We start from the raw sequence: 56,571 nt of genomic DNA, 5'->3' as shown, positions 1-56,571 counted from the left end.
TCATCAGCGCGACCGCACCGGTCTTCGTTTCGGCGGCCGCCTTCATCGCGTCGTCCAGGCCGCGCACGTGGTGCCGCGCTTGTTCACGAGCGCGTCGAGCGACACGTCCTTCAGCCAGTTTTCAAGCAGCGGCGCGCTGACGCCGAGCTTCTTGAAATCGTGGAACTCGAATTCGACGCCGTGATCGTCGAGCCACACGCGGGCCTTCTTCACGGTGTCGCAGTTCGGAATGCCGTAGACGACCACGGTGTGCGGCTTTGCCATCAGTCGCCTCGCAGCAGCTCGTTCAGGCCGACCTTCGCGCGGGTCTTCGCGTCGACCTTCTTGACGATCACCGCGCAGTACAGGCTGTGCGAACCATCCTTCGACGGCAGGTTGCCGGCGACGACGACCGAGCCGGCCGGGATGCGGCCGTAGCTGACCTCGCCCGTCTCGCGGTCGTAGATCTTCGTGCTCTGGCCGAGGTACACGCCCATCGAGATCACCGAGTTTTCCTCGACGATCACGCCTTCGACGACTTCCGAGCGCGCGCCGATGAAGCAGTTGTCTTCGATGATGACCGGGTTCGCCTGCAGCGGTTCGAGCACGCCGCCGATGCCGACGCCGCCCGACAGGTGCACGTTCTTGCCGATCTGCGCGCACGAACCGACCGTTGCCCACGTGTCGACCATCGTGCCTTCGTCGACGTAGGCGCCGATGTTGGTGTACGACGGCATCAGCACGACGTTCTTCGCGATGAACGAGCCGCGGCGCGCGATGGCCGGCGGGACGACGCGGAAGCCGCCCGCGGCGAAGTCTTCAGCCGTGTAGTTCCGCGAACTTCGACGGCACCTTGTCGTAGAACTGCGAGTAGCCGCCGGCCGGCATCGGCGTGTTTGTCCTCCAGGCGGAACGACAGCAGCACGGCCTTCTTCAGCCACTGGTGCACGGTCCAGTTGCCGTCGATTTTCTCGGCGACGCGCAGTGCGCCACGGTCGAGCTGCTCGATCGCGTGAGCGACGGCCTCGCGGACGTCGGCGGGCGCGGCCTTCGGCGACAGCTCGGCGCGGTTTTCCCAGGCGGTATCGATGATTTGCTGAAGTTGTTGCGACATGTTCGTTTTCGCAGGAGATGGATGGAATTGATCGGGATGGACGATTACCGCGCGAGAGAACGGCAGAAATCGACGATGCGTTGCGCGCCCTCGACGCATTCGGGGGTGCCCGCGACGAGCGCGATCCGGATGAAATCGCGGCCCGGGTTGGTACCGTGCGCATCGCGCGCCAGGTACGAGCCGGGCAGAACCGTCACATTATAGTCGGCGTACAGGCGGCGGGCGAACTCGGTGTCCGACAGCCCGGTACGCGGACACGTTGGCCCACAGGTAGAACGCGGCGTCGGGCAGCTTCACGTCGATCACGTCGGCGAGCATCGGCGTGACCGTATTGAACTTCTGCAGGTACAGCGCGCGGTTCTCGCGCACGTGCGCCTCGTCGTTCCACGCGGCGATGCTCGCGTGCTGCCAGACCGGCGACAGCGCGGCGCCATGGTACGTGCGGTACAGCAGGAATTTCTTCAGCAGCGCCGCGTCGCCGGCGACGAAGCCCGAGCGGCATGCCTGGCACGTTCGAGCGCTTCGACAGGCTCGACAGCATCACGAGGCGCTCGAAGCCGCGGCCGAGGCGGTGCGCGGCCTCGAGGCCGCCGAGCGGCGGCGCCGCTTCGTCGAAATAGATCTCCGAATAGCACTCGTCGGACGCGATCACGAAACCGTGGCGGTCGGACAGCGCGAACAGCTCGCGCCAGTCGTCGAGCGTCAGTACGGCGCCCGTCGGGTTGCCCGGCGAGCACACGTACAGCAGTTGCGTACGCGCCCAGACGTCGTCGGGCACGGCTGCGTAGTCGCACGCGAAATTGCGGGCCGGGTCGCTGTTCGCGAAATAGGGTTCGGCACCGGCCAGCAGCGCCGCGCCTTCGTAAATTTGATAGAAGGGATTCGGACAGAGTACGATCGCCTTCTCGCCGTGCCCGGACGGGTGCGCGTCGATGACGGTTTGCGCGAGCGAGAACAGCGCCTCGCGCGACCCCGACACGGGCAGCACCTGCGTGGCCGGATCGATCGGCCGGCAGCCCGTAGCGGCGCTCGAGCCAGTGCGCGATCGACGTGCGCAGCGCGTCCGAGCCGGCGGTGGCCGGGTACGACGCGAGGCCGTCGAGTGCGGCCACCACGGCGTCGCGGATCAGCGCCGGGGTCGGATGCTTGGGCTCGCCGATGCCGAAGCTGATCGGTTTGAGGTCGCCGGAGGGCGTCACGTCCTTGAACAGGGCGCGCAGCTTTTCGAAGGGATAGGGCTGGAGCGAGTCGAGTCGAGGGTTCACGGGCGAAGCGGCCATCGCGGCCGGTTGGAGCGAAAGAAGCGGCGGACGTGCCGCGCGGCTGCGAACGGGCGCCGACGGCGCGCGGGTCGCAACGAATGATTATAGCGTGACGGAATGCGGTCACGGCCCGCCGGAACGGCGGCCGGGCCGGTGGAATAAAGGGTATCGAACCAAATGAATAACGCGGTACGCGGCAGCCTGCCGACGCTGGCCATCCTGATCGGCGCATCGGTATGGGGCCTGATCTGGTATCCGCTGCGGATCCTCGCGTCGCTCGGCGTGACGGGCACGCTGGCGAGCGCGCTGACGAGCGTCGTCGCGTTCCTGTTCGTGATCGTCACGCGGCACCGCACGATCGCGACGCTGCGCTGGCACTGGGTGCTGCCGGGCATCGCGGTCACGGCCGGCGTGACGAACCTCGGTTTCGTATGGGGCACGATCCACGGCGAGGTGCTGCGCGTGATGCTGCTGTTCTACCTGACCCCTGCATGGACCGCGATCTACGCGCACTTCCTGCTGCGCGAACGGCTGACCTGGGCCGGCGCGGGGCTGGCGGCGCTGTCGATCGGCGGCGCGATGCTGATGCTGTGGTCGCCGAAGCTCGGCTTGCCGCTGCCGGCCAACCCGGCCGAATGGGCCGGCCTCGCGGCCGGGCTGAGCTTCGCGATGAGCAACGTGCTCGTGATCAAGGCGAGCCGCGAGCTGCCCGGGATGCGCGCGGAGATGCGCACCGCGACGCTGTTCGGCGGCGCGGCGGTGTTCGGCGCGATCGCGTCGCTGTTCGAAGGGCTGCCGGCCGCGCCGGCGGGCGGCCAGCTCGGCGTCGCCGCGTTGATCATCGCCGCGATCGGCGTGACGATGGCGGCCAACAACCTGCTCGTGCAATACGGTCTTGCGCGCGTGCCCGCGAACCGCGCGTCGATCATCATGCTGTTCGAGATCGTGATCACCGCGCTGTCGGCGTGGGTGTTCGCGAGCGAGCTGCCGACCGCGCGCGAGTGGGCGGGCGGCGTGTGCATCGTGCTGGCGACGCTGCTGTCCAGCCGGGTCCATCGTGCCGCACCGGCACCGGGCAAACCCGGCGACGGTCGGGACGGCGCACGCGCGATGGTATGATGGAAGCCGTTTGCGGGGCCCAACGCTGTATGCGCGCGGCCCCGCTTTTGAATTCCGGGGCGCGTCGCGCGCATGGGTCGTCCGGCCCCGCGCAGCGCGGCCCCGTCCGTTTCACACCTTCTTCACATCCGATACCGCCGTGCGTCTGAGCTCGATCAAACTCGCTGGCTTCAAATCCTTCGTCGATCCCACGCATTTCCAGGTTCCGGGCCAGCTTGTCGGCGTGGTGGGCCCGAACGGGTGCGGCAAGTCCAACATCATCGACGCCGTGCGCTGGGTGCTCGGCGAGTCGCGCGCCTCCGAGCTGCGCGGCGAATCGATGCAGGACGTGATCTTCAACGGCTCGACCGCACGCAAGCCCGGCAGCCGGGCAAGCGTCGAGCTGATCTTCGACAACTCCGACGGCCGCGCGGCCGGGCAGTGGGGCCAGTACGGCGAAATCGCCGTGAAGCGCGTGCTGACGCGCGACGGCACGTCGAGCTACTACATCAACAACCTGCCGGCACGCCGCCGCGACATCCAGGACATCTTCCTCGGCACCGGCCTCGGGCCGCGTGCGTACGCGATCATCGGGCAGGGCATGATCGCGCGGATCATCGAGGCGAAGCCGGAAGAGCTGCGCGTGTTCCTCGAGGAAGCCGCGGGCGTGTCGAAGTACAAGGAACGCCGCCGCGAAACCGAGAACCGCCTGCACGACACGCGCGAGAACCTGACGCGCGTCGAGGACATCGTCCGCGAACTCGGCGCGAACCTCGAGAAGCTCGAGGCGCAGGCCGTCGTCGCGAACAAGTACAAGGAACTCGTCGCCGACGGCGAGGAGAAGCAGCGCCTGTTGTGGCTGCTGCGCAAGAACGAGGCCGCCGGCGAGCAGCAGAAGCAGCAGCGCGCGATCGAGCAGGCGCAGATCGACCTCGAGGCGCAGACGGCGAAGCTGCGCGAGGTCGAGTCGCAGCTCGAGACGCTGCGCGTCGCGCATTACGCCGCGAGCGACGCGATGCAGGGCGCGCAGGGTTCGCTTTACGAGGCGAATGCCGAGGTGAGCCGCCTCGAAGCCGAGATCAAGTTCATCGTCGAATCGCGCAATCGCGTGCAGGCGCAGATCGCCGCGCTGAACGCGCAGCGCGAGCAATGGCGCGCGCAGGCCGAGAAGTCGCAGGACGAGCTCGAGGAAGCCGAAGAGGCACGCGCGATGGCCGACGAGAAGGCCGCGCTCGCCGAGGACAACGCAGCCGCGAAGCACGACGCGCTGCCGGCGCTCGAGGCGAAGTGGCGCGACGCGCAGGCGCAGCTCAACGACGAGCGCGCGCGGATCGCGCAGACCGAACAGTCGCTGAAGCTCGAAGCCGCGCACCAGCGCAACGCCGACCAGCAGCTCCAGCAGCTTCAGCAGCGCCATGAGCGCCTGAAGAGCGAAGCGGGCGGGCTCGACGCACCGGACGAGGCGCAGCTCGAGGAGTTGCGCATGCAGCTTGCCGAGCAGGAAGAAATCCTCGCCGAAGCGCAGGCGCGTCTCGCCGACGCGCAGGAAACGGTGCCGCGCCTCGACGGCGAACGCCGTGCCGCGCAGGAGCGCGTGCAGGCCGAAGGCGCGCAGATTCACCAGCTCGAGGCGCGCCTCGCCGCACTGAAGCAGCTTCAGGAAAACGTGCAGACCGAGGGCAAGGTGCAGCCCTGGCTCGACAAGCACGAGCTCGGCGCGCTGCCGCGCCTGTGGAAGAAGCTGCACGTCGAGGCGGGCTGGGAAGCGGCGCTCGAAGCCGTGCTGCGCGAGCGCCTCGCTGCGCTCGAAGTGTCGAATCTCGACTGGGTGAAGGCGTTTGCGACCGATGCACCGCCCGCGAAGCTCGCGTTCTACGCGCCGCCCGCGGCCGGCGAACCGCCTGCGGCGGTGGCCGGGCTGCGTCCGGTGCTGTCGCTCGTGCGCATCGACGACGCGGGCATTCGCGCGGTGCTGAACGACTGGCTCGGCAACGTGTATGTCGCCGACGACGTCGCGCAGGCGCTTGCGACCCGCACGCAACTGCCGGCAGGCGGTGCGTTCGTCGTCAAGGCCGGCCATATCGTTACGCGCGTCGGCGTGCAGTTGTACGCGGCGGATTCGGAGCAGTCCGGGATGCTGGCCCGCCAGCAGGAAATCGAAAACCTGACGCGCCAGGTGCGTGCGCAGGCGCTGCTCGCCGACGAGGCGCGCACGGCCGCGGTACGCGCGGAAGCCGCGCACACGCAGGCCACGCAGGCGCTCGGCGACGTGCGCGCGCAGGCCGAGCGTGCGACGCAGCGTGTGCACGCGCTGCAGATGGATGTGCTGAAGCTTGCGCAGGCACACGAGCGTTATACGCAGCGCAGCACGCAGATCCGCGAGGAACTCGAGGAAATCGGCGCGCAGATCGAAGAACAGCGCGCGCTGCGTGCCGAGTCGGAAGCGAATTTCGAGCGCTTCGACGGCGAACTCGCGGAGCTGCAGGCGCGCTTCGAAGACAACCAGCTCGCGTTCGAATCGCTCGACGAATCGCTGACGCAGGCGCGTCAGGAGGCACGTGACCTGGAGCGCGGCGCGAACGACGCGCGCTTCGCCGCACGCAACGCGGTGACCCGGATCGACGAGCTCAAGCGCAGCATCCAGGTCGCGCACGAGCAGAGCGAGCGCGTCGCCGCATCGCTGGAAGACGCGCGTGCCGAGCTCGAGACGATCAACGAACAGACCGCGCACACGGGCCTGCAGGACGCGCTCGAGATTCGCGCGGTGAAGGAAGAGGCGCTGCAGGCCGCGCGGATCGAGCTCGACGACCTGACCGCGAAGCTGCGCGCGTCGGACGAGCAGCGTCTCGTCGCTGAGCGTTCGCTGCAGCCGCTGCGCGACCGCATCACCGAACTGCAGCTGAAAGAGCAGGCTGCGCGCCTGGCCGTCGAGCAGTTCGCCGAGCAGCTCGCGACGGCCGAGGTCGACGAGGCCGCGCTGAGCGAGAAGCTGACGCCGGATCTGAAACCGTCGTACCTGCAGGGCGAGGTCACGCGGCTCAACAACGCGATCAACGCGCTCGGCCCGGTGAACATGGCCGCGCTCGACGAGCTGAAGGCCGCGAGCGAGCGCAAGGTGTTCCTCGACGCGCAGTCGGCCGACCTGATCGATGCGATCACGACGCTCGAGGACGCGATCCACAAGATCGACCAGGAAACCCGCACGCTGCTGCAGGGTACCTTCGACGAGGTCAACCGCCACTTCAGCGACCTGTTCCCGCGCCTGTTCGGCGGCGGCCAGGCGAAGCTGATCATGACGGGCGACGAGATCCTCGATGCCGGCGTGCAGGTGATGGCGCAGCCGCCCGGCAAGAAGAACGCGACGATTCACCTGCTGTCCGGCGGCGAGAAGGCGCTGACCGCGACCGCGCTGGTGTTCGCGATGTTCCAGTTGAACCCGGCGCCGTTCTGTCTGCTCGACGAGGTCGACGCGCCGCTCGACGACGCGAACACCGAACGTTTCGCGAATCTCGTGCGCGCGATGTCCGACAAGACGCAGTTCCTGTTCATCTCGCACAACAAGATCGCGATGGAGATGGCGCAGCAGCTGATCGGCGTGACGATGCAGGAGCAGGGCGTGTCGCGGATCGTTGCGGTGGACATGGAAACCGCAGCGGGTTTTGCCCAGAATTGATGTTTGACGAAACCGGACCGCGTTCGCGCGGCGCATGGGCGCCCGTTCGCGGTTCCGATGAAAAAGAATTGCTGATGGAGCGTGCATGGACGAGTTGACACTCGGTTTGATCGGCGCGGGCGCCGTCGTGGTGGGCGGCGTCGTGGTCTACAACGCATGGCAGGGCGCGAAGGTGCGGCGCAGGATGCCGCGGCCGATGCCGGAAGAAGCGGCCGAGGCGATGAGCCGCCCCGAGCGCGACGAAGAGTTGCCGTTCATCGAACCGGTGCGTCAGCCGGTGCGCCGCGAGCCCGCGGCACCGGTCGCGGCGTCCGCCGCGCCGGCCGAGGCCGCGCGCGTCGAGCCGACGTTCGGCGGGGCCGCGCCTGCGGACATGCCGGCCGATCTGCAGGCCGAGGCGACCGGCGTCGACCTGTCGTCCGAATCGACCGAACCGGCCGCCGGTGAAGAAGCAGTGCCTGCCGTCGTGCACGAAGCGGCCGCCGAACCTGCCGAGCCCGTGCTGCCGGCCGCGACGACGATCTCGTCGGCGCCGCCCGCGATCGTCGATCGCCGGATCGACTGCATCGTGCCGATCCGCCTCGCTGGGCCGCTGCCGGGCGACAAGATCCTGCCGGCCGCGCAGCGGCTGCGCCGCGCGGGCAGCAAGCCCGTGCACATCGAAGGCAAGCCGGAAGGCGGCCAGTGGGAACTGCTGCAGAACGGCGTGCGCTACGAAGAACTGCGCGCGGCCGCGCAGCTCGCGAACCGCAGCGGCGCGCTGAACGAGCTCGAATTCTCCGAATTCGTGACGGGCGTCCAGCAGTTCGCCGACACGATCGACGGCGCGCCGGAATTCCCGGACATGATGGAGACGGTGGCGATGGCGCGCGAACTCGATGCCTTTGCCGCGCAGTGCGATGCGCAGCTGTCGATCAACGTGATGTCGGACGGCGCGCCGTGGTCGGCGAACTACATTCAGGCTGTCGCGTCGCAGGACGGGCTGCTGCTGTCGCGCGACGGCACGCGTTTCGTGAAGCTCGACGCGAAGCAGAACCCCGTGTTCATGCTGCAGTTCGGCGACACGAATTTCCTGCGCGACGACCTCACGTACAAGGGCGGCAACATGATCACGCTGGTGCTCGACGTGCCGGTCGCCGAAGAGGACATCCTGCCGTTCCGGCTGATGTGCGACTACGCGAAGTCGCTGTCCGAGCGGATCGGTGCACGGGTCGTCGACGATTCGCGCCGGCCGCTGCCGGAGTCGACGCTGCTCGCGATCGAGCAGCAGTTGATGAAGCTGTACGCGAAGCTCGAGGAAGCCGGCATTCCGGCTGGTTCGCCGGTCACGCGCCGCCTCTTCAGCCAGTAACGCGATGGCGTGGACGGCGGGCCTGGGCACCGTCGTTCGCCGCTGCCGCGCACGCCTTTTCGTGTGCGCTGCAGCACGGTCATCCGGCGTGCATTGCACGCCCCGCCGCGGCGTCAAACTGAGATAATCGGGCATCCGATTTTCACAGAACGAATCTGCCGCCAGCATGGCCCGAACCCAAGCCGAACCGCCAGCCAGCCAGCCCGACGCGCGCGCCGCGTGGCTGCGCGACCAACTCGAGCGGGCGAACTACGCCTACTACGTGCTCGACCAGCCGGATCTGCCCGACGCCGAATACGACCGGCTGTTTCGCGAACTGCAGCAGCTCGAAACCGACCATCCCGATCTCGTGACGCCCGATTCGCCGACGCAGCGCGTCGGCGGCGAAGCGGCCGGCGGCTTCACGCCGGTCGTCCACGACGCGCCGATGCTGTCGCTGAACAACGGTTTCGCCGACGAGGACATCGCCGCGTTCGACAAGCGCGTCGCCGATGCGCTCGACAAGACGACCGATCTCGCCGGCTCGGTGACGGAGCCCGTCGAATACGCGTGCGAGCTCAAGTTCGACGGCCTCGCGATCTCGCTGCGCTACGAGCGCGGCGTGTTCGTGCAGGCGTCGACGCGCGGCGACGGCACGACGGGCGAGGACGTGACCGCGAACGTGCGCACGATCCGGTCGATCCCGCTGAAGCTGAAGGGCGAGAACGTGCCGGCCGTGCTCGACGTGCGCGGCGAGGTGCTGATGTTCAAGCGCGATTTCGCACGCCTGAACGAACGCCAGCGCGCGGCCGAGCAGCGCGAATTCGCGAACCCGCGCAACGCGGCGGCCGGCAGCCTGCGCCAGCTCGACTCGAAGATCACCGCGCAGCGTCCGCTGTCGTTCTTCGCATACGGAATCGGCGTGCTCGACGGGATGCCGATGCCCGACACGCACAGCGCGCTGCTCGACTGGTACGAAGCGCTCGGCCTGCCGGTGAACCGCGAGCGCGCGGTCGTGCACGGCGCCGGCGGATTGCTCGGCTTCTTCGGCAAGATCGGCGAGAAGCGCGAGTCGCTGCCGTACGACATCGACGGCGTCGTCTACAAGGTCAATCGGCGCGACGAGCAGGAGCGCCTCGGCTTCGTGTCGCGCGCGCCGCGCTTCGCGCTCGCGCACAAGTTCCCCGCGCAGGAAGCGCTGACGAAGCTCGTCGCGATCGACGTGCAGGTCGGCCGCACCGGCGCGATCACGCCGGTCGCGCGCCTCGATCCCGTGTTCGTCGGCGGCGCGACCGTGACCAACGCGACGCTGCACAACGAGGACGAGGTGCGCCGCAAGGACATCCGGATCGGCGATACCGTGATCGTGCGACGCGCGGGCGACGTGATCCCCGAGGTGGTCGGCGCGCTGCTCGACCGGCGTCCGGACGATGCAGCCGAATTCGTGATGCCGACCGAATGCCCGGTGTGCGGCTCGAAGATCGAGCGCCTGCCGGACGAGGCGATCGCGCGCTGCACCGGCGGCCTGTTCTGCCCGGCGCAGCGCAAGCAGGCGCTGTGGCACTTCGCGCAGCGCCGCGCGCTCGACATCGACGGGCTCGGCGAGAAGATCATCGACCAGCTCGTCGACCTGAATCTCGTGCGCACGCCGGCCGACCTGTTCAATCTCGGGTTCGCGACGCTTGCCGAGCTCGACCGGTTCGCCGAGAAGTCCGCACAGAATTTGCTCGACTCGCTCGAGAAGGCGAAGCACACGACGCTCGCGCGCTTCATCTACGGGCTCGGCATCCGCCATGTCGGCGAATCGACCGCGAAGGATCTCGCGAAGCACTTCGGCTCGCTGACGCCGATCATGGACGCGTCGATCGACGAGCTGCTCGAAGTCAACGACGTCGGGCCGATCGTCGCCGAGTCGCTTCACCAGTTCTTCGCGGAAGAGCACAACCGGACCGTGATCGAGCAGTTGCGCGCGCCGGGCAAGGTGACGTGGCCCGAAGGGCCGCCCGCGCCGAAGGCGCCGCAGGGCGTGCTGGCCGGCAAGACCGTCGTGCTGACGGGCACGCTGCCGACGCTCACGCGCGATGCGGCAAAGGAGATGCTCGAAGCGGCGGGCGCGAAGGTCGCCGGCTCGGTATCGAAGAAGACGGATTACGTGGTCGCGGGCGCCGAAGCCGGCAGCAAGCTCGTGAAGGCCGAGGAACTCGGCATCCCCGTGCTGGACGAAGACGGTCTGCACCAACTCCTGGAGGGCAATACGCCATGATTCGCGAGATCCTGAGGATGGGCGATCCGCGCCTGCTCGAAGTCGCCAAACCGGTCGAGCGGTTCGACACACCCGAACTGCACGAGATGGTCGCGGACATGTTCGAGACGATGCACCACGCGAACGGCGCCGGGCTGGCCGCGCCGCAGATCGGCATCGGGCTGCAGATCATCATTTTCGGCTTCGGCAACAACAACCGCTACCCGGATGCGCCGCCGGTGCCCGAGACCGTGCTGATCAACCCGAAGATCGAATTCGTGCCGCCGGACATGGAAGAGGGCTGGGAAGGCTGCCTGTCGGTGCCGGGCATGCGTGGCGTCGTCAGCCGCTACGCGAAGGTGCGCTACAGCGGCTTCGACCAGTTCGGCGCGAAGATCGATCGCGTCGCCGACGGTTTTCACGCGCGCGTGGTCCAGCATGAATACGATCACCTGATCGGCAAGCTGTATCCGATGCGGATCACCGACTTCACGCGCTTCGGCTTCACCGAGGTGCTGTTCCCGGGGCTCGATCCGGCGGGAGACGACTGACCGGCACGCGGGGCGGCAGGCGTCCGGTTTCGCGCCGCCCGCCGGAAACAAAAAAGCCCGCTTGCGCGGGCTTTTTCATTGCGGGGCACATAGGGCGTGCCCGCGGTCAGAACGTCTCGTCGGCCGACAGGTAGCGCCATTGCCCCTGCGGCAGCGCGCCGAGCATCACGCGGCCCATCCGCACGCGCTTGAGGCCGATCACGTCGAGACCGACCAGTTCGCACATGCGGCGGATCTGGCGCTTCTTGCCTTCGCGCAGCACGAAGCGCAGTTGCTCGCCGTTCTGCCAGCTCACCATCGCGGGCTTCAGCGCGACGCCGTCGAGTTCGAGGCCGTGGCGCAGCTTAGCGAGCGATTCCGCGGGGAAGTGCTGGTCGATGTCGAGGAGCCGTTCGCCGAAGCGCACGCGCACCAGGTACTCCTTGTCGATGTCCGATTGCTCGCCGATCAACTGCTTCGCGATCACGCCGTTCTGCGTCAGCACGAGCAGGCCGGTCGAATCGATGTCGAGCCGGCCGGCCGGCGCGAGCGCGTGCAGGTGCTGCGGCGAGAAGCGCAGCGGCGAATGGTCGCCGCTCCAGTGGTTCCCGCGCGTGATCAGCACGGCAGCGGGCTCGTAGCCGTCTTCCGCCTGACCCGACACATAGCCGACCGGCTTGTGCAGCAGGATCGTCACCTGCGCGGCCTGCGCGGCGCTCGCTCGCTCGTCGATCTCGATCTTCTGGTCGGCGCGCACCTTGGTGCCGAGCGTGTCGATGCGTTCGCCGTCGACGAGCACCCAGCCCTTTTCGATCCATTCGTCGGCTTCGCGGCGCGAGCACATGCCGAGCTCGGACATCCGCTTCGACAGGCGCATCAGGCCCGTTTCGTCACCGTAATCGGTGTCCGCAGCCTGGCGCTTGACGGGTTGCGCGGTCTTCAGGCCCGCGCCGGGCGAGCGGCGTTCGCCGTCGCGTGCGGGGCGAGCCGGGCGGTCGCCGAAGCTGCGCTTCGCGCCTTCGCTTGCAGCCTTGTCGCGATAGGGCGTGCGCTTGACGTCGTCAGCGCCTGCGCGGCGCGGACGTGCATCGTCGTCGTTGCGGCGGGCCGGGCGATCGGACGACGGACGGCGGTCGCCGAAGCTGCGCTTCGCGCCTTCGCCGGCGGCTTTGTCGCGATAGGGTGCGCGCTTGCCGTCGTCAGCGCCTGCGCGGCGCGGACGTGCATCGTCGTCGCTGCGGCGGGCCGGGCGGTCGGACGGCGGACGGCGGTCGCCGAAGCTGCGCTTCGCGCCTTCGCTTGCAGCCTTGTCGCGATAGGGCGTGCGCTTGACGTCGTCAGCGCCTGCGCGGCGCGGACGTGCATCGTCGTCGCTGCGACGGGCCGGGCGGTCGGACGACGGACGGCGGTCATCGAAGCTGCGTTTCGCCCCTTCGCCGGCTGCCTTGTCGCGATAGGGTGCGCGTGCGCCGCCTTCGGCACCTGCGCGGCGCGGCCGTGCGTCGTCATCGCTGCGACGGGGCGGGCGGTCGGACGACGTGCGGCGATCGCCGAAGCTGCGTTTCGCCCCTTCGCCCGTTGCGTTGTCGCGATAAGGCGCGCGCGTGCCGCCTTCGGCACCTGCACGACGGGGCCGTGCGTCGTCATCGCTGCGACGGGGCGGGCGGTCGGACGACGGACGGCGGTCGCCGAAGCTGCGCTTCGCGCCTTCGCCGGCGGTCTTGTCGCGATAGGGCGCACGCGCGCCGCCTTCGGCACCCGCGCGGCGCGGCCGCGCATCGGCGTCGCTGCGACGGGGCGGGCGCGAGTCGGGCTTGCCGTCAGCGCCGCGATAGCCGCGTTCGGCACCGCCGTCACGTGGCGCGCGCTTGGCCGTTGCGCGATCCGCGCCCGGGCGCTCGGCGCCCGCGGCGCCGCGCGGCTTGAACGTGCGTTCGCCGCCGGCAGCCGGGGACGCCTTCTTCGGGCGGGCCGGCTTGTCTCCCGCGGGCGGCGCAGCGGGGCGCACCGCCTTGCGGGCAACGTGGCTGCCGGAGCGGACGGGTGCGCGGGTCGGCGACGCCGGCCGCGGATTCTTGACGGTCAATTTGGTGCGCATAAACGCTGGGATTCATTCAGACTGCGATCGCGCGCAGCAATTCGGTTTCGAGCTGGATCTGCAGGCGGTTGTCGGACAAGCCGGCGCCCGCGAGCAGGAAGATGTCCTCGACGCGTTCGCCGAGCGTATTGATCCGCGCCGCATGGACGCCGATCCGATGCTCGGCGAGTACGCGCGCGATCGAATAGAGAAGGCCCGGCCGGTCGTTGGCGGACACGGACAGGATGTAGTACTGGCCGCGCTCGTCGGCCCGCAGGTCGACGCGCGGCGTGATCGGAAACGTCCGCGACAGCCTCGACAGGCGGCCCTTGGACGGCTCCGGCAGCGGTGCGGTTTCGGCGAGCCGCGTCGCGAGCTGCTGTTCGACGAGATTCGCGATGTCGCGGTACCGCACGTCGCGTTCGGTCTGCGTGACGATGAAGTTGTCGAGCGCATAACCGTGCCGCGTCGTGCTGACGCGCGCGTCGAGCACCGACAGCCCGTTGCGGTCGAAATACGCGCAGATGCCCGCGAACAGGTCGGGGCGATCCTTCACGTACACGAGCACCTGCAGCGCGTCGCCGATCGGCGACGGCCGCGCGCGGACGATCGCGGTTTCGGCGTTCACGTGCCGGTACAGCACACGTGTCTGCCATGCGATGTCGGCCGCATCGTGACGCAGGAAGAAGCCGACGTCGAGTTGATCCCACAGCGCGCGGTGCGCGTCGTCGGGCACGGTCTCGAGGCGCAGCAGCGCGAGCGCCTGTTCCTGCCGCGACTTCAACTCGGAGTGTGCATCGGGGTTCGCGCCGCCGAGCACCGCGAGCGTGATGCGGTACAGATCCTCGAGCAGCTTGCCCTTCCACGTGTTCCACACCTTCGGGCTCGTGCCGCGGATATCGGCGACGGTCAGAAGGTAGAGCGCGGTGAGGCGCCGTTCGTTGCCGACGAGTTCGGCGAAGCGCTTGATGACTTCGGGGTCGCTCGTGTCCTGCTTCTGCGCGACCTGGCTCATCGTCAGGTGATGCTGGACGAGCCACACGATCAGCGCCGCGTCGTCGCCGGCGATTCCGTGTTCGCGGCAGAAGCGTCGCGCGTCGGCCATCCCGAGCGTCGAGTGGTCGCCGCCGCGGCCCTTCGCGATGTCGTGGAACAGCGCCGCGACATACAGCACCCACGGGCGCTCGAAGTTGCCGATCAACTGGCTGCAGAACGGGTATTCGTGCGCATGCTCGGCGACCGCGAAGCGGCGGATGTTGCGCAACACCATCAGGATGTGCTGGTCGACCGTGTACACGTGGTACAGGTCGTGCTGCATCTGGCCGACGATGCGGCGGAAGTTCAGCAGGTAGCGGCCGAGCACGCTCGTCTGGTTCATCAGCCGGAACGCGTGCGTGATTCCTTCGGGCTGCTGCAGGATCCGCATGAACGTGTCGCGGTTCTGCGGATCGCGGCGCCACGCGTTGTTCATGATTTCGCGCGAGTTGTACAGCGCGCGCAGCGTGCGTGCGGACAGGCCCTTCACGCCGCGGGTCGTTTCGTACAGCAAGAACGCTTCGAGGATCGCATCGGGATGGCGTTCGAACACGCCGTCGTCGACGATCTCGAGCATCCCCTGCTTCTCGACGAAGCGATTGGGCGACAGCACGCGCGTGATGCCGCTCGTCGCGGGGAAGAGCTGTGCCTCGATGTTCTGGATCAGGATCGTCGCGAGCTGCGTGACGGCTTTCGCGGCCCAGTAATAGCGGCGCATCAGCTGCTCGCTCGCGCGCTTGGCCTGCGTCGGCTGGTAGCCGAAGCTCTCGGCGGCCTGCGTCTGCAGGTCGAAGACGAGCATGTCCTGGCGGCGGCCGGCGATCACGTGCAGCCGCGCGCGCAGCGTCTTCAGGAAGCCTTCGTTGCGGCGCAGCTCGCGCGCTTCGCGATCGGTGATGAGGCCGCGCGTGTCGAGCTCGCGCCAGCTGCTGCCGAAGCCTGCCGCACGCGCGATCCACAGGATCGTCTGCAGGTCGCGCAGCCCGCCGGGGCTTTCCTTCACGTTCGGTTCGAGGCTGTACGGCGTGTCCTGGAACTTCGCGTGGCGCTGGCGCATCTCGAGCACCTTCGCGGTGAAGAACGCGCGGGCGTCGAGCGCCTCGTGGTAGCGCACCGTGAAGCGCTCGAACAGCGCGGTGCTGCCGACGATGCGGCGCGCTTCCAGCAGCGAGGTTTGCACCGTGACGTCCTGCGACGCCTCCTCGATGCACTGCGCGACCGTGCGCACGCTGCTGCCGATCTCGAGGCCGAGATCCCACGCCATCCCGATGAAGCGTTCGATGCGCGGATCGAGCGCCGGGTCGTGCGCATCGGGCAGCAGCACGAGGATGTCGACGTCGGAATAGGGGGCGAGCTCGCCGCGCCCGTAGCCGCCGACGGCGACGAGCGCGAGCGTCGCCGGCAGCCCGCAATCGTCCCACACGCGCTTCAGTGCGTCGTCGGTGAGTTTCGACTGCGCGTGCATCAGCGACGCGACGTTCGTCGCGCGGCGAAAGCGCTCGAGCATGTCGGCTTTGGCGGCCTTGAATTCGGCGCGCCGCGACAGCGTTTCGGGCGAGGGGGCGGCGTGAGCGCTCATGGGCGGCCGTTCAGGTGGGGGCGGGGCGGGCTGGCGCGACGGCGCTCAGACTGCGGCGGCCGGTTGCGCGAACACGGGGCGCGCCGGCGTGCCGGCCGACACGGTCAGCACGTCGTAGCCGGTTTCGGTGACGAGCACCGTATGCTCCCACTGCGCGGACAGGCTGCGGTCGCGCGTCTTGACCGTCCACTGGTCGGGCATCGTGCGGATGTCGCGCTTGCCGGCGTTGATCATCGGCTCGATCGTGAAGATCATCCCGGGCTTCAGTTCGATGCCCGTGCCCGGACGGCCGTAGTGGACGACCTGCGGATCCTCGTGGAACACCGTGCCGATGCCGTGGCCGCAGTATTCGCGCACGACGCTGTAGCCCTGCGCTTCCGCATGCTTCTGGATCGCGTAGCCGATGTCGCCGAGGTGCGCGCCGGGCTTGACCTGGTCGATGCCGAGCCACATGCACTCGTAGGTGGTCTGCACGAGGCGCCTCGCGAGGATCGAGCCCTCGCCGACGATGAACATCCGGCTCGTGTCGCCGAAGTAGCCGTTCTTGATCACGGTGACGTCGATGTTCAGCGCGTCGCCGTTCTTGATCACCTTCTCGCCGGGAATGCCGTGGCAGATCACGTCGTTGACCGAAATGCAGGTGGCCTTCGGGTACGGCGGATAGCCGGGCGGCTGGTAGTTCAGCGGCGCGGGGATCGTGCCCTGTTCGTTGAGCATGAACTCGTGGCAGAGGCGATCGAGTTCGGCGGTCGTGATGCCCGCGACGACGTGCGGCGTGATGAAGTCGAGCACTTCGCTCGCGAGACGGCAGGCGACGCGCATCTCGGCGATGTCGTGTTCGTTTTTGAGCGTAATAGCCATCGAGGTATGCCTGGAATGCGGTGAATTGATGGATTATCGCACCTTATGGCGGGCCTCGCAGCCCCTGCCGGCCGCGCGGATGCGGGTTTTCGCCGATTGTCCGGCCGACTGCCGCACGGCTGGCGAAAGTGGTGCGCGACTTGAGAGTCGACAAGTCGGCGTGCTATACTCTTTGGCTAAGTCGACATCCAAATGCCGAGTTTGCCCCGTCTTGGGGCGGCATCGCGGTGAAAGGCTTACGGCACGGGCGTTTTGCACGTGCCGAATCGCAAGCCGGCGCAACCAGGGTGCCGATCGCGTGGAATCAGGTTCCTTTCGGGGCAGGTTCGCGCGGCGGTACGGCAGCCGGCTTAAGACCCAACCCTCGTGGAGAATTCACATGGCAGTTACGATGCGCCAAATGCTGGAAGCGGGTGTCCACTTCGGTCACCAGACGCGCTTCTGGAACCCGAAGATGGCACCGTTCATTTTCGGTCACCGCAACAAGATTCACATCATCAACCTCGAAAAGACGCTGCCGATGTTCACGGACGCACAGAAGTACGTGCGCCAGCTGGCAGCGAACCGCGGCACGATCCTGTTCGTCGGCACGAAGCGCCAGTCGCGCGACACGATCGCCCAGGAAGCGCAGCGCGCAGGCATGCCGTACGTCAATGCACGCTGGCTCGGCGGCATGATGACCAACTTCAAGACGCTGAAGGTGTCGATCAAGCGCCTGAAGGACATGGAAGCGGCCGTCGAATCGGGCGAAACCGAGAAGATGAGCAAGAAGGAAGCGCTGCTGTTCGAACGTGAAATCGCCAAGCTGCAGAAGTCGATCGGCGGCGTGAAGGACATGGGCGGCATTCCGGACGCGATCTTCGTCGTCGACGTCGGCTACCACAAGATTGCCGTCACGGAAGCGAACAAGCTGGGCGTGCCGGTCATCGCCGTGGTCGACACGAACCACTCGCCGGAAGGTGTGGACTACGTGATCCCGGGTAACGACGACTCGAGCAAGGCAGTCGCGCTGTACGCGGAAGGCGTGGCGGACGCGATCCTGGAAGGCCGTGCGAACGCGGTCAACGAAGTGGTCCAGGCAGCGCGCGGCGACGACGAGTACGTCGAGGAAAACGCGTAACTGGCCCCGAGCCGGCGCAAAAAGGGGGCTCTCAACAGGCCCCCTTTTTTTAAGCTTGTGCGCCGGACCTGATCGCGCCGAATCGGCGCGGGTCCGGAAACGAATCTCGGCCGTTCGCGTCCAAGCGGGCGGCGTTGTGAATACAGACTCAAGGAGCGAATGATGGCGGCAATTACCGCAAGCATGGTGGCAGAACTGCGCGCAAAGACCGACGCACCGATGATGGAGTGCAAGAAGGCGCTGACGGAAGCCGACGGCGATCTGGCCAAGGCTGAAGAGCTGCTGCGCGTCAAGCTCGGCAACAAGGCGAGCAAGGCGGCATCGCGCGTGACGGCCGAAGGCGTCGTCGCATCGTTCGTCGGCGGCAACGCAGGCGCGCTGGTCGAACTGAACTGCGAAACCGACTTCGTCGCGAAGAACGACGACTTCCTCGCATTCTCGAAGACGGTCGCCGAACTCGTCGCGACGCAGAACCCGGCCGACGTGGCCGCGCTGTCGGCGCTGCCGCTCGACGGCAAGACGGTCGACGCAGTGCGTCTGGAGCTGATCGGCAAGATCGGCGAGAACGTGTCGATCCGCCGTTTCGTCCGCTTCGAAACCGCGAACAAGATCGCAACGTACCTGCACGGCGCGCGTATCGGCGTGATCGTCGAGTACACGGGTGCGGAAGAGCAGGTCGGCAAGGACGTCGCGATGCACATCGCGGCAATGAAGCCGGTCGCGCTGTCGTCGGCCGGCGTGCCGGCCGAGCTGATCGAGACGGAACGCCGCGTGGCCGAGCAGAAGGCTGCGGAATCGGGCAAGCCGGCCGAGATCGTCGCGAAGATGGTCGACGGCAGCGTCCAGAAGTACCTGAAGGAAGTGTCGCTGCTGAACCAGACGTTCGTGAAGAACGACAAGCAGACGATCGAGCAGATGCTGAAGGCAGCGGATTCCGCAGTGCAAAAGTTCGCACTGTTCGTCGTCGGCGAAGGCATCGAGAAGCGCCAGGACGACTTCGCCGCCGAAGTGGCCGCGCAAGTCGCAGCAGCAAAGCAGCAGTAAGCAGTCAGGCAGTATCCGCGGCGGGCGTCCGCTCCGCCGCGGCCGGCGGCGCCGCCGGCCGGCCGGGAACCCCGGTCCGACCGTCGGCGCTTGCCCGAATCAGTATTTCGCCCCTACAGTTCGTGGTTGTCATCCTCTCGTCGCTCGGAAGCCCCTATGTCCAATGCCTATAAACGCGTCCTCCTCAAACTCTCCGGCGAAGCGCTGATGGGCGACGACGCCTTTGGCATCAATCGCGCGACGATCGAACGGATGGTGGCCGATATCGCCGAAGTCGTACGTCTCGGTACGCAGCTCGCGGTCGTGATCGGTGGCGGTAATATTTTCCGCGGTGTCGCGGGCGGCGCAGCCGGCATGGACCGTGCGACGGCCGACTACATGGGGATGCTCGCGACGATGATGAACGCGCTGGCGCTGCAGGACGCGATGCGCCACGCCGGCATCGAGGCGCGCGTGCAGTCCGCGCTGCGGATGGACCAGGTCGTCGAGCCGTACATTCGGCCCCGCGCGATCCGCCAGCTCGAGGAAGGCCGCGTCGTGATCTTCGCGGCAGGCACCGGCAACCCGTTCTTCACGACGGACACCGCCGCGGCACTGCGCGGCTCGGAAGTGGGCGCCGAGGTCGTACTGAAGGCGACCAAGGTCGATGGCGTATATTCTGCCGATCCGAAGAAGGATCCGTCGGCCACGCGCTACACGACGATCAGCTTCGACGAGGCGATCAGCCGCAACCTGCAGGTGATGGACGCGACGGCCTTTGCGCTGTGCCGCGACCAGAAGCTGCCGATTCGCGTGTTTTCGATCAACAAGCCGGGCGCGCTCAAGCGCATCGTGCTGGGCGAGGACGAAGGTACGCTCGTCCACGTGTAAACTCCCGCGGATGCGGGTCGTCGGCCCAGGTGTGCGTGTCGCGCCGGGCAGCGCCCGCGTTTTTTGAAGGTTTGAAGGTTCGGAGGTTGAAATGAGTGTCGCTGATACCAAGAAGGGCGTCGAGCAGAAGATGCAGCGCTCGATCGATGCATTCAAGAGCGATCTGGCGAAGATCCGTACGGGCCGTGCGCACACCGGCATGCTCGATCACGTGCAGGTCGACTATTACGGGTCGATGGTGCCGATCTCGCAGGTTGCCAACATGACGCTCGTCGACGCACGCACGATCGGTGTGCAGCCGTGGGAAAAGCCGATGGTCGCGAAGGTCGAGAAGGCCATTCGCGAAGCCGATCTCGGCCTGAACCCGGCAACGTCCGGCGACCTGATCCGCGTGCCGATGCCCGCACTGACGGAAGAGCGCCGCCGCGAACTGACCAAGGTCGTCAAGAGCGAAGGCGAAACGGCCAAGGTCGCGATCCGCAACCTGCGCCGCGACGCGAACGAAGCGCTCAAGAAGCTCGTGAAGGACAAGGAAATCTCGGAAGACGACGAGCGCCGTGCGAGCGACGACGTGCAGAAGCTGACCGACAAGCACGTCGCCGAAATCGACAAGCTCGTGCAGACCAAGGAAGCCGAGATCATGACGGTCTGACGACCGTCCTCGCGCGCCGCCTTCTTCCCGCAACTGTCTCAACGGCCATGACCTATACCAGCTCTACCGTTCGCGTGCCTGACGTCGGCGTCGTGCCGCGTCACATCGCGATCATCATGGACGGCAACGGCCGTTGGGCCACCGAACGCCGCTTGCCGCGCGTCGCGGGGCATACCCGCGGCGTCGATGCCGTGCGGGCGGTGGTCGAAGGCTGTGCGCGCGCCGGCGTCGAATACCTGACGCTGTTCGCGTTCAGTTCGGAAAACTGGCGCCGGCCGAACGACGAAGTGTCGTTCCTGATGCGGCTCTTCATCACCGCGCTCGAGCGCGAGGTGGGCAAGCTGCATGCGAACGGGATCCGCCTGCGTGTCGTCGGCGATCTCGATCGCTTCGAGCCGCGCATCCGCGAACTGATTCGCCGCGCCGAAACCAAGACGGCGCGCAACACCCGTCTTACGCTCACCATCGCTGCCAACTACGGCGGCCGGTGGGACATCCTGCAGGCGACGAAGAAGCTCGTCGAGCAGGCCGTGCGCGAGGGTCGCGAGGTCGAAGTGACCGAGGACGCATTCGCGCCGCACCTGGCGATGGCCTATGCGCCGGAGCCCGATCTCTTCATCCGTACAGGCGGCGAGCAGCGCGTCAGCAACTTCCTGCTGTGGCAGCTCGCGTACGCCGAATTCTATTTCACCGACAAATACTGGCCGGATTTCGACGGCGCGGCGCTGGCCGACGCGATGGCGTCGTATACCGAGCGTGAGCGCCGTTTCGGGCGCACGAGCGCGCAGCTCGAGCCGCAATCGCAGAACGCCGACTCCCTTTCATGCTGAAGACCCGTGTGATCACGGCGCTCGTGATGCTGGCAGTGCTGCTGCCGGTGACGCTGTTCGCGCCGCTCGCCGCGTTCGGCGCGCTGATCGGCGTCGTGCTCGTGTTTGCCGCGTGGGAGTGGGCGCGCCTGCTGAAGCTCGGTGGCGCCGGCGCGGTCGTCTATGCGGTCGTCGCGGCGCTCGCGCTGGCGGCCACCATGCCGCTCGGCATCGATGCGGCTGCATCCCGTCCCCTTTTCATGGCGGCCGGCGTGTTCTGGCTGCTGGTCGGCCCGTTCGCACTGCGGCGCAAGCCCGAACTCTCGGGCGGGGTCTGGCGGCCGTTCCTGCTGGCGGCCGGGCTGATCGTGTTCGCGGCCTGCTGGCATGCGCTCGTCGCGGCGCGCGCGCAGGGCGTGCCGTTCGTGCTGTCGCTGCTACTGGTCGTCTGGCTGGCCGATATCGGTGCATACTTCGCGGGCAAGGCCTTCGGAAAGCGTAAACTGGCCATTACGATCAGTCCCGGCAAGAGCTGGGAAGGCGCGATCGGCGGCTGGCTTGCGGTGATGGTCGTCGCCGGTGTCGCGATGGCCGCGCATGTGTTCGAGCCGACCCTGTTTTCCGCATTCGCCGTGCACTACGGAATGCCCGGTGCGTGGGCCGCGCTGACGCTGCTGGTCGCGTACAGCGTGATCGGCGACCTGTTCGAGTCGCTGCTGAAGCGGCAGGCCGGTGTGAAGGATTCGAGCGGACTGCTGCCCGGCCATGGCGGCGTGCTCGACCGTGTCGACGCGCTGCTGCCGGTGCTGCCGCTCGCGATGCTGCTGCTTGGTTAAACCACTATTCCTGTTATGCAAAAACGTCTGACATTGCTCGGTTCCACGGGCTCGATCGGAGACAGCACGCTCGACGTGGTCGCGCGCCACCCCGAACGATTCTCGGTCTACGCGCTGACCGCGCACCGCAACGGCGACAAGCTCGTCGAGCAGTGTCTGCGCTTCGCGCCTGAAGTGGCGGTGGTCGGCGATGCCGCGACAGCCGCGCACGTCGACGCGAAACTGCGCGCGGCGGGCAGCAAGACGACCGCGCTGCACGGGCCGCAGGCGCTCGTCGACGTGTCGAAGAGCGACGGCTGCGACACGGTGGTCGCGGCGATCGTCGGCGCGGCCGGCCTGGCGCCGAGCCTCGCGGCCGCGCGTGCCGGCAAGCGGATCCTGCTTGCGAACAAGGAAGCGCTCGTGATGTCGGGCGCGATCTTCATGGACGCCGTGCGCGACCATGGCGCGATCCTGCTGCCGGTCGACAGCGAGCACAACGCGATTTTCCAGTGCATGCCGCGCGACGCGGCCGAGCATGGCGGGATCTCGAAGATCATCCTGACCGCATCGGGCGGCCCGTTCCGTACGCGCGAGCCGGCCACGCTCGTCGACGTGACGCCGGACGAGGCGTGCAAGCACCCGAACTGGGTGATGGGCCGCAAGATCTCGGTCGATTCCGCGACGATGATGAACAAGGGTCTCGAGGTGATCGAGGCGCACTGGATCTTCGGGCTGCCGGGCGACCGGATCGACGTGCTGATCCATCCGCAAAGCGTGATCCACTCGCTCGTGTCGTACCGCGACGGCTCGGTGCTCGCGCAGCTCGGCAACCCCGACATGCGCACGCCGATCGCGCACGCGCTTGCGTTCCCCGATCGCGTCGATGCGGGTGTCGACCAGCTCGACCTCGCGCAGATCGCGCAGTTGTCGTTCGAGAAGCCCGATTACGCGCGCTTCCCGTGCCTCGCGCTTGCGCTGAAGGCGCTTGAGGAAGGCGGCATCGCGAGCGCCGCATTGAACGCGGCGAACGAAGTCGCGGTCGAAGCGTTTCTCGAGCGCCGGATCGGCTTCATGGCGATCGCGGCGACGGTCGACGCAGTGCTCAACGCGCTGCCGAACCGTGCGCCCGACGGGCTCGACGATGTCCTGGCGGCGGATGCCGAGGCTCGCCGCCTCGCCGCCGCGATTATTGCGAAAGCGCCTGCGCCACGCGTGGAGCGCGCTGTCTGAATGGAGTTCTCATGAACGTGCTGGTCGAACTGATCGCGTTTGCGGTGGCGATCGGGGTGCTGGTCGTCGTGCATGAGTACGGACATTATCGTGTCGCGCGCTGGTGCGGCGTGAAGGTGCTGCGTTTCTCCATCGGCTTCGGCCAGCCCGTTGCGCGCTGGGTCAGCCGCAAGACGGGCACCGAGTGGACGTTGTCCGCGCTGCCGCTCGGCGGTTATGTGAAGATGCTCGACGAGCGCGATCCGGGCCCCGGCGTCAAGCCGGAGGAACTCGGCCAGGCGTTCAACCGGCAGTCGGTCTACAAGCGCATCGCGATCGTCGCGGCCGGGCCGATTGCGAACTTCCTGTTGGCAATCGTGCTGTTTTCCGCCGTATTTGCCACGGGCGTGACCGAGCTGGCCGCGATCGTCGCGCCGCCGGCCGTCGGCACGGTGGCGGCCCGCGCGGGCTTCGACGGCGGCGAGACGATCGTGTCGATCCGTGACGTGCGCATAGGCGACGCGCAAGGCGGCGAGTCGGAGCCGGTGCGATCGTGGTCGGACCTGCGCTGGAAGCTGCTGGCGGCCGCGTTCGATCATCGCGAGATCGTGCTCGGCGCGCGCGACGGCAGCACGACGTTCGATTTCCGCGTCGACCTTCGCAGTGTTCCCGAAAGTCAGCTCGACGACGATTTCATGGCGCACCTGGGCTTCGAGGCCGGCGACGGCACGTTGTCGGTCGCGTCGGTGCAGCCCGGCAGCGCGGCGGAGCAGGCGGGCCTGAAGGCCGGCGACAAACTCGTGGCGCTCGACGGCAAGCCGATCGGCGGCGCGTCGCGCTTCATCGATTTCGTCAAGCACCATGCGGGCAAGGCGCTCGACCTGCGGATCGAGCGCAACGGCGCCGCGCAGACGGTATCGATCGTGCCGCAGATGCAGCGCGACGACGAATCGGGTCAGCAGGTCGGCCGCATCGGCGCGGCGCTGTCGATGCACGCGCCGTCCGTCGACGTGCGCTACGGGCCGATCGAGAGCCTGCGGCTCGGCGTGCACCGCACGTGGGACATCTCCGTGTATTCGCTGCGGATGTTCGGGCGCATGATCACCGGCAACGCGTCGCTGAAGAACCTGTCCGGCCCCGTGACGATCGCCGACTACGCGGGCAAGAGCGCGCGGCTCGGTCCGTCGGCGTTCCTGTCGTTCCTCGCCCTTGTCAGCATTAGCCTTGGCGTCCTGAACTTGTTGCCGATTCCCGTTTTGGACGGGGGGCATCTGTTATATTATGCGGTTGAAGCCGCGACCGGGAAAGCCGTCTCGGAGCGCTGGCAACTGATTCTGCAAAGAGCCGGGTTGATCTGCATCGTCGCGTTGTCGGCGATCGCGCTGTTCAACGATCTGGCTCGGTTAATCCATTTCTGAAGCGTCAGGCGGCCGCCGCTGGGCAGCCGCCCGATTTGATGCAGCTAAATATTGGGGATGCATGTTGTTCAAACCTCATCGCTTTGTACCTAAGACAGTTGCAGCGGCCGCGCTCGCCGCTCACGGCCTCGCGGCGCATGCAGCGGCACCGTTCGTGGTGCAAGACATCAAGATCGAGGGGCTGCAGCGCGTCGAAGCGGGTTCGGTGTTCGCCTACCTGCCGATCAAGCAGGGCGATACCTTCACGGACGACAAGGCATCCGAAGCAATCCGCGCGTTGTACGCGACGGGCTTTTTCAACGACGTGCGCATCGCCACGCAGGGCAACGTCGTGATCGTGCAGGTGCAGGAGCGTCCGGCCATCGCGTCGATCGACTTCACCGGCACGAAGGAATTCGACAAGGACAACCTGACGAAGGCGCTGCGCGCCGTCGGTCTCGCCGACGGCCGCTACTACGACAAGGCGCTCGTCGACAAGGCGGAGCAGGAGCTCAAGCGCCAGTACCTGACGCGCGGCTTCTACGCGGCCGAAGTCAAGACGACGGTCACGCCGGTCGACGCGAACCGCGTGTCGATCCTGTTCGCGGTGGCCGAAGGCCCGAGTGCGAAGATCCGCCAGATCAACTTCATCGGCAACAAGGCGTTCAGCACCAGCACGCTGCGCGACGAGATGCAGCTGTCGACGCCGAACTGGTTCTCGTGGTACACGAAGAACGACCTGTACTCGAAGGAAAAGCTGACGGGCGACCTCGAGGCCGTGCGCTCGTACTACCTGAACCGCGGTTACCTCGAGTTCAACATCGAGTCGACCCAGGTATCGATCTCGCCCGACAAGAAGGACATGTACCTGACGGTCACGCTGCACGAAGGCGAGCCGTACACGGTGTCGGGCATCAAGCTGTCGGGCAACCTGCTCGATCGCGAGGCCGAACTCAACAAGCTGATCAAGATCAAGCCGGGCGACCGCTTCTCGGCCGAAAAGCTGCAGCAGACCACCAAGTCGATCGTCGACAAGCTCGGTGAATACGGTTATGCATTCGCGGCCGTCAATGCGCAGCCGGACATCGACCAGGCGAACCACAAGGTGAACCTGAACCTCGTCGTCGATCCGAGCCGCCGCGTGTACGTGCGCCGCATCAACGTCGTCGGCAACACGCGTACGCGCGACGAAGTGGTGCGCCGCGAAATGCGCCAGCTCGAAAGCTCGTGGTTCGATTCGAACCGTCTCGCGCTGTCGAAGGACCGCGTGAACCGTCTCGGCTACTTCACCAACGTCGACGTGACGACGGTGCCGGTCGAAGGCACGAACGACCAGGTCGACGTGAACGTGAAGGTCGACGAAAAGCCGACCGGCGCGATCACGCTGGGCGCCGGCTTCTCGTCGACGGACAAGGTCGTGCTGTCGGCCGGCGTGTCGCAGGACAACGTGTTCGGCTCGGGCACCAGTCTGTCGGTGAACGTCAACACCGCGAAGAGCTACCGTACGCTGACCGTCACGCAGGTCGACCCGTACTTCACGGTCGACGGCATCAAGCGGATCACGGACGTCTTCTACCGCACGTACCAGCCGCTCTACTATTCGACGAGCTCGAGCTTCCGGATCATCAGCGCCGGCGGCAACCTGAAGTTCGGCATCCCGTTCTCGGAAGTCGATACCGTCTACTTCGGCGCGGGCTTCGAGCAGAACCGCCTCGACGTCGATTCGAACACGCCGCAGAGCTACCAGGATTACGTGAACGAGTTCGGCCGCGTGTCGAACACGGTGCCGCTGACCGTCGCATGGTCGCGCGACGCACGCGACAGCGCGCTGATCCCGAGCCGCGGCTACTTCACGCAGGCGAACGTCGAATACGGCGTGCCGGTCGGCAAGATCCAGTACTACAAGGCCGACCTGCAGGCGCAGTATTACTATTCGTTCTCGCGCGGCTTCATCCTCGGCATGAACCTGCAGGGCGGCTACGGTAACGGTATCGGCAACCCGTACCCGATCTTCAAGAACTACTACGCGGGCGGTATCGGCTCCGTGCGTGGCTACGAGCCGAGCTCGCTGGGCCCGCGCGACACCAAGACGAACGACCCGATCGGCGGTTCGAAGATGCTGGTCGGCAACATCGAGCTGACGTTCCCGCTGCCGGGCACCGGCTACGACCGCACGCTGCGCGTGTTCACGTTCCTCGACGGCGGTAACGTGTGGGGCAACGCGCCGGGCGGCACGAGTACGGGCGCCAACGGCCTGCGTTACGGCTACGGTGTGGGTCTCGCGTGGATCTCGCCGATCGGCCCGCTGAAGCTGAGCCTCGGCTTCCCGCTGCAGAAGCACGAAGGCGACCAGTACCAGAAATTCCAGTTCCAGATCGGGACGGCGTTCTGACCGAACGCATGACAACAGCAACGAGAGGGTAATTTTGCTAACCGGTAAGTTTTCGAAACGAGTGATGTGCGCGCTGACCGTTGCGCTGGCCCTGGGCGCGGCGACGGTTCACGCACAGGACGTCGCCCGCATCGCGGCGGTCAATTCGGATCGGATCCTGCGCGAGTCGGCGCCCGCGAAGGCGGCGCAGACGAAGCTCGAAGCCGAGTTCGCGAAGCGCGACAAGGATCTGCAGGATCTGGCGGCGCGTCTGAAGTCGATGTCCGATTCGCTCGACAAGAGCGGCACGTCGCTGTCGGCGGCCGATCGCGCGCAGAAGCAGCGCGATCTCGCCCAGCTCGATACCGATTTCCAGCGCAAGCAGCGCGAGTTCCGCGAGGACCTGAACCAGCGTCGCAACGAGGAGCTGGCGGCCGTGCTGGAGCGGGCGAACAAGGTCATCAAGCAGATCGCCGAGCAGCAGAATTACGACCTGATCGTGCAGGAAGCCGTGTACGTCAGCCCGCGCATCGACATCACCGACAAGGTGCTCAAGGCGCTCGCGTCCGGCTCGACGAACTGAACGGAGCAGACGACGAATGGCATTGACGCTTGAGGAACTCGTAAAGCGGTTCGGCGGCGAGATCGTCGGCGACGCACAGTGCAAGGTGGGCGGGCTCGCACCGCTCGACCAGGCCGGCGCTCAGCAACTCGCGTTCCTCGCGAATCCGAAGTACCTGTCGCAGGTCGAGTCGACCCGTGCAGGCGCGGTGCTGATCGCACCGAAGGACCTCGAAAAGCTGGGCGCGGCCGCTAACGGCCGCAATTTCATTGTGACGCCGAATCCGTACGCGTACTTCGCGCGCGTCGCGCAGATGTTCATCGACCTGGCCGCGCCGCCGCGCGCCGCCGGCGTGCATCCGAGCGCGACGATCGATCCGGCCGCGAAGGTCGCCGCGAGCGCGGTGATCGGCCCGCACGTGACGGTCGAGGCCGGCGCGGTGATCGAGGACGGCGTGCAGCTCGACGCGAACGTATTCGTTGGCCGCGGCACGACGATCGGCGCGGGCTCGCACGTTTATCCGAACGCATCGGTGTACCACGGCTGCAAGGTCGGCCCGCGCGCGATCATCCATTCGGGCGCGGTGATCGGCTCCGACGGCTTCGGCTTCGCGCCGGATTTCGTCGGCGACGGCGACGCACGCACCGGTAGCTGGGTCAAGATCCCGCAGGTCGGCGGCGTATCGATCGGCCCGGACGTCGAGATCGGCGCGAACACGACGATCGATCGTGGCGCGATGGCGGATACCGTCATCGAGGAATGCGTGAAGATCGACAACCAGGTGCAAATCGCCCATAACTGCCGGATCGGTGCCTACACGGTGATCGCCGGCAAGGCAGGCATTGCGGGCAGCACGACGATCGGCCGCCACTGCATGATCGGCGGCGCGGCCGGGATCGCCGGCCACGTGACGCTCGGCGACTATGTCATCATCACCGCGAATTCGGGCGTGTCGAAGTCGCTGCCGAAGGCAGGCATCTATACCAGCGCGTTCCCGGCCGTCGACCACGGCGAATGGAACAAGAGCGCCGCGCTCGTGCGCAACCTCGACAAGCTGCGCGACCGCATCAAGGCGCTCGAAGCCGCGCTCGCCGCCCAGGGCGGCACGGACGCCTGAGCGCGCCATGCGAGACCACCAACCGGGCACGGCCAGCGCAACCGGCCCGGTTTGCCAGACTGGGCCGCGGGGCGGCCCGCTTCAGCCTTTGCATCACCACCGCGCAGCCTCTGCGTGAGACGAACCATCATGAGCACTGAAAAAATCAATCTCGACATCCACAAGATCCTCACGCTGCTGCCGCATCGCTACCCGATTCTGCTCGTCGATCGCGTGCTCGAACTCGAGCCGCACAAAGGGATCAAAGCGCTGAAGAACGTGTCGATCAACGAGCCGTTCTTCCAGGGGCATTTCCCGAAGCGGCCGGTGATGCCGGGCGTGCTGATCCTCGAGGCGCTCGCGCAGGCCGCGGCGCTGCTGACCTTCGCGGAAGAGCAGCCGAAGGATCCGGAGAACACGCTGTACTACTTCGTCGGGATCGACGGCGCGCGCTTCAAGCGCGTGGTCGAGCCGGGCGACCAACTGATTCTGAACGTGACGTTCGAACGCTACATCCGCGGCATCTGGAAGTTCAAGGCGGTGGCGGAAGTGGACGGCAAGGTGGCGGCGGAAGCCGAACTGATGTGCACGGTCAAGACGGCCGACGCGGCGCCCTGAGCGACGCGGCACGCATCGGCAACGCAACGCGACACATCACATCGAGAGGCAACGGCGCATGACCAGGATTCATCCCACCGCGATTGTCGAACCGGGCGCGCAGATCGACGAATCGGTCGAGATCGGCCCGTATGCGATCGTCGGCCCGAACGTCACGATCGGCGCGCGCACGACGATCGGCTCGCACAGCGTGATCGAAGGCCACACGACGATCGGCGAGGACAACCGCATCGGCCATTACGCATCGGTCGGTGGCCGTCCACAGGACATGAAGTACAAGGACGAGCCGACGAAGCTCGTGATCGGCAACCGCAACACGATCCGCGAATTCACGACGATCCACACGGGCACCGTGCAGGACGTCGGCGTGACGACGCTCGGCGACGACAACTGGATCATGGCCTACGTGCACATCGGCCATGACTGCAAGGTCGGCAGCAACGTCATCATGTCGAGCAACGCGCAGATGGCCGGCCACGTCGAGATCGGCGACTGGGCGATCGTCGGCGGGATGTCGGGCGTCCACCAGTTCGTGCGCATCGGCGCGCACTCGATGCTGGGCGGCGCGTCGGCGCTCGTGCAGGACATTCCGCCGTTCGTGATCGCGGCAGGCAACAAGGCCGAGCCGCACGGGATCAACGTCGAAGGGCTGCGTCGGCGCGGCTTCTCGGCCGATGCGATCTCGGCGCTGCGCAGCGCGTACCGCCTGCTGTACAAGAACGGCCTGTCGCTCGAAGAGGCGAAGGTGCAGCTGCGCGAGCTGGCGGAGGCGGGCGGCGACGGCGATGCGCCGGTGAAGGCGCTCGTCGAGTTCGTCAACGCGTCCCAGCGCGGCATCATCCGCTAAGCGATGCCGCTTCCGACCAATCAGCTCCGGCTCGCGATGGTGGCCGGCGAGCCGTCGGGCGACCTGCTCGCGGCGTCGCTGCTCGGCGGGCTGCGCGAGCGGCTGCCCGAATCGGCCCAGTATTACGGGATCGGCGGGCCGCGCATGATCGCGCAGGGCTTCGACTCGCACTGGCAGATGGACAAGCTGACCGTGCGCGGTTATGTCGAGGCGCTGGGCCAGATTCCCGAGATCCTGCGGATTCGCGGCGAGCTGAAACGCCAGCTGCTCGCGGAGCGGCCGGACGCGTTCATCGGCATCGACGCGCCGGATTTCAACTTCAACGTCGAACAGGCCGCGCGCGACGCAGGCATCCCGTCGATCCACTTCGTGTGCCCGTCGATCTGGGCATGGCGCGGCGGCCGGATCAAGAAGATCGCCAAGTCCGTCGATCACATGCTGTGCCTGTTCCCGTTCGAGCCGGCGATTCTCGACAAGGCAGGCGTCGCATCGACCTACGTCGGCCATCCACTGGCCGACGAGATCCCGCTCGAGCCCGACACGCACGGCGCGCGCATCGCGCTGGGCCTGCCCGCAGACGGCCCCGTGATCGCGGTGCTGCCGGGCAGCCGGCGCTCGGAGATCGCGCTGATCGGCCCGACCTTCTTCGCGGCGATGGCGCTGATGCAGCAACGCGAGCCCGGCGTGCGGTTCGTGATGCCGGCGGCGACGCCCGCGTTGCGCGAGCTGCTGCAGCCGCTCGTCGACGCGCATCCGCAACTTGCGCTGACGATCACCGACGGCCGCTCGCAAGTCGCGATGACGGCCGCTGACGCAATCCTCGTGAAGAGCGGCACCGTCACGCTGGAAGCTGCGCTGCTGAAGAAGCCGATGGTGATCTCGTACAAGGTGCCCTGGCTGACCGGGCAGATCATGCGCCGGCAGGGCTACCTGCCGTATGTCGGCTTGCCGAACATCCTGGCGGGGCGCTTCGTCGTGCCCGAGCTGCTGCAGCATTTCGCGACGCCCGAGGCGCTCGCCGATGCGACGCTCACGCAGTTGCGCGACGACGCGAACCGCCGCACGCTGACCGAAGTGTTTACCGAAATGCATCTTTCGCTGCGGCAGAACACGGCCGCGAAGGCGGCCGAAGCGGTCGTGCGCGTGCTCGAGCAACGCAAGGGGCGCGCATGACGGCAGCACGTGTACCACGCCGCCGCGCGTCGAGCGACGTGCAGGGCGGCTTCGACTTCAGCCGGCCCGACGAGATCGTCTGCGGCGTCGACGAAGCCGGCCGCGGCCCGCTCGCGGGGCCGGTGGTGGCCGCCGCGGTGATCCTCGATCCGGCGCAGCCGATCGACGGGCTCGACGATTCGAAGGCGCTGTCCGCGAAGAAGCGCGACGCGCTGTACGACCTGATCGTCGCGCGTTCGCGCGCGTATTGCGTCGCGTCGGCAAGCGTCGACGAAATCGATACGCTGAATATCCTGCACGCGACGATGCTCGCGATGAAGCGGGCCGTCGAGGGCCTGTCGGTCCTGCCGACGCTCGCGCAGATCGACGGCAACCGCTGCCCGACGCTGACGGTGCGTGCCGAGGCGATCGTCAGCGGCGATGCGCTGGTGCCGAGCATCTCGGCCGCGTCGATCCTCGCGAAGGTCACGCGCGACCGCATGCTCGTCGACCTGCACGAACGTTTCCCGGTGTACGGTTTCAACGTGCACGCGGGCTACGGCACCGCGAAACACCTCGCCGCGCTGCGCGAGCACGGCCCGTGCGAAGCGCACCGGCGCTCGTTCGCGCCTGTGCGCGCGGCACTCGATCTGATTCGATGAAAAGCATCACTTCCCGCGACAACCCGCTGTACAAGCGCCTGAAGGCGCTCGCGGGTTCGACGCCCCATCAGCGCCGTAGCGGCCAGGCACTGCTCGAAGGATTCCATCTCGCGAGCGCGTACCTCGACACGGGCGCGACGCCCGAGCTGTGCGTGGCGACCGAAGGCGCGCTCGGCCACGCAGAGGCGCAGGCGATCGTCGCGCGCATCGACGCGCAGCGTGTCGTGACGCTGCCGGACGCGCTGTTCGGGCAGTTGTCGAATGTCGTCAACGGCGTCGGTTTCCTGCTGCTCGTCGACCGGCCGGCGCAACCGCTGCCTGAGCGCGTGACGCACACGTCCGTCGTGCTCGACGGCGTGCAGGACGCCGGCAACGTCGGCTCGATCCTGCGCAGCGCCGCCGCGGCTGGCGTGCGGCATGTGTTCTGTGCGCCGGGCACGGCCTACGCATGGTCGTCGAAGGTGCTTCGTTCGGGGATGGGCGCGCATTTCCTGCTGTCGATCCACGAGGACGTTGACGCCGTCGCGCTCGCCGAACGCCTCGACGTGCCGGTCGCGCTGACCGATTCGCATGGCGCGCAGGCGCTCTACGATTGCGACCTGTCGGGGCCCGTCGCATGGGTGTTCGGCAACGAGGGCGCCGGCGTATCGGCGTTCTGGCGCGACGCGGCCACGCATCGCGTGACGATTCCGCAGCCGGGCGGGATGGAGTCGCTGAATGTTGCCGCAGCAGCAGCGGTGTGCCTGTTCGAGCAGGTAAGACAGCAGCGGCCTGCGTGATGCCGCATGCGGGCATTCCCCGCACCACGAAAAAAGGCCGCGTTCGACGCGGCCTTTTTGTTTTCGGCGGCGGCCCAACGGCCGCAAGCGCACAGGCGCTCAGTACGACTGCCGGTCGAGGCGGATTTCCTGCAGGATCGTCGTCGCGATTTCCTCGATCGACTTGTGCGTCGACGACAGCCACTTGATCCCCTCGCGGCGCATCATCGCTTCGGCCTCGTTGATCTCGTAGCGGCAGTTCTCGGGCGCCGCGTACTTGCTGCCCGGCCGCCGCTCGTTGCGAATCTCCGACAGGCGCTGCGGGTCGATCGACAGCCCGAACAGCTTTTCACGGTGCGCGGAGAGCGCCGACGGCAGCTTGCCGCGTTCGAAGTCTTCCGGAATCAGCGGATAGTTCGCGGCTTTCACGCCGTATTGCATCGCGAGATACAGGCTCGTCGGCGTCTTGCCGCTGCGCGACACGCCGACGAGGATCACGTCGGCTTCCGACAGGTTGCGGTTCGACTGGCCGTCGTCGTGCGCGAGCGAGAAGTTGATCGCCTCGATCCGCGTCTTGTATTCCTCGGTGTCCGCGTTCTGGTGGCCGCGGCCCATCGCGTGGCTCGACTTGAGCTCCAGCTCCTGCTCGAGCGGCTCGACGAAGCGCTGGAACATGTCGAGCACGAGCGCATTGGAGCGCTTGACGATGTCGTTCGACTCGCTGTCGACGAGCGTCGTGAACACGATCGCGCGGCGGCCGTCGTGCACGGCGGCCTCGTTGATCTTCTCGACGGTCGCATAGGCCTTGTCGAGCGAGTCGACGAACGGCACGCGCACGAGACGGAATTTCTGGTCGAACTGGGAGAGGATCGAATGCGCGAAGGTTTCGGCAGTGATCCCGGTGCCGTCGGAGACGATGAAAACGGTTGGCAGCATGAATCTGGGCGTCGAACGTGAAGGGCGGTTGCGCGGGGCGGCTGGAGGTTCGCCTCCAGGCGCAGTGACAAGGTCGCGCCACATCCGGCAGCCGGCACGGTAGAATAGCGGCAACCTGTTGGATAAGCAATTGCGGGGGCAGGGCGCGAACGGCGCCCGTGGCTTGGCCGCTTGATTCCAAAATTCCCGGCAAGTTTGGCGATTTGTCTGCAAATATCGCCCTTCTGCCGGGATTTTTGCAAATCGGGTCGGAAGATTTTCCGCCGCTGCGATTGTTTATCTAACAGGTTGCGCAAGACGCGCCGCGCCTTTTTGCAAGCGCCCGCGTCCAAGCCCACTTGCGCGATCGAGCATTTTTTTCACACTTAGGGGCTTGTATGACTAACGCAGCAAACGTCGCAAAGGACCAGGCGTATGTAATTCCGTTCGAGCAGTTGCGGATGACCGATGTGGAGATCGTCGGCGGCAAGAATGCGTCGCTCGGCGAGATGATCAGCCAGCTTTCCGAAGCAGGCGTTCGCGTGCCCACCGGTTTCGCCACGACCGCGCTCGCGTTCCGCGATTTCCTCACGCACAACGACCTTACCGACCGTATCGCCAAGCGTCTCGAGTCGCTCGACATCGACGACGTGAAGGCGCTCGCCGAAGCCGGTGCCGAAATCCGCAAGTGGATCGTCGACGCGCCGATGCAGGCGCGCCTCGAGCAGGAAATCCGCGCGCAGTTCGAAGTCCTGAAGAACGGCTCGCCGGCCGAGCTGTCGTTTGCCGTGCGCTCGTCCGCGACCGCGGAAGACCTGCCCGACGCATCGTTCGCCGGCCAGCAGGAGTCGTACCTGAACGTCGTCGGCATCGAAGACGTGCTCGACCGCATGAAGCACGTGTTCGCGTCGCTGTATAACGACCGCGCGATCTCGTACCGCGTGCACAAGGGCTTCACGCACGCCGAGGTCGCACTGTCGGCCGGCGTGCAGCGCATGGTCCGCTCGGACGTCGGCGCCGCCGGCGTGATGTTCACGATCGATACCGAATCGGGCTTCAAGGACGCCGTGTTCATCACGTCGAGCTACGGCCTGGGCGAAACCGTCGTGCAGGGCGCGGTGAACCCGGACGAGTTCTATGTGTTCAAGACGACGCTCGCACAGGACAAGTACCCGATCATCCGCCGCTCGATCGGCTCGAAGCTGATCAAGATGGAATTCACGCAGCCGGGCGAGCCGGGCCGCGTGAAGACGGTCGACGTGCCGCACGAGCAGCGCAACCGCTACTCGATCACCGACGAGGACGTGATCGAGCTGGCGAAGTACGCGGTCATCATCGAGAAGCACTACCAGCGTCCGATGGACATCGAGTGGGGCAAGGACGGCCGTGACGGCAAGATCTTCATCCTGCAGGCACGCCCGGAAACGGTGAAGAGCCAGGCGACCGGCAAGGCCGAGCAGCGCTTCAAGCTGAAGGGCCAGTCGCAGGTGCTCGCGACGGGCCGTGCGATCGGCCAGAAGATCGGCGCGGGCCCCGTGCGCGTGATCCAGGATCCGTCGGAAATGGAACGCGTGCAGCCGGGCGACGTGCTGGTTGCCGACATGACCGACCCGAACTGGGAGCCGGTGATGAAGCGCGCGGCTGCGATCGTCACGAACCGTGGCGGCCGGACCTGCCACGCGGCGATCATCGCGCGTGAGCTCGGCGTGCCGGCGGTGGTCGGCTGCGGCGACGCGACCGACATCCTGAAGGACGGCGCGCTCGTCACCGTGTCGTGCGCGGAAGGCGACGAAGGCAAGATCTACGACGGCCTGCTCGAGACGGAAGTCACGGAAGTGCAGCGCGGCGAACTGCCGGAAATCCCGGTCAAGATCATGATGAACGTCGGCAACCCGCAGCTCGCGTTCGACTTCTCGCAACTGCCGAACGCCGGCGTGGGCCTCGCGCGTCTCGAGTTCATCATCAACAACAACATCGGCGTACACCCGAAGGCGATTCTCGAGTACCCGAACATCGACCAGGACCTGAAGAAGGCCGTCGAGAGCGTTGCGCGCGGCCACGCGTCGCCGCGTCAGTTCTACGTCGACAAGCTGACGGAAGGTGTCGCGACGATCGCCGCGGCGTTCTATCCGAAGCCCGTGATCGTGCGTCTGTCCGACTTCAAGTCGAACGAGTACAAGAAGCTGATCGGCGGTTCGCGTTACGAGCCGGACGAGGAAAACCCGATGCTGGGTTTCCGCGGCGCATCGCGCTACATCGCCGAAGACTTCGCGCCGGCGTTCGAGATGGAGTGCCGAGCACTGAAGCGCGTGCGCGACGAGATGGGCCTGACCAACGTCGAGATCATGGTGCCGTTCGTGCGTACCGTGAAGCAGGCGGAGCGTGTCGTCGGCCTGCTCGAGAAGTTCGGCCTGAAGCGCGGCGAAAACGGCTTGCGCCTCGTGATGATGTGCGAAGTCCCGACCAACGCGATCCTCGCCGAAGAGTTCCTGCAGCACTTCGACGGTTTCTCGATCGGCTCGAACGACCTCACGCAGCTCACGCTCGGCCTCGATCGCGACTCGGGCATGGAACTGCTGGCAGTCGACTTCGACGAACGCGACCCGGCCGTCAAGTTCCTGCTGAAGCGTGCGATCGATACCTGCCGCAAGATGGGCAAGTACGTCGGCATCTGCGGCCAGGGCCCGTCCGATCACCCGGATTTCGCGCAGTGGCTGACCGATGAAGGCATCGTGTCGATCTCGCTGAACCCGGACACGATCATCGAAACGTGGCAGGCGCTCGCCAACCGGAAGTAACGGTCGGTAACGCACCTTCGGCGAAAGGGCGGCGCCGCCGCGCTTTCGTTGAAGGCGAAATGCAAGGTTCGTGCTATAAACACCCCGGTAAGCACCGGGGTGTTTTTGTTTGTCGGGACGCGCCGGGCCGCCCCAAGCGTGCCGACCGCCCCCTCGGGGGGGCAGCGAACGCAGTGAGCGTGGGGGCGTTTTCTGGAGGCCAAAATGATGTCCGGGCATTTGTTCTGGTGGGTCGCGGTGGGCGTGCTGGTCGTGGCCGAGCTGCTGACGGGCACGTTCTACCTGCTGATGATCGCGCTCGGCTTTCTCGCGGGCGGGTTGCTGCAGCTGGCCGGTTTCGCGCCGCACGTGCAGTTCGGCGCGGCGGCCGCGGTCGCGATCATCTCGATGATCGTGCTGCGCCGTTCGGGGCTCGGCCGCAAGCAGAAGCGCGACACGTCGACGAATCCCGACGTCAATCTCGATATCGGCTCGACCGTCACGGTCGATGCGTGGCGTGACGGCCGCGCGCGCGTGCAGTATCGCGGCGCCGACTGGGACGTCGAGCTGGCGAACGGCGAGCGCGACGACGCGCACGTGTATCAGGTGAGCGCCGTGCGAGGTAACTGTCTCGTGGTCGTGGCGAAACCCGCGGGCTGATTGTCCGCTGATAAAACAAGGAGGGAACGCTTCATGGATTCGCTGATCATCTGGGTTGTCCTGCTCGTCATCGCGATCGTGATCGTGTCGAAGACGGTGAAGATCGTGCCGCAGCAACATGCGTGGGTGCTGGAGCGTTTCGGGCGCTATCACGCGACGCTGTCGCCCGGTCTCAATATCGTGCTGCCGTTCGTCGATCGCATCGCATACCGGCACGTGCTGAAGGAAATCCCGCTCGACGTGCCGAGCCAGATCTGCATCACGCGCGACAACACGCAGTTGCAGGTCGATGGCGTGCTGTATTTCCAGGTGATGGACCCGATGAAGGCGTCATACGGGTCGAGCAACTTCGTGTTCGCGATCACGCAGCTGTCGCAGACGATGCTGCGCTCGGTGATCGGCAAGCTGGAGCTCGACAAGACCTTCGAGGAGCGCGACTTCATCAACCACAGCATCGTGTCGGCGCTCGACGACGCAGCCGCGAACTGGGGTGTGAAGGTGCTGCGCTACGAGATCAAGGACCTGACGCCGCCGAAGGAAATCCTGCACGCGATGCAGGCGCAGATCACCGCGGAGCGCGAGAAGCGCGCGCTGATCGCCGCATCCGAGGGCCGCAAGCAGGAACAGATCAACCTCGCGTCGGGTGCGCGCGAAGCGGCGATCCAGAAGTCCGAAGGCGAGCGGCAGGCCGCGATCAACCAGGCGCAAGGCCAGGCCGCCGCGATTCTGGCGGTGGCCGAGGCGAACGCGCAGGCGATCCAGAAGATCGCGAATGCGATCCAGTCGCAGGGCGGGATGGACGCGGTGAACCTGAAGGTCGCCGAGCAGTATGTCGGCGCGTTCTCGAATCTCGCGAAGCAGGGCAACACGCTGATCGTGCCGTCGAACCTGTCGGATCTCGGCAGTGCGGTCGCATCGGCGATGTCGATCGTCAAAAACGCGTCGCCCGCTGCGGGCGCGAAGGGCTGAGCCGGACGGGCGCGATCCGCAGGCGGGCGTCGTTTGCGGTTGGCATGCGGCGAATCGTCGCGCAGCCAGGCCCGTTCGGGCGAAGCCTGTGCGGCGCCGCCGGCGCGTCTCATCAGCCGAAACAGACGGCGTTGCGTGCCGAATGCCGCCGGCCGCGTCCGGACTACCGGCCTGCGCGATCTACATTGCCAAAAGCAACACGGCCCGCTTCGAGCGGGCCGTGTCGTTTGTGATGCGTGTCGTGTCGCGCGCGTCAGGTGCCGGCGCGCATGATGCGTGCCTTCTCGCGTTCCCAGTCGCGCTTCTTCTCGGTTTCGCGCTTGTCGTGCAGCTTCTTGCCCTTTGCGAGCGCAATGTCGCACTTCACGCGGCCGCCCTTGTAGTGGAAGTTCAGCGGCACGAGCGTGTAGCCGCGCTGCTCGACCTTGCCGATCAGTTTCTTGATTTCTTCACGGTGCAGCAGCAGCTTGCGCGTGCGAACCGGGTCGGGATTGATGTGCGTCGAGGCTTCGGGCAGCGGGCTGATATGGGTGCCGATCAGGAAGATCTCGGCGTTCTTCACCACGACGTAGCCCTCCTTGATCTGGCCACGCCCGGCGCGTAGCGCCTTGACTTCCCAGCCCTCCAGCACGAGCCCCGCCTCGTAGCGTTCCTCGATGTGATAATCGAAGTGCGCCTTCCTGTTGTCGATGATGCTCATGAAAGGATTGGGCCAACTCGTTTAAAATCACGATTTTAGCAAAGCGGGGCGAGAATCGCCCGGCTTGCTTTCCCACCTTCAGCGATGCCGCGCGATTTATGGCAGATGTCCAGAAAACCGTATTGATCCGTCATTCGGCGGAACAGATGTTCGACCTCGTCACCGACGTGGCCGACTACCCCAATTTCCTGCCCTGGTGCGGCGGCGTCGAGATTCGCCGTCAGGACGACAGCGGGATGGAAGCGCGCATCGATATCAACTTCAAGGGCATCAAGCAGCATTTTGCGACGCGTAACACACAGCAGCGTCCGACGCGGATCGACATGGAGTTCACGGACGGCCCGTTCAAGAAGTTCACGGGCTCGTGGCGTTTCACCGCGCTGCGCGCCGATGCGTGCAAGATCGAATTCGCGCTGCACTACGAGTTTTCGAGCATCCTGCTCGAGAAGATCATCGGGCCCGTGTTCAGCCACATCGCGAACACGTTCGTCGATTCGTTCGTGAAGCGCGCGGACCAGCGCTACGGGAAGGGGTGACGCGATGCTGTCGATCGAAGTCTGTTATGCGCTGCCGGACCGCCAGACGCTGATTCCGGTGTCGCTGCCCGAAGGCGCGACCGTTCGCTCGGCGATCGACGCGAGCGGCGTGCTCGCGCTGCACCCGGAGATCGACCTTGCGCAAGCGAAGACGGGCGTGCATGGCAAACTCGCGCCGCTCGACGCGCCGCTCGCTGACCACGACCGCGTCGAGATCTACCGCCCGCTGATCGTCGATCCGAAGCTGGCGCGCCAGCGGCGCGTCGACAAGTCCCGCCGCGCCGGCTCCATCGAGGGCCGCAAGTGGATGCACAAGGACGCGCGCTGACGCGCGCGGTTCCGCTCCTACCATCCCTATTCGTCTGATCAAACGCCGCGGCGCTCAGTGGGCCGCGACGTTCGCATTGACCGACGCGCTGCCTGGCGTAGCGCCGCCGGCGGGCGTGTCGCCGTGCTGTCGCACGGAGCCGTACACGCCTGCGAGCAGCAGCACGAGCGCGGCGATCTCGAGGGCGTGCGGCATCCGCTGGTCGTAGACGAACGCGTAAAGCATCGCGAACACGGTTTCGAACACGATCAACTGGCCCGACAGCGTGAGTGGCAACCGCTTCGACGCGGCATTCCACAGCCCGTTGCCGAGCCACGACGCGCCGATCGCGAGCACGAGGTTCAGCAGCCAGAACAGGTGCCAGCGCGACGCCGGGACGGCCGCCTGCACCGTGCCGGCCGGCAGCGCGAGGATCGCGATCCAGCAGAGCCCGCCGATCAGCCCCGTCACGACGCCCCACAGCACCGACCATTCGTTGCCGCCGAAATGATGATGCCGCTGCAGGTAGCGCGTGTTCGCGACCGCGTACCAGGTCCAGCTCGCGAGCGCGCCGGTCGCGCAGGCGATGCCCGCGAGTTTCTGGCCGAGCGTCGTCGCGTGCGCGGCCTCGGACGTGAACAGGTCGACGTTGATGCAGGCGATGCCGGCGATCACCAGCGCGAGCGGGACGGCAAGCCGCCGCAGCGGCGCGGCGCCTTGGTCACCGCGGCCCGCGAGCGTGACGGTGACGGGCAGCACGCCGACAATCAGCGAGCTGGGCGCGATGCCGATCAGGTGCACGGCGCCGGTCAGCAGCATGTAGTACGCGATGTTGCCGACGACCGCGAGCTTCACGAGCGCGACGAGATCGTCGCGGGTCAGCCGCGCGAGCAGCGAGCGGGCGGCCGGCAGCGCGGCCGCGAGCGACACGAGGCCGTACATCGCGTAGCGGCCGGCGCTCAGCAGCAGCGGCGAGAAGTCGGACAGCAGCCGCGGAACGAGAAACACCATGCCCCACAGGGCACCTGCCAGGACACCATAGACCACACCGCGCCGCATCGACTGCTCCGAGCACATGAACGAGCGCGCATCTTAGCGACGCCGGTTCGGTGGCGTCTTGTTCATTCCTGCACTCGCGGCATGGTTGAGCTTCGACGTGCTGCGCGACGGAGCGGCCGCGATCCGTTCCTGATTCTGGAGCGTTCGCGGCCGCAGTATGTTCCGGATCAGCGGTCGGTCGAATCAGCCGTCGGCCGGATCGGGCGTCGCACCGGCGCCGTCGCCCGACGCCCGCACTCGCGCCGGGCGCCGCACGGCGCGCAGCTTGCCGCTGTTGCCGCCGCCGCAGTAGAAGCGGTCGTGGCCGTCGGATTCGAGCCCCGACACGCCGACGCCGGGCGGCATGTCGACCTGCTCGAGCACCTGACCCGTACGCGGATCGATGTGCCGCAGATCGCTCTGGTCGGCTTCCCAGGTGCCGTGCCACAGCTCGCCGTCGACCCACGTCACGCCGGTGACGAAGCGGTTCGACTCGATCGTGCGCAGCACGGCGCCCGATTCCGGATCGATCTGATGAATCTTGCGTTCGCGGTACTGGCCGACCCACAGCGTGCCTTCGGCCCACGCGAGCCCCGAGTCGGCGCCGCCGCCGGGTGCGGGGATCGTCGCGAGCACGCGGCCCGATTCGGGATCGATCTTCTCGATGCGGTCTTCGACGATCTGGAACAGGTGGCGGCCGTCGAACGCCGTGCCCGCATGCGCGGCAACGTCGAGCGAGCGGACGGTCGTGCCGCGCTCAGGATCGAGCGCATTCAGCTTGTCGCCGGATGCGTACCACACGTGCTGCCCGTCGAACGTGACGCCGTGCACGCCGTCGACGCCCGGAAACGGGCCGTACTCGCGAATGATCTCTGCATGGGAGCGTTTCATGTTCGTCACCTCGTCGTTCGGTGAGGTCATCCTAATCTCCCGGCAGCGGAGCAGGGAGTAACAAGGTCGTCGCGAATCCGGGCAGCGGCGGCGTCATCCAGCGCCGCGCGCGGCCGCGACCGAGCGCCTGCACCTTGTCCGCTTCGGCGAGTGCGTCGAGCGCGCGCTGCACGGTGCGCTGGCTCGCGCCGAGCGCGAGCGCCAGCGCGGAGCTCGACCACGCCTCGCCGTCGGCGAGGAGCGCGAGCACGGCTGCGTGGCGATCGTCGACCGGGCGCGCGAGGACGACGGTCTCGCGTACGCCGAGCGGTTCGAGCGCGAAACCGCGCGCCGTTGCGGTGACGTTCGCGAGCGGTCGCAGCACCGCGCGCAGCCGGCCGATCTCCACGCGCAGGCGCGCGCGATGCGATTCGTCCGCATGTTTCGCGCGGAACGCGGCGGCCACGAGCGCGTTTCTCGATACGTCGGCCGGCCATGCCTCGCCGAGTGCGCGGGCGAGCACGAACAGCACGGGGCGGCGCGCGAGCGACACGGTCGTGCGCGCGTCGCGCACCGTGTGGCGGCACGCATCGACGACGAGCGCATTCGACGCGAACAGCGTCTCGACTTCGTCGAGCTGTACGAGCCGCGACGTGCCGTGCGCAATGAGTCGCGCGGCCGGCGCATCGAGCACGCGCACGGCGGTGTCGACCTCGGCCGTCAGTGCGGCGATGCCGGCGTCGCGGGCGGCTGTGCGTGCACGGTCGAGCGCAGCGCGAGCCGCGTGCGTGCGGATGCGGCGCATTGCGATGCCGGCCGCGATCAGTTCATGGGCGGCGCGCGACGCGGCCGGCAGCGGTGCGGGATCGAGAGTCGCGAGCATCCGTTCGGCATCGTCGATGTGACCGATCAGCAGCAGCCGGCGCACGCCGAGATAACGCGCGTGCGCGGCGTTCGCGCGGTCGCCGTGTGCGTCGAGTGTCGCGCACGCGGCATCGAGCGCGCGCGTCGGCCAGCGGAGATCGCGTGACGCGAGCGCGATCTCCGCTTCCGCGACGACGCAGCGTGCGCGCGCCACGGCTTCCTTCGTGCCGAACGCGCGCGCGGCGCCGCGCACGAGTGCCCGCGCGCGTTCGAAATCGCCGAGCTGCGCCATCGCGATCCCGCGTAGCGCGAGCGCCGGCGCGTCGTCGCGCAGCGCGACGCGGTTCAGCGCGCCGAGCGCGTCACCGGCCGCGAGCGCGCGCGCGGCCGCGGTAATCAGCGAATCCATCCGAATCCCGACACACTTGTCACTCCCTCCGGCCCGATGCCGAGCACTAATCTAGCACCACGCACACGGCACCGTATGCCGTGCCCGGATACCCATCGGAAGGAGGAACCCGCAATGACGACCCATCTCACCGGAACGCGCGACGAATGGCTGGCCGAGCGCAGGGCGCTGCTCGAGGCAGAAAAGGCGCTGACGCGGCAAAGCGACGAACTCGCGCGGCGGCGCCAGGCACTGCCGTGGGTGCGCGTCGACAAGACCTACCGGTTCGACACCGAAGAAGGGCAGGCGACACTCGACGACCTGTTTCGCGGCCGTTCGCAACTGCTCGTCTATCACTTCATGTTCGGCCCCGACTACAAGGCCGGTTGCCCGTCGTGCTCGGCGCTCGCGGACGGCTTCGACGGTTTTGCCGTGCATTTGGCGAACCACGACGTGACGCTCGCGGCCGTGTCGCGCGCGCCGCTTGCAAAGCTGCTCGCGTACCGGCAGCGGATGGCGTGGACCTTTCCGTGGGCATCGTCGGTCGGCAGCGATTTCAACTTCGACTTCAACGTGTCGTTCACCGAAACGCAGCAGCGAGCGGGCGACGTGGAATACAACTACGTGCGATCCGGCCACGCGATGGACATGGATCCGCCGCCGGCGCCCGTTGTGCAGTTCGCGGCGACGTGCGGCACCGACGCGGCGACATATGCGCGCGACCGGCCGGGGATGAGCGCGTTCGTGCGCGAGGACGGCGCCGTCTATCACACGTATTCGACCTATGCGCGCGGGCTCGACGGGCTGTGGGGGATGTACCAGTGGCTCGATCGCGCACCGCTCGGGCGCAACGAGGCGGGCCCGTGGTGGCGCCGCCACGACGAGTACGCGCGCGGTTGAGTGCGGGCCGGCGACGGGAGGGAGCGTGCGATGACACGGTCGGCAAGCGGCGATAAGGGCCGCGATCGGCGGGCATTCGGCGCGGCGCTCGTCGCTGTGTTCGCCGCCGCCGCGATGGCGACACTGGCGCAGCGCGCGGCGATGGACGCGATGGGCGGCGAACCGATGCCAGGCGGCTGGACGCTCTCGTCGGCGTGGCTGCAGCCATGCGGATGGGGCGCCGGCCGCGCGTTCGGGGCATTCGCCGGCATGTGGGGCGCGATGACGGTGACGATGATGCTGCCCGTGCTGGCGCCGACGCTCTGGCGATACCGGCAGCGCGTCGGCCCGCTCGCCGCGGCGCGCTCGACCTGGCTGGTCGTCGTCGCGGGCGCCGGTTATTTCGCGGTATGGATGGCGCTCGGCGCGATTGCGTTTCCGCTCGGCAGCGCGCTCACGGCCGCTGCGGCCCGGCTGCCGGCGCTCGCCCGTGCGATGCCGTTCGCGGCCGGCGCAGTCGTGTCAGGCGTGGGCGTGTTGCAGTTCTCGGCGTGGAAGGCGCGCCGGCTGGCGTGCTGCCGGCACGCGGACCCGCACCCGTCGCGGGCGCATGCCGGCGCGGCATGGCGGCACGGCGTGCGAGCCGCGATGCGTTGCGGCGCCTGTTGCGGGAACCTGATGGCGGTCGCACTGGCGGCCGGCATGATGGATCTGCGTGTGATGGCCGCCGTGACGGTCGCGATCGCCGCCGAGCGCCTGGCGCCAGCCGGCGAGCGTGTTGCGCGGCTTGTCGGTGGCATCGCGATCGGGGGCGGCATCGCGATGATCGCGCGTGCGGCCGGGCTGGTGTAAGACCGGGGAGGCGAGTGGCGTTGCGGGTCGATCCGGCGTGTTGCCGGGCCGCGGGCGGCCGCGGCCGTCACCGCCATGTGGCCCCGTCGCGACAGGCGCAGTTGCCGCGGTGCAGCCCGTTGCGCGAATGGCTCGATGCGGCGGTGAAACGAAAGGCGATCGAAAACGAACCGAACGGCGATCCGAACGATTCGGCCCCCGACCGCATGAAAACGGCTAAGCCGTTGTTCGTGTTGTGAAAATTCGCAGCGCTTCGCGTATAATTCGCTTTTGCGCCCATAGGATTTGCCATGCGTCTGATCCAAAAAGCACTCACTTTCGATGACGTGCTCCTCGTACCCGCCTTCTCCGACGTTCTCCCGCGCGACACCAGCCTCAAGACCAAGCTGACCCGCAACATCTCCCTGAACATGCCGCTCGTGTCCGCCGCCATGGACACGGTCACCGAAGGTCGTCTCGCGATCGCGATGGCGCAGCAGGGTGGCGTCGGTATCGTCCACAAGAACCTCACGCCGGCCGAACAGGCTCGCGAGGTCGCGAAGGTCAAGCGTTTCGAGTCGGGCGTCGTCCGCGATCCGATCACAGTGCCGCCGCAGATGAAGGTGCGCGACGTGATCGCGCTGTCGCGCCAGCATGGCATCTCGGGTTTCCCGGTCGTCGAAGGCCCGCAGCTCGTCGGCATCGTCACGAACCGCGACCTGCGTTTCGAAACGCGCCTCGATGAGCCGGTCAAGTCGATCATGACGCCGCGCGAGCGCCTCGTCACGGTCAAGGAAGGCACGCCGCTCGCCGAAGCGAAGGCGCTGATGCACAGCCACCGCCTCGAGCGCGTGCTGGTCGTCAACGACGCATTCGAACTGCGCGGCCTGATGACCGTCAAGGACATCACGAAGCAGACCGAGCACCCGGACGCGTGCAAGGACGAACACGGCAAGCTGCGCGCAGGCGCGGCGGTCGGCGTCGGTCCGGACAACGAAGAGCGCGTCGAGCTGCTGGTGCAGGCCGGCGTCGACGTGATCGTCGTCGATACCGCGCACGGTCACAGCAAGGGCGTGCTCGAGCGCGTCCGCTGGGTCAAGCAGAACTTCCCGCACGTCGAAGTGATCGGCGGCAATATCGCGACGGCTGCCGCCGCGAAGGCGCTCGTCGAATACGGCGCGGACGCGGTCAAGGTCGGTATCGGCCCCGGCTCGATCTGCACGACGCGGATCGTCGCGGGTGTCGGCGTGCCGCAGATCAGCGCGATCGCGAACGTCGCGGAAGCGCTGAAGGGCACCGGCGTGCCGTGCATCGCCGACGGCGGCGTGCGCTTCTCGGGCGACGTGTCGAAGGCCCTCGCGGCCGGCGCGAACGCGGTGATGATGGGCAGCATGTTCGCGGGCACCGAAGAGGCGCCGGGCGACGTGTTCCTGTATCAAGGCCGCCAGTACAAGTCGTACCGCGGCATGGGTTCGGTCGGTGCGATGAAGGACGGCGCGGCAGACCGCTACTTCCAGGACAACTCGGCGAACATCGACAAGCTCGTGCCGGAAGGCATCGAAGGCCGTGTCGCGTACAAGGGTTCGGTCAACGCGATCCTGTTCCAGCTGGTCGGCGGCGTGCGCGCGAGCATGGGCTACTGCGGCTGCCGGTCGATCGACGAGCTGCACGACAAGGCCGAATTCGTCCAGATCACTGCGGCGGGCATGCGCGAGTCGCACGTGCACGACGTGCAGATCACGAAGGAAGCGCCGAACTACCACGTGGACTGATCGCCGATGAAACCGCTGCTGCGAGCCGTGCTGATCATCGATGCCGTGCTGCTGCTGGCGTTCGGCGTGCTGTTCGTGCTGACGCCCTGGCAGTCGCTGTTCAACGCGCTGCAGCTTGCGAACGTCCAGCCGGCGATGCTCGGCCAGGCGTTCGGCATCGCGTTGCTCGGGCTCGCGTGGCTCGCGTTTCATGCGGCGTTCAACGGCGATCTCACGGCACCCGTCGCGCGGTCGGTCGGCCATGTGTACTGGCTGACCGGCGCGCTGACGATCGTCTGGTCGCTCGGCACCGGCAGCGGTCCCGCGCTCGCGGCCGCCGGCAGGGTGCTGTCGGTCGTGGCCGGGGGCGTGCTGATCGTGCTCGGCCTCGGCGGCGTGCGGCTCGCATCGGCCGTGCGCCGGCGCGAGAAAGCGCAGGCGCTCGAGGCGCGCGCACCGGCGCAGCGTCCGGCCGAGCCGGCGATGGCGCCGGCGTCGTCGCCCGCACCGCAGCGCGTCGAACCGGTCGCCAGCCGTCCCGCGGCGCCCGCGGCGCCGTCGTCGCCCGCATCCAGCCAATCGTCAGGCGGCGTCGCACTCGACGAGCGCCCGCCGATGCAGGATTGACCGGCCATGCGTCGCGCGTGCCGCCTGCCGCCCGACGCCGCTGTCCATGCTATTGACGCAGCGCACTATGCGCTGCTTTTCTTATTCTCTTCATCCCGTCCGCAGCCATGCACGACAAAATCCTGATTCTCGACTTCGGTTCGCAAGTCACCCAACTGATCGCGCGGCGCGTGCGTGAAGCGCACGTCTACTGCGAAATCCATCCGAACGATGTGTCCGACGACTTCGTCCGCGAGTTCGCGCCGAAGGCGGTGATCCTGTCGGGCAGCCATGCGAGCACGTACGAAGACCATCAACTGCGCGCACCGCAGGCCGTGTGGGATCTCGGTGTGCCGGTGCTCGGCATCTGCTACGGCATGCAGACGATGGCCGTGCAGCTTGGCGGCAAGGTCGAGTGGAGCGACCATCGCGAATTCGGCTATGCGGAAATGCGGGCGCACGGCCATACGCGCCTGCTCGACGGCATCGAGGATTTCACGACGGCCGAAGGCCACGGGATGCTGAAGGTCTGGATGAGCCACGGCGACAAGGTCGCCGAGCTGCCGCCGGGCTTCGCGCTGATGGCGTCGACGCCGAGCTGCCCGATCGCCGGCATGGCCGACGAGGCGCGCGGCTACTACGCGGTGCAGTTCCACCCGGAAGTCACGCACACGGTGAAGGGCCGCCAGATCATCGAGCGCTTCGTGCTGCAGATCGCCGGTGCGAAGCCGGACTGGATCATGCGCAACCACATCGAGGAAGCCGTCGCGAAGATTCGCGAGCAGGTCGGTGACGAGGAAGTGATTCTCGGCCTGTCGGGCGGCGTCGATTCGAGCGTCGCGGCCGCGCTGATCCATCGCGCGATCGGCGACCAGCTTACCTGCGTGTTCGTCGACCACGGCCTGCTGCGCCTGAACGAAGGCAAGATGGTGCTCGACATGTTCGAGGGCCGCCTGCACGCGAAGGTCGTGCACGTCGACGCAGCCGACCAGTTCCTCGGCCACCTGGCCGGCGTGACCGATCCGGAAGCGAAGCGCAAGATCATCGGCCGCGAGTTCGTCGAAGTGTTCCAGGCCGAGGCGAAGAAGCTGTCGAAGGCGAAGTGGCTCGCGCAGGGCACGATCTATCCGGACGTGGTCGAATCGGGCGGCACGAAGACGAAGAAGGCGACGACGATCAAGAGCCACCACAACGTCGGCGGCCTGCCGGAAACGCTCGGCCTGAAGCTGCTCGAGCCGCTGCGCGACCTGTTCAAGGACGAAGTGCGCGAGCTGGGCGTCGCGCTCGGCCTGCCGCCGGAGATGGTGTACCGCCATCCGTTCCCGGGCCCGGGCCTCGGCGTGCGGATTCTCGGCGAAGTGAAGCGCGAATACGCGGACCTGCTGCGCCGCGCGGACGCGATCTTCATCGAGGAGCTGCGCAACACGACCGCGACCGCGCAGGATGCGGCTGCCGGCCTGTGCGGCGAAGCCGATGTCGGCAAGAGCTGGTACGACCTGACGAGCCAGGCGTTCGCGGTGTTCCTGCCGGTGAAGTCGGTCGGCGTGATGGGCGACGGCCGCACGTACGACTACGTGACGTCGCTGCGCGCCGTGCAGACGACCGACTTCATGACCGCACACTGGGCGCACCTGCCGTACGCGCTGCTCGGCCGCGCGTCGAACCGGATCATCAACGAGGTGCGCGGGATCAACCGTGTGGTGTACGACATCTCGGGGAAGCCGCCGGCGACGATCGAGTGGGAGTAATTGGACGTCCGGCACGTACCGGACGACCTTGCAGCAGAACACATCTAAGCCCGCTTCACAGCGGGCTTTTTTGTTTTTTGGCCCGACTGGCGCGTCGCGCGGATTTCGTGTTTCGCCGACTGGAACACACCGGGGACATTCGTGTGCAATGACGCGTCGCGGATGCCTTTATTTTCGCTCTCGTTCAACCAGCGGCTCCGCTCCGCTCATCGACTGCACCATGCCGTACCCAATCGGTACCGGCAATCAGTTGCAGCGCAAAAGGTGCGGGTTTGAAACAGCGTCCGCGTGCATAGCGAGACCGCTTGATGGAGCAGTCGGTAAGCGACGTGCTGCTACCCCCCATTTCGCCGCGACTGTAATCGAGTGTAATTGATTGCTTTGCGTGCTCAACCTAATTTCGTCCCGGCAGGGCTCTTCGCGGATGGCTGACCCAAGCCACCGCGGAGATGGTGATGAACGTTGTCGATGCGTGACTCGCGCAAGCCAGATTCGGACTATATGACCCTGGTTTTCGGCTTTTTTCAACTCACTGCAGGAGAAATTGACATGTCGAACGAAAATTTCAGCGAACTTCAGAAGTTCGCGGAGCAGGCGGACGGTTTGAAGCGCGTAGAGGTTGAGTCAATCCAGCTGGGTTATTGGGACAAGAACGATACCCTTCCTTTCATGCTCAATAACGAGGGGGGGAATTCGTTTGCAGTGGATGCCTCGAACACGGCGTTGCTGATCCAGATTGGAAACGCGCTCACAGCGCTTGGACAGAAGCAGAAGGTCGTGGCCTATCTGGGAGACCTCAGCCACGGAGGTACGCTCAAAGTGCTCCTTATCGGTCTTGCATAGTACGAAAACAAGTCGCCGCTCGGTCGGCCAGCGTCGTGGGCGGCCGCAAAATGGCCGTCCCGCCGTTGCCTTGTGTTCGGAATCAACCGGAAGACTGTTGCGACAAGAAAACGGCCTGGCAGATTGCCAAGCCGCTTTTCGTTAACGGATTGCGCAAGTCAGCGCCATCGCGCCTCGAATTCTCACGCGTGCGAGCCCACGAGCGAACGCAGGTACGTCGGCACTTTCGCCTTCGCCGTGGCCTGCACACGTGTCATGAGCGCGTGATCGATACGATTCAGTCCGTACGTCCGCGCGATGTCCTGCTGCAGCCGGCACCACAGATGGCTGGCCATCTCGGCATCGACCATCGCCCGGTGCGCACGTCCCGATTTCGGCAACCGCAGCATGTCTGCGAGGCTCGACAGGCGATGACTCAGCGCGTCCGGGTAAATGCGTCGTGCCACGAGCATCGTGCAGGCAAAGGCATGCTCGGCCGACATGCCGAGAAGCCCGAGTTCTGCCTGCCAGAACCGTTTGTCGAAGCCGGCATTGTGGGCGACGACCGCGTGCTTGCCGACGAACGCCGCGGCGTCCTTCATGACTTTCGACGCCGGGGGAGCCGATGCGATCATCTCGTTCGTGATGCCGGTCAGCGCGACGACATCCGACGGTATGCGTCTGCCTGCATTCATCAGACTCTGGAAGCGGTCGACGACTTGTCCGTCGCGGAGGAGGATGACGGCGATTTCGGTCGCACGGTCGCCCAGGTTCGGCGAAAGTCCGGTTGTTTCGAAGTCCAGTACCGCAACGGTTTGCATGGTCGAATCCTGTTGCTTCACGCGGTGTCGTTAGAGTGGCCGAGAGGTTAGCATCTCCAGGCCCGCGACAGGCTGGTTCAGCCCGGGAAACGACCATCCGTGCGGCACACGCCGACCCGATCGATGGTCCGGATCGACCGCGAATTTGTTCCGATTCGCCGTTGGCTCGGCAGTACGCACGACGATGCAACAGGGTGCTGGTCGCCGACTATCGGCAGCCCATCGATCCGTGGGTCACGCCGCCAGCCCGTTTTCGCCTTCAACCATCCGGATCGGGCCCGTGGTTTGTCCCGCAGCCTGCCTGATGCTGAACTCGATCAGATCGTCGTAAATCTCTCGTTGCCCGGCAGGCAGCACGGGCAGCAACGTCTCGCGCCGCTTGTCCGCATCGAACAGCGATTCCACCAGCCACCCCGTCAGATAGAGCGACGCAAGGCATCCCCCCGCGGTCGCGACGTTGCCGTGGCACACCAGCGGCTGGTCCATCACTTGCAACTCGAGTGCCTGCAATCCCTTCCGCGCTTCGGGATGCGTCGTGGCGCGGCGCTGGGGCAGCAGCCCGAGCCGTTCGAGAATGAAGGCGCCGGCGCAGATCGATCCGACAAGCTGGCGTTCGGGATCGAGATCGAACGATGGCAGGAAATCAGGATGGGCGAGCGCGGCCGGTACGCCTTCCTTGCCGCTCGAAAACAGGACCGCGTCGGCGCGACTGGCGTCGGCGAGCGGGCCGTGCGTCGGGATGGCCAGGCCATGTGCGGAATGCAGCGCCGACTGCGCGCCCAGAATCCGGACGCGCCAGTCCCTGTTGTTGCGGCCGAGAATGTCCCACATCAGGAACAGGTCGATGTCGGTGAACCGGTCGAATGCGACGAGCGCGATGTCTTTCAAGGCGGACTCCATGCGTAGTGGCACGCTGCCGGAAGCGGCGGCGGCCGTGATAGAGTTCGCAGCCTATCTGTCCATGCCGCACCATACACAGCCTGTATGGCGATGACGATGAGCACACTGACGCGAAACGACTGGATTGCAGCGGGCTTCGATGCCCTCGATGGAGAAGGGTACGCGGGCATCTCGGCCGAGAATCTCGCGCGGCGGCTGAACGTGACGCGCGGTTCGTTCTATCACCACTTCCGCAATCGCGAAGACTTCGTCCGGACGTTGCTGAGCGCGTGGGAGGACGACTACACGACGCGCATGCTCACGTATGCGGCGGACGGCCACGGTGCTGGCGACACGTTGGCGCGCTATCTGCGCATTGCCGCCGAGAAACGGTCGGGGCGTGAAATCGCGATTCGCGCATGGGCATTGCACGATCCGCTGGTCGCGGAATTCCAGCAGCGCGTCGACGCGACGCGGCTCGCGTTTGCAATCGACACGTCGCGCCGGCTGGTGCGCACGTCGGGCGAGGCCGAGATCGTCGGGCAGGCCGTGCATTTGTGCCTGATCGGCGGACAACAGGCCGGGCTGCGGCGCGATGCCGACCGGTTCAACGGTTTCATGCAAAGCGCCTTCGCGATCGCCGAACGCGTGCTGCCGATGCGTCGCGCATGACGCGTCACACGCGACGCGGCTGCTCGTCGGTGCGCGTGACGCGTGCCGCGTGCGTTGAGCGGATTCGGCATCAACCGGCCGCGTTCGAGTGTCGATATGCGTGCGGCGTGAACGGCAGCCCGATATCGCTCGAGCCGAGGTTACGCGCGTTCCGGTGAGAACGGCCGTGCCGCGCGATAGCGCAGGTGAATCAACGGATATGCCCGCCCTTGTCCATCGAGCGCCGATCGCCCGCAACGCTCGAATCCGAGCCGTTCATAGAATCCCGCCGCCGCTTCGTTCTGCTCGTTGACGTCGGTCGACAGGTCGGGATGGCGCCTGATCGCTTCTTCCACAAGCAGCCGCCCGACGTCCGCGCCATGGTGAGCGGGATCGACGAACAGCGCTTCCATGTGACTGCCGTCGAGCAGCATGAAGCCGATCGCGCGGTCGTCATCATCGACAGCGAGATCGAGCGGCGCGCCGGGCAGAAACGCCACGACTTCGGTTTCGATTGCGCGACGGTCGTCGTCGCTCAGGAAGTGGTGCGTTGCATCGACCGCGCCGCGCCAGATGTCCAGCACGCGTGTGCCGTCGGCCTCGGTGGACTTGCGAATTCTGATCATGGTTTGACGTGTTGTGGTTCGGAGATCGGCGGGTAGCCGACACCGTCATGGCCCCGATCGGGCCGCCCGCACCGGACACGGGAACGACGGTGATGTTTCAAGTAGTTGATGGACGCTGCGCATTGCCAAGGCCCGCGGCCCGTTCGATCGCCCGTCGCGCGACGTCGCGGACACCCGCACTCATCGGCAAGTCGTCGCGATCGAGTTCGGCGAGGCCGAACCAGCGCGCGTCGAGCGCGTCGTCGCCGGCGGCGGGCGTGCCGCGCAACCGTCTGCACAGCACCGCGACCATGATGAAATGCTGGCGCACGCCGCCGTCGGCATCGTAATCGAAGGCATCCAGTGCGGTAAAGGCGTCCAGCGCTTCGACGTCGACGGTCGTCTCTTCGGCGGTATCGCGGCGTTCTCGGGCACACGTCGGCGGCGCGCATCGAGGTGCGGTGTGCCCGATGCAACGGTGGCCCGTCGACGGTCAGCCTGCGAGATCACCAGATGTGCAGATGCAATGCGCCGCGATGTCCGCATCCGTCTCGCGCTTGCCGAGTTCCATCAGATACGGCCACGGATAGATGCCGCGCGCATGACCGTCGCCGAACAGCAGGCGGATGCCGTAACCGGCCGGTTCCAAGCCGTCCAGCGTCAGGTTCGGCATCGCGTCGACAACGTGTCCGTCGAGTCGGATCTTTCGGCATGCGGCACACGGGCAGTCGCTGCGCAATCGTGCGTAACCGATGCACTGCATGTCGCCGCCCGGCCAGCGCAGCGTCAATGCACGGGCCGCGTAATCGAGCGCGATCTCGGTCGGCGGCGTCATTGCCTCTCCCCGAGTAGCCCGATCTGTCCGATCGCGATCCGCACCGCCTTGCGCACCTCGGGGTCGCGATCCTCCAGTGCGTCGTGCAGCGCGGGAAGTGTCGAGCGGTCGCGCAATTCGCCGAGCGCAAGCGCGGCTTCCTTGCGCAGATTGCTGATCGCATGCGAGAGCAGCGCGACGACGGCCTGCGCCGCGGTAGCATCGCGCAGCTGCCCGAGCGCGCGCACGGCACGCAAGCGCACTTGCCAGTAATCGTCGTCGAGCGCGGCAACGAGCGGTGCGCGCGCGTCCGCAACGCGCAGCTTGCCGAGTGTTGCGGCCGCTTCCTCGCGGACCTGCCATGCTGCGTCGCGCAGTGCCACGAGCAATGCGGTGACGACGGTCGTGTCGCCGGGTGTCGCGAACCCGATCGCACCGACCGCAATACGGCGCACGTCCGCATCGGCGTCGGCCGTTGCGATGCGTGCGAGTAGCGGCAGCGCGCGCGAATCCTTGAGCCAGCCGAGCACGGCTGCCGCCTCGGTGCGCACGGCCGGGGTGTCGGCGTCGAGTGCATGCAGTGCAGGCGCGAACGCATCGGGGACGCGCAACTCGCGCAGCCCGCGCAGCACGGCACTGCGCACGAACGGCTCGGGCCGGTCGGCCCAGCTGCACAGCACGGTACCCGATGCCGCGTCCTTCAGTTCGGACAGGCTCTGCGCGGCAGTGGCGCGCACGCCGTCGTCCGGGTCGAGCAGCGCGCCGCACAGCGCGTCGACGACGTCGGGCTGTTCCCATTCGCCGAGGACGCGGGCCGCCTCGCTGCGCACGTCGGCCGACGGGTCGTCGCGCAGCGCCGCGACGAACGCGGGCACGAGATCGGATTCCTCGAGATCGGCGAGTTCGAGCAGTGCAATACGGCGCACGGATGCATCGGGCGCAGCGAGGCGGGCGACGAGTGCGGCAAGATCCGGATCGTGCGTGCCGGGCAGCGAGGAGGTGGAAGAGAAAGCGGTCATGGGCAAAAGGTCGGTTCGATGAAAGGGCGGCTGCTCACGGAACGCGGTGCATCGGCGGCGCGGTATGGCGGCGCGAACCTGGCGAGCGCCGACCGGCCGTCACGTCGTCGATGCACGGCCAGCGCGGGCGGCACGACGAAGATCGGCCGCGCGCCCGGTCAGCGCAGCAGGTAAGGGATGTCGACCTTGACCGCACCGGTCGGGCAATCGCGTTCGCACGGCATGCAGTACCAGCATTCGTCGAACTGCATGTAGGCCTTGCCCTTGGTCACGTCGATCGCGAGCAGGTCGAGCGGGCACACGTCGACGCAGACGGTGCAGCCCTTGTCGGCGATGCACAGTGCCTCGTCGATCGTGACGGGCGCGCTGCTGCGCTGGAAGATGTCGTGCGGGGTATGGGGCACGGTAAGGCTCCTCAAAGGGCGGCCGAGAGTGCGGCCGGTTCGCGGATGCGCAGATGCGCGTAGGCGCTGCGTTCGTCGTCGGCAAGCGGCACGATGTACGGTTCGACCGGCCGCTTCTCGCTGCGCATCGCGCCGTCGGCATCCTTGCGCAGCCAGGTGTGACAAAACCATTCGGCGTCGTTGCGGTGCGGAAAGTCGACGCGATGGTGATACAGCCCCCAGCGGCTCTCGGTGCGAAACAGCGACGCGCGGGCGGCCATTTCGGCGCAGTCGCGGATCGCTCGAACTTCAGCCGCGCGCATCAGTTCGTGAGGATGGCTCGCCTTTATCTCTTCGATATCCTCCGTAATATCGTCGAAACGTTGCAGTCCGATTTCCATCTTGCGGGTCACCTTCGGCGGTTGCAGGTAGTCGTTCACCAGGCGGCGCAGCTTGTATTCGACCTGCGCCGGCGCCAGGCCGCGCTCGCGAAACAGCGGGGCGAGCACGCGGGCGCGCTCGGCGTCGACCTGTTCGTCGTCCACCGGTGCATGGTCGCGGCCGGCCACGTAGTCGGCCGCGTTCTGTCCGGCGAACCAGCCATACGTGAACGCGCCGAGCATGTAGTTGTGCGGGACGGCCGCCATGTCGCCGGCTGCGTAGAGTCCCTGCACGGTCGTTTCCGCGCGGGCGTTCACGTACACGCCCGACGCGCTGTGGCCGCTGCAGAAGCCGATCTCGGAGATGTGCATCTCGACCATCTGGTGTCGGTAGTCGGTCCCGCGCCCCGCATGGAAACGGCCGCGGCTCGGCCGCTCGTTCGTGTGCAGGATCTGCTCGATGGTCCGGATCGTTTCTTCCGCGAGATGGTCGAGCTTCAGGAACACGGGGCCGTTGCCGCTTTGCAGTTCCTGGTAGAACTCCCACATCATCTGGCCGCTCCAGTAATCGCATTCGATGAAGCGCTCGCCCTTGCCGTTCGCGGTGAAGCCGCCGAGCGGGCCCGTCACGTACGCGCATGCGGGGCCGTTGTAGTCCTTGATCAGCGGATTGATCTGGAAGCATTCGAGATTCGCAAGCGCGGCGCCGGCGTGATAGGCCATCGCATAGCCGTCGCCTGCGTTGGTCGGGTTCTCGTACGTGCCCATCAGGTAGCCCGACGCCGGCAGCCCGAGCCGGCCTGCGGCGCCGCAGCAGAGAATCACGGCCTTCGCGCGGATCACGTGGAACGCCGCGGTGCGGCAGTCGAAGCCGAGCACGCCGCTCGCACGTCCGTGCGCATCGGTCAGCACGCGCGTCGCGACGATCCGGTTCGTGATCGCGATGCGCGCGCGCTTCAGTTGCCGGTACAGCACTTTCTTGATGTCGTGTCCTTCCGGCATCGGCAGCACGTACGAGCCCATGTGATGGACCTTCTTCACCGCGTAGTCGCCGGTGCCGTCCTTCTCGAACTTCACGCCCCAGCGGTCGAGCTGTTCGATCGTCGCGAAGCTGTGCGTCGCATACGCGTGCACGGCTTCCTGGTCGACGATGCCGTCGTTGGCGATCGTGATCTCGCGCGTGTATTGCTCGGGCGTCGCATGCCCGGGGATCACCGCGTTGTTCAGCCCGTCCATCCCCATCGAGATCGCGCCGCTGCGCTTCACGTGGGCTTTTTCGAGCAGCAGCACGCGCAGGGACGGGTCGCGTTCCTTCGCCTTGATCGCCGCCATCGGGCCGGCCGTGCCGCCGCCGACCACGACGACGTCGTATTCGTGCACATGGGTATTCATCGCGAGTTCCTTGCAGGTTTGCGCGCCTTCTGCCGGTCGATGCGCAACCGGTACTGGAAGGCGTCGCCGCGGAAGTAGAGGTATTCGTAGTCGATCGGCGTGCCCGACGCGTCGTGCGTGAGGCGCTCGATACGCAGCACGGGGCTGCTTTCCTCGACGTGCAGCGCATCGACGATCTCGTCGTCGGCGAGGATCGCGTCG

Annotated in this window: 50 protein-coding genes and 4 pseudogenes (2 of these 54 cut by a window edge); 34 read left to right on the top strand and 20 right to left on the bottom strand. The window is 66.8% G+C overall.

The annotated features are described in order from the left end of the window. From ABD05_RS16345 to dapC, 3 pseudogenes are all read right to left on the bottom strand, one after another. Positions 1–264, bottom strand: a pseudogene (locus ABD05_RS16345) (arsenate reductase); it reaches 103 nt to the left of the window's first position. Further along, positions 264–1,093: pseudogene (gene dapD / locus ABD05_RS16340) on the bottom strand (2,3,4,5-tetrahydropyridine-2,6-dicarboxylate N-succinyltransferase). Before dapD ends, ABD05_RS16345 begins: the two co-directional pseudogenes overlap by 1 nt. 44 nt (positions 1,094–1,137) lie before the next feature. Next, a pseudogene (gene dapC, locus ABD05_RS16335) lies at positions 1,138–2,373 on the bottom strand (succinyldiaminopimelate transaminase). Positions 2,374–2,532: 159 nt separating this feature from the next. Between dapC and ABD05_RS16330 the strand changes: the two are divergent. The 5 genes from ABD05_RS16330 to def all read left to right on the top strand — a co-directional run bounded on the left by ABD05_RS16330 (position 2,533) and on the right by def (position 11,249). Beyond that, entirely contained in the window at positions 2,533–3,474 is a 942-nt protein-coding gene (locus tag ABD05_RS16330) for a DMT family transporter (RefSeq protein WP_047898417.1), read from the top strand. 139 nt (positions 3,475–3,613) lie between these two features. Beyond that, positions 3,614–7,126 carry a chromosome segregation protein SMC gene (gene smc / locus ABD05_RS16325; RefSeq protein ID WP_047898416.1) on the top strand — a complete coding sequence of 1,171 codons (3,513 nt, stop codon included), beginning with the start codon at positions 3,614–3,616 and terminating at the stop codon, positions 7,124–7,126. An 85-nt stretch (positions 7,127–7,211) separates the two neighbouring features. Further along, positions 7,212–8,477 (top strand): cell division protein ZipA C-terminal FtsZ-binding domain-containing protein, encoded by a 1,266-nt coding sequence (locus ABD05_RS16320; protein WP_047898415.1) that lies wholly within the window; start codon positions 7,212–7,214, stop codon positions 8,475–8,477. 166 nt (positions 8,478–8,643) lie between these two features. Beyond that, positions 8,644–10,719 (top strand): NAD-dependent DNA ligase LigA, encoded by a 2,076-nt coding sequence (ligA, locus tag ABD05_RS16315; protein WP_047898414.1) that lies wholly within the window; start codon positions 8,644–8,646, stop codon positions 10,717–10,719. Next, the gene (gene def, locus ABD05_RS16310) at positions 10,716–11,249 is read left to right on the top strand and encodes a peptide deformylase (protein WP_047898413.1); all 534 of its coding nucleotides are present in this window, start codon (positions 10,716–10,718) and stop codon (positions 11,247–11,249) included. Before ligA ends, def begins: the two co-directional genes overlap by 4 nt. A 106-nt stretch (positions 11,250–11,355) precedes the next feature. On the opposite strand, the gene ABD05_RS36220 is transcribed toward def, so the two are convergent. The 3 genes from ABD05_RS36220 to map are packed head-to-tail and all read right to left on the bottom strand — an operon-like array spanning position 11,356 to position 16,780. Further along, entirely contained in the window at positions 11,356–13,326 is a 1,971-nt protein-coding gene (locus ABD05_RS36220) for a pseudouridine synthase (protein WP_082146116.1), read from the bottom strand. A 16-nt stretch (positions 13,327–13,342) separates the two neighbouring features. Then, positions 13,343–15,919 (bottom strand): [protein-PII] uridylyltransferase, encoded by a 2,577-nt coding sequence (locus ABD05_RS16300; protein ID WP_047901010.1) that lies wholly within the window; start codon positions 15,917–15,919, stop codon positions 13,343–13,345. Between the two features lie 45 nt (positions 15,920–15,964). Beyond that, on the bottom strand, positions 15,965–16,780 hold the full coding sequence (map, locus tag ABD05_RS16295) for a type I methionyl aminopeptidase (protein ID WP_047901009.1): 816 nt from the start codon (positions 16,778–16,780) through the stop codon (positions 15,965–15,967). Between the two features lie 379 nt (positions 16,781–17,159). On the opposite strand from map, the gene rpsB reads away from it, so the two are divergent. From rpsB to ABD05_RS16215, 16 genes are all read left to right on the top strand, one after another. Further along, positions 17,160–17,900 (top strand): 30S ribosomal protein S2, encoded by a 741-nt coding sequence (gene rpsB / locus ABD05_RS16290; protein WP_011352461.1) that lies wholly within the window; start codon positions 17,160–17,162, stop codon positions 17,898–17,900. A gap of 162 nt (positions 17,901–18,062) precedes the next feature. Continuing rightward, positions 18,063–18,944 carry a translation elongation factor Ts gene (gene tsf / locus ABD05_RS16285; protein ID WP_047901008.1) on the top strand — a complete coding sequence of 294 codons (882 nt, stop codon included), beginning with the start codon at positions 18,063–18,065 and terminating at the stop codon, positions 18,942–18,944. 156 nt (positions 18,945–19,100) lie between these two features. Further along, a complete protein-coding gene (gene pyrH, locus ABD05_RS16280; RefSeq protein ID WP_006402648.1) occupies positions 19,101–19,814 on the top strand; it encodes a UMP kinase in 714 nt (237 codons plus the stop codon). Positions 19,815–19,905: 91 nt separating this feature from the next. After that, positions 19,906–20,466 (top strand): ribosome recycling factor, encoded by a 561-nt coding sequence (gene frr, locus ABD05_RS16275; protein ID WP_047901007.1) that lies wholly within the window; start codon positions 19,906–19,908, stop codon positions 20,464–20,466. 47 nt (positions 20,467–20,513) lie between these two features. Then, complete coding sequence (gene uppS, locus ABD05_RS16270) at positions 20,514–21,296, top strand: polyprenyl diphosphate synthase (protein WP_006478494.1); 783 nt, start codon at positions 20,514–20,516, stop codon at positions 21,294–21,296. Next, positions 21,290–22,111: a phosphatidate cytidylyltransferase gene (locus ABD05_RS16265; protein ID WP_047901006.1), complete on the top strand. Its 822-nt coding sequence runs from the start codon at positions 21,290–21,292 to the stop codon at positions 22,109–22,111. Before uppS ends, ABD05_RS16265 begins: the two co-directional genes overlap by 7 nt. Before the next feature lie 15 nt (positions 22,112–22,126). Then, positions 22,127–23,323: a 1-deoxy-D-xylulose-5-phosphate reductoisomerase gene (locus ABD05_RS16260; RefSeq protein WP_047901005.1), complete on the top strand. Its 1,197-nt coding sequence runs from the start codon at positions 22,127–22,129 to the stop codon at positions 23,321–23,323. 11 nt (positions 23,324–23,334) lie between these two features. Beyond that, complete coding sequence (rseP, locus tag ABD05_RS16255) at positions 23,335–24,720, top strand: RIP metalloprotease RseP (protein ID WP_047901004.1); 1,386 nt, start codon at positions 23,335–23,337, stop codon at positions 24,718–24,720. Between the two features lie 61 nt (positions 24,721–24,781). Further along, positions 24,782–27,091, top strand: coding sequence for an outer membrane protein assembly factor BamA (gene bamA, locus ABD05_RS16250; RefSeq protein ID WP_047901003.1), 2,310 nt, complete (start codon positions 24,782–24,784; stop codon positions 27,089–27,091). A 64-nt stretch (positions 27,092–27,155) separates the two neighbouring features. After that, the gene (locus ABD05_RS16245) at positions 27,156–27,653 is read left to right on the top strand and encodes an OmpH/Skp family outer membrane protein (protein ID WP_047901002.1); all 498 of its coding nucleotides are present in this window, start codon (positions 27,156–27,158) and stop codon (positions 27,651–27,653) included. Between the two features lie 16 nt (positions 27,654–27,669). After that, complete coding sequence (lpxD, locus tag ABD05_RS16240) at positions 27,670–28,749, top strand: UDP-3-O-(3-hydroxymyristoyl)glucosamine N-acyltransferase (RefSeq protein WP_047901001.1); 1,080 nt, start codon at positions 27,670–27,672, stop codon at positions 28,747–28,749. 129 nt (positions 28,750–28,878) lie between these two features. Next, positions 28,879–29,346: a 3-hydroxyacyl-ACP dehydratase FabZ gene (gene fabZ, locus ABD05_RS16235; protein ID WP_006495559.1), complete on the top strand. Its 468-nt coding sequence runs from the start codon at positions 28,879–28,881 to the stop codon at positions 29,344–29,346. Positions 29,347–29,404: 58 nt separating this feature from the next. After that, positions 29,405–30,193 carry an acyl-ACP--UDP-N-acetylglucosamine O-acyltransferase gene (gene lpxA / locus ABD05_RS16230; RefSeq protein ID WP_047901000.1) on the top strand — a complete coding sequence of 263 codons (789 nt, stop codon included), beginning with the start codon at positions 29,405–29,407 and terminating at the stop codon, positions 30,191–30,193. Positions 30,194–30,196: 3 nt separating this feature from the next. Then, positions 30,197–31,366 (top strand): lipid-A-disaccharide synthase, encoded by a 1,170-nt coding sequence (gene lpxB, locus ABD05_RS16225; RefSeq protein WP_047900999.1) that lies wholly within the window; start codon positions 30,197–30,199, stop codon positions 31,364–31,366. Then, positions 31,363–32,007: a ribonuclease HII gene (rnhB, locus tag ABD05_RS16220; protein ID WP_047900998.1), complete on the top strand. Its 645-nt coding sequence runs from the start codon at positions 31,363–31,365 to the stop codon at positions 32,005–32,007. Before lpxB ends, rnhB begins: the two co-directional genes overlap by 4 nt. Then, complete coding sequence (locus tag ABD05_RS16215) at positions 32,004–32,786, top strand: TrmH family RNA methyltransferase (RefSeq protein ID WP_047900997.1); 783 nt, start codon at positions 32,004–32,006, stop codon at positions 32,784–32,786. Before rnhB ends, ABD05_RS16215 begins: the two co-directional genes overlap by 4 nt. A 99-nt stretch (positions 32,787–32,885) precedes the next feature. Here ABD05_RS16215 and ppsR read toward each other — a convergent pair whose 3' ends face one another. Beyond that, entirely contained in the window at positions 32,886–33,701 is an 816-nt protein-coding gene (gene ppsR, locus ABD05_RS16210; RefSeq protein WP_047900996.1) for a posphoenolpyruvate synthetase regulatory kinase/phosphorylase PpsR, read from the bottom strand. A 377-nt stretch (positions 33,702–34,078) separates the two neighbouring features. Between ppsR and ppsA the strand changes: the two genes are divergently transcribed. The 3 genes from ppsA to ABD05_RS16195 all read left to right on the top strand — a co-directional run bounded on the left by ppsA (position 34,079) and on the right by ABD05_RS16195 (position 38,086). Next, on the top strand, positions 34,079–36,478 hold the full coding sequence (gene ppsA / locus ABD05_RS16205) for a phosphoenolpyruvate synthase (protein WP_047900995.1): 2,400 nt from the start codon (positions 34,079–34,081) through the stop codon (positions 36,476–36,478). 204 nt (positions 36,479–36,682) lie between these two features. Then, positions 36,683–37,117 carry an NfeD family protein gene (locus ABD05_RS16200; protein ID WP_047900994.1) on the top strand — a complete coding sequence of 145 codons (435 nt, stop codon included), beginning with the start codon at positions 36,683–36,685 and terminating at the stop codon, positions 37,115–37,117. Between the two features lie 33 nt (positions 37,118–37,150). Beyond that, complete coding sequence (locus tag ABD05_RS16195) at positions 37,151–38,086, top strand: SPFH domain-containing protein (RefSeq protein WP_047900993.1); 936 nt, start codon at positions 37,151–37,153, stop codon at positions 38,084–38,086. A 253-nt stretch (positions 38,087–38,339) separates the two neighbouring features. Here the strand turns inward: ABD05_RS16195 and smpB are convergent, their stop codons facing one another. Continuing rightward, entirely contained in the window at positions 38,340–38,786 is a 447-nt protein-coding gene (gene smpB / locus ABD05_RS16190) for an SsrA-binding protein SmpB (protein WP_047900992.1), read from the bottom strand. Positions 38,787–38,884: 98 nt separating this feature from the next. Here smpB and ABD05_RS16185 point away from each other — a divergent pair, with 98 nt between their 5' ends. Both ABD05_RS16185 and ABD05_RS16180 read left to right on the top strand, forming a co-directional pair. After that, a complete protein-coding gene (locus tag ABD05_RS16185; protein WP_034181130.1) occupies positions 38,885–39,322 on the top strand; it encodes a type II toxin-antitoxin system RatA family toxin in 438 nt (145 codons plus the stop codon). A gap of 4 nt (positions 39,323–39,326) precedes the next feature. Continuing rightward, complete coding sequence (locus ABD05_RS16180) at positions 39,327–39,650, top strand: RnfH family protein (RefSeq protein WP_047900991.1); 324 nt, start codon at positions 39,327–39,329, stop codon at positions 39,648–39,650. A gap of 54 nt (positions 39,651–39,704) precedes the next feature. On the opposite strand, the gene ABD05_RS16175 is transcribed toward ABD05_RS16180, so the two are convergent. From ABD05_RS16175 to ABD05_RS16165, 3 genes are all read right to left on the bottom strand, one after another. Continuing rightward, the gene (locus ABD05_RS16175) at positions 39,705–40,688 is read right to left on the bottom strand and encodes a DMT family transporter (RefSeq protein ID WP_047901259.1); all 984 of its coding nucleotides are present in this window, start codon (positions 40,686–40,688) and stop codon (positions 39,705–39,707) included. A 183-nt stretch (positions 40,689–40,871) separates the two neighbouring features. Continuing rightward, positions 40,872–41,558, bottom strand: a complete 687-nt coding sequence (locus ABD05_RS16170) for a Vgb family protein (RefSeq protein WP_047901258.1) — start codon at positions 41,556–41,558, stop codon at positions 40,872–40,874. Between the two features lie 31 nt (positions 41,559–41,589). Further along, on the bottom strand, positions 41,590–42,810 hold the full coding sequence (locus ABD05_RS16165) for a hypothetical protein (protein WP_047900990.1): 1,221 nt from the start codon (positions 42,808–42,810) through the stop codon (positions 41,590–41,592). A 114-nt stretch (positions 42,811–42,924) separates the two neighbouring features. Between ABD05_RS16165 and ABD05_RS16160 the strand changes: the two genes are divergently transcribed. The 7 genes from ABD05_RS16160 (at position 42,925) to ABD05_RS16135 (ending at position 49,447) form a co-directional block, all read left to right on the top strand. After that, positions 42,925–43,689 carry a DUF899 domain-containing protein gene (locus tag ABD05_RS16160; protein ID WP_047900989.1) on the top strand — a complete coding sequence of 255 codons (765 nt, stop codon included), beginning with the start codon at positions 42,925–42,927 and terminating at the stop codon, positions 43,687–43,689. Positions 43,690–43,719: 30 nt separating this feature from the next. Further along, positions 43,720–44,520, top strand: coding sequence for a DUF2182 domain-containing protein (locus tag ABD05_RS16155; RefSeq protein WP_047900988.1), 801 nt, complete (start codon positions 43,720–43,722; stop codon positions 44,518–44,520). A gap of 20 nt (positions 44,521–44,540) precedes the next feature. Next, positions 44,541–44,759 (top strand): hypothetical protein, encoded by a 219-nt coding sequence (locus ABD05_RS37605; RefSeq protein WP_148669091.1) that lies wholly within the window; start codon positions 44,541–44,543, stop codon positions 44,757–44,759. Positions 44,760–44,810: 51 nt separating this feature from the next. Beyond that, on the top strand, positions 44,811–46,271 hold the full coding sequence (guaB, locus tag ABD05_RS16150; protein WP_047900987.1) for an IMP dehydrogenase: 1,461 nt from the start codon (positions 44,811–44,813) through the stop codon (positions 46,269–46,271). 6 nt (positions 46,272–46,277) lie between these two features. Then, a complete protein-coding gene (locus ABD05_RS16145) occupies positions 46,278–46,877 on the top strand; it encodes an Asp23/Gls24 family envelope stress response protein (protein WP_047900986.1) in 600 nt (199 codons plus the stop codon). Between the two features lie 107 nt (positions 46,878–46,984). Next, positions 46,985–48,604, top strand: coding sequence for a glutamine-hydrolyzing GMP synthase (guaA, locus tag ABD05_RS16140; protein WP_047900985.1), 1,620 nt, complete (start codon positions 46,985–46,987; stop codon positions 48,602–48,604). Between the two features lie 549 nt (positions 48,605–49,153). Continuing rightward, on the top strand, positions 49,154–49,447 hold the full coding sequence (locus ABD05_RS16135; protein WP_065499712.1) for a hypothetical protein: 294 nt from the start codon (positions 49,154–49,156) through the stop codon (positions 49,445–49,447). A gap of 182 nt (positions 49,448–49,629) precedes the next feature. Here the strand turns inward: ABD05_RS16135 and ABD05_RS16130 are convergent, their stop codons facing one another. Both ABD05_RS16130 and ABD05_RS16125 read right to left on the bottom strand, forming a co-directional pair. Further along, positions 49,630–50,247: a 3'-5' exonuclease gene (locus ABD05_RS16130; protein WP_047900983.1), complete on the bottom strand. Its 618-nt coding sequence runs from the start codon at positions 50,245–50,247 to the stop codon at positions 49,630–49,632. Positions 50,248–50,481: 234 nt separating this feature from the next. Beyond that, the gene (locus ABD05_RS16125; RefSeq protein ID WP_047900982.1) at positions 50,482–51,147 is read right to left on the bottom strand and encodes a DJ-1/PfpI family protein; all 666 of its coding nucleotides are present in this window, start codon (positions 51,145–51,147) and stop codon (positions 50,482–50,484) included. A 96-nt stretch (positions 51,148–51,243) separates the two neighbouring features. On the opposite strand from ABD05_RS16125, the gene ABD05_RS16120 reads away from it, so the two are divergent. Then, positions 51,244–51,798 carry a TetR/AcrR family transcriptional regulator gene (locus ABD05_RS16120; RefSeq protein WP_047901257.1) on the top strand — a complete coding sequence of 185 codons (555 nt, stop codon included), beginning with the start codon at positions 51,244–51,246 and terminating at the stop codon, positions 51,796–51,798. A 140-nt stretch (positions 51,799–51,938) separates the two neighbouring features. Here the strand turns inward: ABD05_RS16120 and ABD05_RS16115 are convergent, their stop codons facing one another. The 7 genes and pseudogenes from ABD05_RS16115 to ABD05_RS16085 all read right to left on the bottom strand — a co-directional run. Next, positions 51,939–52,403: an acetyltransferase gene (locus ABD05_RS16115; protein WP_047900981.1), complete on the bottom strand. Its 465-nt coding sequence runs from the start codon at positions 52,401–52,403 to the stop codon at positions 51,939–51,941. A gap of 97 nt (positions 52,404–52,500) precedes the next feature. Then, positions 52,501–52,803, bottom strand: a pseudogene (locus ABD05_RS39425) (NUDIX domain-containing protein); the annotation flags it as partial. Between the two features lie 72 nt (positions 52,804–52,875). Beyond that, a complete protein-coding gene (locus ABD05_RS16105) occupies positions 52,876–53,217 on the bottom strand; it encodes a gamma-butyrobetaine hydroxylase-like domain-containing protein (RefSeq protein ID WP_047900980.1) in 342 nt (113 codons plus the stop codon). Beyond that, complete coding sequence (locus ABD05_RS16100; protein ID WP_047900979.1) at positions 53,214–54,215, bottom strand: HEAT repeat domain-containing protein; 1,002 nt, start codon at positions 54,213–54,215, stop codon at positions 53,214–53,216. The genes ABD05_RS16105 and ABD05_RS16100 overlap by 4 nt, the downstream gene beginning before the upstream one ends. Before the next feature lie 158 nt (positions 54,216–54,373). Beyond that, positions 54,374–54,619 (bottom strand): 4Fe-4S dicluster domain-containing protein, encoded by a 246-nt coding sequence (locus ABD05_RS16095; RefSeq protein ID WP_047900978.1) that lies wholly within the window; start codon positions 54,617–54,619, stop codon positions 54,374–54,376. A gap of 11 nt (positions 54,620–54,630) precedes the next feature. Further along, a complete protein-coding gene (locus ABD05_RS16090; RefSeq protein ID WP_047900977.1) occupies positions 54,631–56,370 on the bottom strand; it encodes a fumarate reductase/succinate dehydrogenase flavoprotein subunit in 1,740 nt (579 codons plus the stop codon). Further along, positions 56,367–56,571, bottom strand: the 3' portion of a protein-coding gene (locus ABD05_RS16085; RefSeq protein ID WP_047900976.1) for a GntR family transcriptional regulator. The gene runs 566 nt beyond the window's last position; only the last 205 of its 771 coding nucleotides appear in the window; its start codon lies beyond the right edge, outside the window — the gene reads right to left on this strand; the stop codon is at positions 56,367–56,369. The genes ABD05_RS16090 and ABD05_RS16085 overlap by 4 nt, the downstream gene beginning before the upstream one ends.

It is taken from the genome of Burkholderia pyrrocinia, assembly GCF_001028665.1.
GTDB classification, from domain to species: domain Bacteria; phylum Pseudomonadota; class Gammaproteobacteria; order Burkholderiales; family Burkholderiaceae; genus Burkholderia; species Burkholderia pyrrocinia.
This window is presented reverse-complemented; position numbering and strand designations above follow the sequence as displayed.

Excerpts from the sequence above, each read along its gene's own strand:
- ABD05_RS16330 (WP_047898417.1), top strand. The coding sequence starts at position 2,533 with ATGAATAACGCGGTACGCGGCAGCCTGCCGACGCTGGCCATCCTGATC.
- ABD05_RS16320 (WP_047898415.1), top strand. The coding sequence starts at position 7,212 with ATGGACGAGTTGACACTCGGTTTGATCGGCGCGGGCGCCGTCGTGGTG.
- ligA (WP_047898414.1), top strand. The coding sequence starts at position 8,644 with ATGGCCCGAACCCAAGCCGAACCGCCAGCCAGCCAGCCCGACGCGCGC.
- def (WP_047898413.1), top strand. The coding sequence starts at position 10,716 with ATGATTCGCGAGATCCTGAGGATGGGCGATCCGCGCCTGCTCGAAGTC.
- ABD05_RS36220 (WP_082146116.1), bottom strand. The coding sequence starts at position 13,326 with ATGCGCACCAAATTGACCGTCAAGAATCCGCGGCCGGCGTCGCCGACC.
- ABD05_RS16300 (WP_047901010.1), bottom strand. The coding sequence starts at position 15,919 with ATGAGCGCTCACGCCGCCCCCTCGCCCGAAACGCTGTCGCGGCGCGCC.
- map (WP_047901009.1), bottom strand. The coding sequence starts at position 16,780 with ATGGCTATTACGCTCAAAAACGAACACGACATCGCCGAGATGCGCGTC.
- rpsB (WP_011352461.1), top strand. The coding sequence starts at position 17,160 with ATGGCAGTTACGATGCGCCAAATGCTGGAAGCGGGTGTCCACTTCGGT.
- tsf (WP_047901008.1), top strand. The coding sequence starts at position 18,063 with ATGGCGGCAATTACCGCAAGCATGGTGGCAGAACTGCGCGCAAAGACC.
- pyrH (WP_006402648.1), top strand. The coding sequence starts at position 19,101 with ATGTCCAATGCCTATAAACGCGTCCTCCTCAAACTCTCCGGCGAAGCG.
- frr (WP_047901007.1), top strand. The coding sequence starts at position 19,906 with ATGAGTGTCGCTGATACCAAGAAGGGCGTCGAGCAGAAGATGCAGCGC.
- uppS (WP_006478494.1), top strand. The coding sequence starts at position 20,514 with ATGACCTATACCAGCTCTACCGTTCGCGTGCCTGACGTCGGCGTCGTG.
- ABD05_RS16265 (WP_047901006.1), top strand. The coding sequence starts at position 21,290 with ATGCTGAAGACCCGTGTGATCACGGCGCTCGTGATGCTGGCAGTGCTG.
- ABD05_RS16260 (WP_047901005.1), top strand. The coding sequence starts at position 22,127 with ATGCAAAAACGTCTGACATTGCTCGGTTCCACGGGCTCGATCGGAGAC.
- rseP (WP_047901004.1), top strand. The coding sequence starts at position 23,335 with ATGAACGTGCTGGTCGAACTGATCGCGTTTGCGGTGGCGATCGGGGTG.
- bamA (WP_047901003.1), top strand. The coding sequence starts at position 24,782 with ATGTTGTTCAAACCTCATCGCTTTGTACCTAAGACAGTTGCAGCGGCC.
- ABD05_RS16245 (WP_047901002.1), top strand. The coding sequence starts at position 27,156 with ATGTGCGCGCTGACCGTTGCGCTGGCCCTGGGCGCGGCGACGGTTCAC.
- lpxD (WP_047901001.1), top strand. The coding sequence starts at position 27,670 with ATGGCATTGACGCTTGAGGAACTCGTAAAGCGGTTCGGCGGCGAGATC.
- fabZ (WP_006495559.1), top strand. The coding sequence starts at position 28,879 with ATGAGCACTGAAAAAATCAATCTCGACATCCACAAGATCCTCACGCTG.
- lpxA (WP_047901000.1), top strand. The coding sequence starts at position 29,405 with ATGACCAGGATTCATCCCACCGCGATTGTCGAACCGGGCGCGCAGATC.
- lpxB (WP_047900999.1), top strand. The coding sequence starts at position 30,197 with ATGCCGCTTCCGACCAATCAGCTCCGGCTCGCGATGGTGGCCGGCGAG.
- rnhB (WP_047900998.1), top strand. The coding sequence starts at position 31,363 with ATGACGGCAGCACGTGTACCACGCCGCCGCGCGTCGAGCGACGTGCAG.
- ABD05_RS16215 (WP_047900997.1), top strand. The coding sequence starts at position 32,004 with ATGAAAAGCATCACTTCCCGCGACAACCCGCTGTACAAGCGCCTGAAG.
- ppsR (WP_047900996.1), bottom strand. The coding sequence starts at position 33,701 with ATGCTGCCAACCGTTTTCATCGTCTCCGACGGCACCGGGATCACTGCC.
- ppsA (WP_047900995.1), top strand. The coding sequence starts at position 34,079 with ATGACTAACGCAGCAAACGTCGCAAAGGACCAGGCGTATGTAATTCCG.
- ABD05_RS16200 (WP_047900994.1), top strand. The coding sequence starts at position 36,683 with ATGATGTCCGGGCATTTGTTCTGGTGGGTCGCGGTGGGCGTGCTGGTC.
- ABD05_RS16195 (WP_047900993.1), top strand. The coding sequence starts at position 37,151 with ATGGATTCGCTGATCATCTGGGTTGTCCTGCTCGTCATCGCGATCGTG.
- smpB (WP_047900992.1), bottom strand. The coding sequence starts at position 38,786 with ATGAGCATCATCGACAACAGGAAGGCGCACTTCGATTATCACATCGAG.
- ABD05_RS16185 (WP_034181130.1), top strand. The coding sequence starts at position 38,885 with ATGGCAGATGTCCAGAAAACCGTATTGATCCGTCATTCGGCGGAACAG.
- ABD05_RS16180 (WP_047900991.1), top strand. The coding sequence starts at position 39,327 with ATGCTGTCGATCGAAGTCTGTTATGCGCTGCCGGACCGCCAGACGCTG.
- ABD05_RS16175 (WP_047901259.1), bottom strand. The coding sequence starts at position 40,688 with ATGCGGCGCGGTGTGGTCTATGGTGTCCTGGCAGGTGCCCTGTGGGGC.
- ABD05_RS16170 (WP_047901258.1), bottom strand. The coding sequence starts at position 41,558 with ATGAAACGCTCCCATGCAGAGATCATTCGCGAGTACGGCCCGTTTCCG.
- ABD05_RS16165 (WP_047900990.1), bottom strand. The coding sequence starts at position 42,810 with ATGGATTCGCTGATTACCGCGGCCGCGCGCGCGCTCGCGGCCGGTGAC.
- ABD05_RS16160 (WP_047900989.1), top strand. The coding sequence starts at position 42,925 with ATGACGACCCATCTCACCGGAACGCGCGACGAATGGCTGGCCGAGCGC.
- ABD05_RS16155 (WP_047900988.1), top strand. The coding sequence starts at position 43,720 with ATGACACGGTCGGCAAGCGGCGATAAGGGCCGCGATCGGCGGGCATTC.
- guaB (WP_047900987.1), top strand. The coding sequence starts at position 44,811 with ATGCGTCTGATCCAAAAAGCACTCACTTTCGATGACGTGCTCCTCGTA.
- ABD05_RS16145 (WP_047900986.1), top strand. The coding sequence starts at position 46,278 with ATGAAACCGCTGCTGCGAGCCGTGCTGATCATCGATGCCGTGCTGCTG.
- guaA (WP_047900985.1), top strand. The coding sequence starts at position 46,985 with ATGCACGACAAAATCCTGATTCTCGACTTCGGTTCGCAAGTCACCCAA.
- ABD05_RS16135 (WP_065499712.1), top strand. The coding sequence starts at position 49,154 with ATGTCGAACGAAAATTTCAGCGAACTTCAGAAGTTCGCGGAGCAGGCG.
- ABD05_RS16130 (WP_047900983.1), bottom strand. The coding sequence starts at position 50,247 with ATGCAAACCGTTGCGGTACTGGACTTCGAAACAACCGGACTTTCGCCG.
- ABD05_RS16125 (WP_047900982.1), bottom strand. The coding sequence starts at position 51,147 with ATGGAGTCCGCCTTGAAAGACATCGCGCTCGTCGCATTCGACCGGTTC.
- ABD05_RS16120 (WP_047901257.1), top strand. The coding sequence starts at position 51,244 with ATGAGCACACTGACGCGAAACGACTGGATTGCAGCGGGCTTCGATGCC.
- ABD05_RS16115 (WP_047900981.1), bottom strand. The coding sequence starts at position 52,403 with ATGATCAGAATTCGCAAGTCCACCGAGGCCGACGGCACACGCGTGCTG.
- ABD05_RS16105 (WP_047900980.1), bottom strand. The coding sequence starts at position 53,217 with ATGACGCCGCCGACCGAGATCGCGCTCGATTACGCGGCCCGTGCATTG.
- ABD05_RS16100 (WP_047900979.1), bottom strand. The coding sequence starts at position 54,215 with ATGACCGCTTTCTCTTCCACCTCCTCGCTGCCCGGCACGCACGATCCG.
- ABD05_RS16090 (WP_047900977.1), bottom strand. The coding sequence starts at position 56,370 with ATGAATACCCATGTGCACGAATACGACGTCGTCGTGGTCGGCGGCGGC.